This window comes from Corynebacterium faecium (assembly GCF_027257105.1).
Lineage (GTDB): Bacteria > Actinomycetota > Actinomycetes > Mycobacteriales > Mycobacteriaceae > Corynebacterium > Corynebacterium lehmanniae.
In genome coordinates, this window is sequence record NZ_JAPYJX010000001.1 from 280848 (window position 1) to 337600 (window position 56753).

Sequence of the window (56753 nt, forward strand, 5' to 3'; positions counted from 1 at the left end):
GACGACCCCGGAGGTGACGCGATGACGAAGACACTCAGCTTCTTCAACCGCCTAGTGCTCTTCCTGCTCAGTTTGCTGTTGATCGCCGCTGGCCTTTTCCCAGTCGCCGAGTACTGGCAGATCCCCTACCTCGTCGACGCGGCCGACTACCTCGACCGCACCCGCCTGATCGACTTGGCCTACCAGGACCACTACATCACCGCGCTGATCATCGGCGCTGTCGTGGCGGCAATCCTAGGCCTGTGGATCCTGCTGGCGAACATCCGGTCCCGCGCGTTTTCGAACCGTGGCATCCTGCCTGCGGATCCGGAGCACGGCGAGACTGTCATCAACGTCCAGCGGGTTGCCGAGGCAGCGTGCTCCTCCCTGGAGCATGCCAACGAGATCCGTCGCGCGTCCAGCAAGGTGGCGATGGTGGGCCAGCGCCCGACCGCGACGTTCACCGTCTTTGCCAACCCGGAGTACCCGCTCGATGATGCCGTGCGCATCATCGAGGCCGCGGATCAGGACTTCCGCATGGCCAACCACACCATGGACATTGACTCGGTGTGGAAGCTCCAGCTGGATCGGGTTACCGCCTAGCGTTCCAACTCCAGCACGAGCTGCACCAGCCCCAGCGAGACCGGCATCCCGCCGCCCGCTGGGGCTATTTCCATCTCCGCACCAGGTTCGCAGCGCAGAATCTCGCTCCAGGCGATACGTTTGGTGTCCACTGCCCGCCCGTCTACCCGCCAGAGGCGGATGCGCTGCCCCACCACGGCTCGCGCGCCGTCGCTGAACTGGACCAGCCAGCGCCTACTGCCCACCGCCGATTGCGCGATGCTTATCGACGCCTCCGGTTCCCCCGCAATCCGCTCCACCAACGACACAATCCCCAGGCGGTGCTCCACGCCTTCCTCGTCAGAGACAACCAACGGGAGACCGGGGCCGGTCTTGCGCATCCCGCCCATCCGCCACACAGATGGCATACGTTCGGGATCGATGCCGCTGCGCACCACCACATAGCCGCCCGTGATGGTCACCAGGTGTGGCGGGTTGAGGGTGGTGATGGTGTGGGGGCCGGCGGTGGCGTCGATAAGCGAGGGGTGCTCGCGCTCCATCGCTGCAAAGAGCTCCATGGTCTCGTCGTCGGTTGTGCCCCACCCTAGGCCGCGGTTTTGCAGCACGCCGATGAGCTGGGCGAAGTTCAGGTCCGGCTGGCCCTCCCAGGCACGCTGCAGCGCCTGGGTCAGGCGTGGGATTCGGGTGGGGTCGTGCACGCATGAGAGCCTAGCGCATGCGAAAAGCCGCCTTCCCCGGCGGGGAAGACGGCTTTTACGTCAGCTGGTTACACCAGGTCTGGAATTAGTCCAGGATCTTGGTGACGCGGCCAGCGCCGACGGTGCGGGAGCCCTCGCGGATAGCGAAGCGCAGGCCCTCGTCCATAGCGACCGACTGGATCAGCTCGACGGACATCTCGACGTTGTCGCCCGGCATGACCATCTCGGTGCCCTCCGGCAGCTTCACAACGCCGGTGACGTCGGTCGTGCGGAAGTAGAACTGCGGACGGTAGTTGTCGAAGAACGGGGTGTGGCGGCCACCCTCGTCCTTGGACAGGACGTAGACGGAACCCTCGAACTTGGAGTGCGGGGTGTAAGCGCCCGGGTGGATGACAACCTGGCCACGCTCGACGTCCTCGCGCTTCAGGCCACGGAGCAGCAGAGCTGCGTTGTCGCCAGCCTCAGCGGTGTCGAGAAGCTTGTTGAACATCTCGATGGAGGTGACGGTGGTCTTCTGGGACTTCTCGCGGATACCGATGATCTCCACCTCGTCGTTGAGGTTGAGTACGCCACGCTCCACACGACCGGTAACCACGGTGCCGCGGCCGGAAATGGTGAAGATGTCCTCGATCGGCATCAGGAACGGCTTGTCGGTCTCGCGCTCCGGATCCGGGATGGCATCGTCGCAAGCCTGCATGAGGTCCAGCACGGACTGAACCCACTTCTCGTCGCCCTCGAGAGCCTTCAGAGCGGAGATGTGGACGATCGGAGCGTCCTCGTCGTACTCCTGCTCGGCCAGCAGCTCGCGGACCTCCATCTCGACGAGCTCGATGATTTCCTCATCGTCGACCATGTCGCACTTGTTCAGAGCGACGAGGATGTACGGAACGCCGACCTGGCGAGCGAGCAGCACGTGCTCGCGGGTCTGCGGCATCGGGCCGTCGGTAGCAGCAACCACGAGGATTGCGCCGTCCATCTGAGCAGCGCCGGTAATCATGTTCTTGATGTAGTCGGCGTGGCCCGGGGCGTCCACGTGAGCGTAGTGGCGCTTCGGGGTGTTGTACTCCACGTGGGAGATGTTGATGGTGATGCCACGCTCGCGCTCCTCCGGAGCCTTATCGATGGAGTCGAAAGCGAAAGCCTTGTTCTCCTCCGGGTAAGCGTCAGCCAGCACCTTGGTGATAGCGGCGGTGGTGGTGGTCTTGCCGTGGTCGACGTGACCGATGGTGCCGATGTTCACGTGCGGCTTAGAGCGCTCGAACTTTTCCTTTGCCACTGTTGTCCTCCTGGACTTCATGGTGACTACGACCTTCGCAGCCACGTGGTTTACATACGCCCCGGCCCGCGCCCAGCGCAGGGCACGGATACGGGAGCCATTTCACAATGTGCCAGTTACAAGATCCTAGGTTTCCAGCGGCCGTTTTTCAAACCGGCCTCGCCGTTTCCCCCGGATCGACCTAGAGGGTAACGGCCGGCTCAGACACCGTCCTGTTCCTGGGCGGTACCTCAGCGCGGCCGCTGCCCTCTCGCCCCGCCTCCGCGGAATCCGCGCCGCACCGCTGGCACGCGGTGCGGACCCGTGAGGAGGGGCGGGCGGCAACTACTTGTTACCGTTGCGCTCGTCGATGATCTCCTGAGCGACGGACTGCGGAACCTCAGCGTAGGAGTCGAACACCATGGTGAAGTTCGCGCGGCCGGCGGTGGAGGAACGCAGGTCGCCGATGTAGCCGAACATCTCGGACAGCGGCACCTTCGCCTTGACGACCTTCGCGCCGGAGCGGTCCTCCATAGCGAAGACCTGGCCGCGGCGGGAGCTGATGTCACCGTTGACGGTGCCCATGTACTCCTCCGGGGTCACAACCTCGACGGCCATGACCGGCTCGAGCAGGACCGGCTTCGCCTTGGCGACAGCTTCCTTCAGCACCTGGGAGCCAGCGAGCTTGAACGCCATTTCCGAGGAGTCGACGTCGTGGTAAGCGCCGTCCTCAAGCGTGGCCTTGATGTTCACCAGCGGGTAGCCGGCGAGGAAGCCGTACTGCATCGCGTCCTGGATACCAGCGTCCACGGACGGGATGTACTCCTTCGGCACGCGGCCACCGGTGACGGCATTCTCGAACTTGTAGGAAGCGGACTCGCCCTCTTCCAGCTCCTCCGGGTCCGGGGAGTACGGCTCGATGGTGACGATGACCTTCGCGAACTGGCCGGAACCACCGGTCTGCTTCTTGTGGGTGTAGTCCAGGGACTCCACCTTCTTGCGGATGGTCTCGCGGTACGCAACCTGCGGGGAACCGATGTTCGCCTCGACCTTGAACTCGCGCTTCATGCGGTCCACCAGGACGTCGAGGTGCAGCTCGCCCATGCCGCCGATGACGGTCTGGCCGGTCTCCTCGTCCAGCTGGACGGTGAAGGTCGGGTCCTCTTCAGCGAGCTTCTGGATAGCGGTGCCCAGCTTCTCCTGGTCAGCCTTGGTCTTCGGCTCGATGGCCACCTGGATCACCGGGTCCGGGAAGTCCATGGACTCGAGGATGATCGGGTGATCCGGGTTGCACAAGGTGTCGCCCGTGGTGGTTTCCTTCAGGCCGATGAACGCGTAGATGTTGCCGGCGTCGGCGTGCTCGACCGGGTTCTCCTTGTTCGCGTGCATCTGGAAGAGCTTGCCCACGCGCTCCTTCTTGGACTTCGTGGAGTTGAGCATCTGCTCGCCCGGAATGGCCTGGCCGGAGTAGACGCGCACGTAGGTGAGCTTGCCGAAGAACGGGTGGACGGCAATCTTGAACGCCAGAGCGGAGAAGGGCTCCTCGACGGACGGCTTACGGGTCAGCTCCTCTTCACCGTCGACGGAGGTGCCGTGGACGTCGCCGATGTCGATCGGGCTCGGCAGGTATGCGACGACAGCGTCGAGGATCGGCTCGATGCCCTTGTTGCGGTATGCGGTGCCGCAGAACACCGGGTAAATCTCGGAGGCGATGGTCATCTTGCGGATGGCTGCCTGGATCTCTTCCTTCGTCAGCTCCTCGCCGCCGAAGTACTTCTCCATGAGCTCCTCGTCGGACTCTGCGACGGTCTCGAGCAGCTTCTCGCGGTACTCCTCAGCCTTCTCCCTGAGATCCTCCGGGATCTCCTGGATCTGCGGCGGGGTGCCGGTCTCGACCTTGCCCGGCCACAGCAGGGCCTTCATGTCGATGAGGTCAACGACGCCGTCGAAGTCGTCCTCAGCACCGATCGGCAGCTGCATAACCAACGGCTTCGCACCGAGGCGGTCGACGATGGTGCCGACGGTGTAGTAGAAGTCAGCGCCCAGCTTGTCCATCTTGTTGACAAAGCAGATACGCGGAACGTCGTACTTCGCGGCCTGGCGCCACACCTGCTCGGACTGCGGCTCCACGCCCTCCTTGCCGTCGAACACGGCAACAGCGCCGTCCAGCACGCGCAGGGAGCGCTCCACCTCGACGGTGAAGTCCACGTGACCCGGGGTGTCGATGATGTTGATCTGGTTGTTGTTCCAGAAACAGGTCACAGCAGCGGACGTAATGGTGATGCCGCGCTCCTTCTCCTGCTCCATCCAGTCAGTGGTGGCGCCGCCATCGTGGGTCTCGCCAACCTTGCGGTTGATGCCCGTGTAGAAGAGGATGCGCTCGGTCGTGGTGGTCTTACCGGCGTCAATGTGGGCCATGATGCCGATGTTGCGGACCTTGTTCAGATCCTTAAGCACTTCTTGTGCCACGTTAAATACCCCAACTTTGAAGTCGTCGACGCCTGTCGGCGCCTATGTCGGTCAGTTGTCCTTTGTCAATTCTGCCACTACATCGCGGAAGTGGCAGCGTGAGGTCCGACTCAGCTGGAAAAACCCGGAAACGCACCAGCTCGCTTCCCTAGGAAGCGGGTATGCAGTTTCCGGGTTTCCATGCTTCGCCTTGCTCCAGCGACTACCAGCGGTAGTGGGCGAAGGCGCGGTTGGCCTCGGCCATCTTGTGGGTGTCCTCGCGGCGCTTCACGGAGGCGCCGAGACCGTTGGAAGCATCCAGGATCTCGTTGGCGAGGCGCTCCATCATGGAGTTCTCGCGGCGCTGACGGGTGAAGGTGACCAGCCAACGCAGTGCGAGGGTGGTGGAGCGGGCCGGCTTGACGTCGACCGGGACCTGGTAGGTCGCGCCACCGACACGGCGGGAGCGAACCTCGAGGTCCGGGCGGATGTTGCCGATGGCCTTCTCCAGGGTGCCAACCGGGTCGGTGCCGGTCTTCTCACGGCACTGCTCGAGCGCGCCGTAAACGATGCGCTCTGCGGTGGACTTCTTGCCGTCCTGCAGGATCTTGTTCACCAGCATGGTGACCAGCTCGGAGTTGTAAACCGGATCCTTGACTACGGGACGCTTCGGTGCTTGCTGCTTACGCATTGTTTACTGTCCCTTCTTCGCGCCGTAACGGGAGCGAGCCTGCTTGCGGTCCTTCACACCCTGGGTATCCAGAGCGCCGCGGACGATCTTGTAGCGCACACCCGGCAGGTCCTTCACACGACCGCCGCGCACGAGCACCATGGAGTGCTCCTGCAGGTTGTGGCCCTCGCCCGGGATGTATGCGGAAACCTCGATGCCGGAGGTCAGGCGCACACGGGCGACCTTACGCAGCGCAGAGTTCGGCTTCTTCGGAGTGGTGGTGTACACGCGGGTGCACACGCCGCGGCGCTGCGGGGAACCCTTCAGCGCAGCGGTCGCCACCTTGGTGGACTTATCGTGGCGGCCCTTGCGGACCAGCTGCTGAATAGTAGGCATTCACGCTCTTTCTGTTAGCGCGTCCCGCCCACACCCGGCCATACATGCAAAAATGGGGGCTCTTCTTCGGGGCCCTGCCGATTGCATGAACTACCGTGTGAACGAGTCGCATGGAGTTCGAGTACTTCGCGCCGCAAGATACGGGCGAAACCTCGCTAAAGGTACACCGAAGGAACGTCGCAAAGCAAACTGCGTGTCCGCGGTTGCCCGGTTACACTGCTGCCATGGCTCCTTGGACGGGTGTCTCCCAGTCGCTGCGCGACGTTGCTGTTGAGTCCGCGGTGATCCCGGCACGCGCGGCGGGTCTGCTGTTTCGCCACCTGCCGCAGCTGGTCACAGCGGTATGCCTCGGCCTTGCCGGGCGCCAGGCCGTGATTTGGCTGGCGGTGTGGCTCTCCACATTCAGCAGCCTCGCCGCCAGCCTTGTCATGCCGCTGGCGCCGCTGATGGTGATGCTGTCCATCATCTTCTCGCTGTGGCTTGTGCGCCCCTCGCTGCCGTTCCTCGCGGCGACGTTTCCGGACCGCAAGGACGGTTCTTCCCGCGTTCGCCTGCTTTCCGCCGGAGGCATGCTGATCAGCTTCCTCACGGTGTACTCCACCCACGGCCTGCTCAAAGAGGACCTCGCCGCGTTCCGCCGCGCCACCACCTACGACGAGTACTTCAACCAAGGCTTCGAAGCGGACTTCACGCGCGCATTTATCGACGACACCGCCGCCCTGATCGGCCTGATCGCCGCCACCATAGTGCTGCGCAAAATCATCGGCTACTTCGCCCTGGCGGAGAAGGGCCTCGGATTCACCTATCTCGCCGCCTACCTAGAAGTGCTGTGGATGACCACAGTGTCGGTGTTTTTGACCAACCGGCTCAGCGCCGTGCGGGACTGGGCGCTTTCCCGCCGCAGCCTGGCCCCGGCCCACCACCGCTACGAAGAGCTGAAAACCGACGTCGCGGAGCACACCGGCGTGCTTGGCGACGCATGGGCGTGGCTCGCCGACCAGTTACCGGCTCTGAACCAGTTGGTGACCGTCCCGATAGCTTGGCTGACGCTCGGCGCCGTGGTCTTCGGCACCACGCTCGCCGCCAAGAAGGCGGAAGATGCGAAGGTCGAGGAGGCGCCGGAGGGGGCGTCGGTAAGCATCCGCAAACGCATGCAGGCCGCCGCCCACAACGAGGCCAAGCATGCGGTCGACGAGGCGCTGCAGCCCGTGGTCGGGCCCATCAAGGCGACGCTCAAAGGGCTGCGCACCCTTGCGCGGGCGGGGCTGGTGCCCATGACCATCTTCTGCATCGTGTTCATGCTGGCCACCAGCGTCGAGCTTGGCGTGGTCGAGCTTGGGCGCACCCTCATCGGCCCGGTGGACAGCAAGATGGCCGCGGAACAGGTCCTCAACTACCTGCTGGTGGTCGCACGGGCGGTGTACCTGCTGGTGGTGGTGTGCCTAATCGCCTCAGGCCTGGACTTCTTCCTGCGGCACAGCTACTCGCCGAAAGAAGGGGAATCCACGTAGACCTTCGGCTCCGGCAGCACCACCGTGGCGTAGTGGGGAAAGTCCCACCCGATATGCAGCTTGACCGGTTGCACGCCGTCCGGCAGCGCCAGCGGGGTGACCTTGCGCCACTCGTCCGGGCGCGGATCACCCGGCTCGAGGTGCTGCCCGGTGGAACCGATCTCGTCCACCCGGACCACGGGGCCGGCCTCCCCCGGCGGGGTGCAGGCGTGCAGGGCGCTGAAGTCGTCGATGGGCGTGCCGAACAGCCCGTCCTTGCGCAGATACTCCTTGCCGTCCGAGCCGGTCACCCACATGCGGCAGTTCTCCAGCACCGACTCCGCCGGCGCGTGCCACTGCGTCAACACCGCCCAGATGGTGAATCCCTCCGGGGAGTGCAGGCCGATCTGGCTTTCGTCCTCCACCGACTGGAAGCCGAGCACCTCGATGTCGGCCTGGTGCCGTGCGCCGTCGAAATCCGCAATCGGTAGGTCGAAACTGCCCGCGGACCCCGCCTCAATGACCTGCTCCTGGGACCACGTCCACGGCCTGACCAGGCTGAAGTAGGGCTGGGACGATGCAGCGAGCATCAGCCCGGCGGCCACGGGCGCGCTTGCCCACCAGAGCTTCCTCACAACCACACCGCCTCACGGGTCACCCGGGATTGCCGCTGCGTCTCCGGCAGCTGCACCACCACGCGCGGGCCCATCCGGTTGCCCACATAGAAATACAGCGTGGCGGCTTCGACCTCATCCTCCGGCATCTCAAACACCAGCGTGCAGGGGCTGCGCAGCCCCGGGTAGGTCAACTCGCACGCGTTGCCCGGGGTGTTCTCCGGCGCGTAGAGGTTCCCGCCGGCCGCCTCAATCTCCGCGCCAAGCAACACCTCCTGGTCCTGGGTGAACTGGTAGTCCACCACCACCCACGCGGCGTTGGAGGCAGTGCCGTTGAAGGTCTCCGCCACGGTGACTTGAACGTCATCCACGTCGCCGATGACCGGGGCGGAGCTGTCGTAGTCGAAGCTTGCGGCGGCGCGGTCGGCGGCGTTGGGCAGCACGTCGCGAAGCTGCATGCCCAGCACAAGCAACGCGAGTGCCGCGGCGGTGGTCCACACCCTGCGGAAATTCATCGCAGCTCCACCTCCGCCACGCGCTCTTTGGCAAACCAGGTTTTGTCGCCGTCCAGGAAGGACTTGCGGTACTCCATCGACCACACCACCAGCGTGTCGCCGGCGTCTTCGCCGCTGAACACGAGGGCGATGTCCTGCGGCACGCCGGGGTTTAGCAGCTGGTTGTCCGGCAGCGGGACGCTCTCGAAGTCCTCGTCGCTGGTGAGGCGCGCGTCGATCTTTTGGAACTTCGGCTGCTCCTCCGACGCTGAATCCTCCAGATCAAACGCCTGGTGCCACTGCACCGCGTAGATGGGCCGCTCAGCGGTGTTGGTCAGCCGCATGTGCACCACCCGCGCGCCGTCGAGGACGTAGGTGCGTTGCACCTGGACGGTCAACGGCGAAACGTCCAGCTCCTGCGGCTCCGCCGTCTCGGTGGCGGTGACGACTTGCTCGGGCGCCGCCTCCTCGAACCCGCCGGCCAGCCCTGTCACGCCGGCGAGCGCAAGCAAGCCCGCGACGGTCGCGTTCGTCCTCGTCCCGATGTCCGCCGCGACCGACTTCGCCAACCCCCGCACGGGCTGGTGCTTCGCCGACTTTTCGCTCACACGTGGAATCTAAGCAGAATGCGGCAATATTCGCGTGCCTTTCGCCTGCCGACGCCGTCTTCGGCAACTACTGTCCAAGTTATGGACAACCCCACCCCGCCCCGCAAACGCGCCTCCGACGCTGAGCGCGACACCGCCGCCAAACACCTCCAAGACGCTTTCGCCGACGGACAGATCTCCATGGCCGAGTTCGACGAACGCTCCCGCGCCCTCTACGCCGCCACCTACGCCGACGAACTTCCCGGCCTGGTGGAGGACCTCTCGCCCGCCAAACGCCCGGACCGGGAAGTTGCCCCATCCCACGCGCTGGTCACAGGCGAAAGCGGCGGTTCCGCATTCACGCTGTCAGTCATGGGCGGGTCCGAACGCACCGGCCAGTGGCTCATGGCGCCGACACACACCTCCCTCACCCTGATGGGCGGCAACGCACTCGACCTGCGCGAAGCCCGGTTCGCCGCCCACGAAACCACGGTCAACGCCGTGGCGATCATGGGCGGCATCGACATCATCGTGCCCGACGACGTCCGCGTGATCGACGACGGCATCGGCATCATGGGCGGCTTCGGCATCGAAGACCACCCGTCCTGCACCGTCCCCGTCGCGCAGCTGCCTGCCGACGCGCCCGTGATCCGTGTCCGCGGCCTCGCCCTGATGGGCGGCGTGGGCATCACGCGCGCGGCCCGTGGCGCCCGGGTCCGGTAGGACGAGGCGTCGAAAAGCAAAACGCCCGGCCTCCCCTTTCGCGGGGAAGCCGGGCGCTTTTCACGCAGACCTAGCTAAGCCAGAATGCTGGGCCTCGTGTTACAGCTCCTCGAAGCCGAACTCGTCCATCGGGACCGAGGCGCCGGTGAACTCGCCGTAGCCCTCGTCGCCGTAGATGGAGTCGCCGAACGTCGGGATGGAGTACGCCGCGGAGCGTGCCGCTTCGGTCGGCTTGACCTGGATGTTGCGGTAACGGGAAATGCCCGTACCGGCCGGGATCAGCTTGCCGATGATCACGTTCTCCTTCAGGCCGATCAGCTTGTCGGAGCGCTTGTTGATCGCGGCGTCCGTGAGCACGCGGGTGGTCTCCTGGAAGGAGGCCGCCGACAGCCAGGACTCCGTGGCCAGCGAGGCCTTGGTGATGCCCATGATCTCGGAGCGCATCTCCGCCGGCTCGCCGCCGTCCGCCACAGCTGCGGCGTTGACCTGGCGTGCCTCGGACAGATCCACCAAGGTGCCCGGCAGGAACTCGGTGGAACCCGAGTCGATGACGGTGCCGCGGCGCAGCATCTGGCGGATGATGATCTCGATGTGTTTGTCGTGGATGGACACACCCTGGGTGCGGTACACAGCCTGGACCTCGTCGATCAGGTGCTTTTCTACACCGCGGCGGCCGAGGACCTCGAGCACGTCGTGCGGGTCGGCAGCGCCGCGGAGCAGACGCTCGCCCACCTCGACGTGGTCGCCCTCGCGCAGGCCGCGCTCGATCATGGCCTCCGGGTTGGACTCCATCGGGCGGCGCACCTGGGCCAGGCCCTGGCGCTTGGACAGCTTCTCGTAGACCACCACGTCGGAGCCGTCGTCCGGGTGGATGGTCAGGGTCCAGAAGTTGCCCTCGTCCTCGAGCGAGATGGTGCCCGCCACGGATGCGATCGGGGCACGGTTCTTCGGCACACGGGCCTCGAACAGCTCCTGCACACGCGGCAGACCGCCGGTGATGTCGCCGCCGACGCCGCCCTGGTGGAAGGTACGCATGGTCAGCTGCGTACCCGGCTCACCAATGGACTGCGCAGCCACGATGCCGACAGCCTCGCCGATGTCCACGAGCTGGCCGGACGCCATGGACTTGCCGTAGCACTTGGCGCAGACACCGGTCGGGGTCTGGCAGGTCAGCACGGAACGGACCTTGATCTCGGTGACACCGGCGGCCACGAGCTCGTCGATACGCTCTTCAGTCAGCTCGGTGCCGGCCTCGGCGATGACCTTGTCGTCGGCACCCTTGACGTCGGCAGCCAGGACGCGGCCGGACACGGAGGTCTCGACCAGGTCGTGGCGCGCGAACGAACCGCCGGACTCGACCGCAACCGGAACCTTGACGCCCTGGCGGGTGCCGCAGTCCTCCTCGCGGACGATGACGTCCTGCGCCACGTCCACCAGACGACGGGTGAGGTAGCCGGAGTCCGCGGTACGAAGCGCGGTATCGGCCAGCCCCTTACGGGAACCGTGGGAGTTGTTGAAGTACTCCATCACGGACAGGCCCTCGCGGAAGGAGGTCTTGATCGGGCGGGTGATGTACTCACCACGCGAGTTCACGACCATGCCCTTCATGCCAGCCAGGGTCCAGATCTGGCGCATGTTACCGGCAGCACCGGACTTCACGATCATCGGAATCGGGTTGTCGTCCGGGTACAGGTCCTCCACGGCCTGGCCCACCTTGTTGGTGGCGTCCTGCCACAGCTCGACCAGGCGGTCGTAGCGGTTCTCCTCGGTCAGCGCACCCTTCTCCCAGAACTTGCGCTCGATGGCCTCGGCTTCCTTCTCGTACTGCTCGAGGACCTCGGTCTTGTTCGGGAGGATGAGCACGTCGGCCATGGAGATGGTCACGCCGGAACGCGTCGCCCAGTAGAAGCCGGCGTCCTTCATCTTGTCCAGCACCTGCGCGACGGTGATCATCGGGTACTTCTCAACCATGGACTGGATGATGTCGCCCAGCAGCACCTTGCCGCCGCCACCGCCCTTACGGACCATGGCACCTTCCTGGTACGGGAAGTTGAACGGCAAAAGCTCGTTGAACATGATGCGACCCAGGGTGGTGTCCGTCATCCAAGCCTGACCCTTTTCCCAGCCGTCCGGGAACTGCTCCGCCTCGATCTCCGGGGTCGGACGCAGGTGGTCGATGCGGACCTTGATCGGGGCCTGCAGGCCCAGCACGCCCAGGTCGTAGGCCATGATGGCCTCGCGGTAGGACGAGTAGACGCCGCGGGCCGGACCGTTTTCGTCGGCAGGTGCGTACGCACCCTCGCCGCCGATCTCCTGCGGGCCCTTGAGCATGGTCAGGAAGTACAGGCCGGTGACCATGTCCAGGCGCGGCATCGCCAGCGGCTTGCCGGACGCCGGGGACAGGATGTTGTTCGACGACAGCATGAGCACGCGGGCCTCAGCCTGCGCCTCAGCGGACAGCGGCAGGTGGACTGCCATCTGGTCGCCGTCGAAGTCGGCGTTGAACGCCTCACATGCCAGCGGGTGCAGCTGGATGGCCTTACCCTCGACCAGCTTCGGCTCGAAGGCCTGGATGCCCAGGCGGTGCAGCGTCGGTGCGCGGTTGAGCAGCACCGGGTGCTCCGAAATCGCCTCTTCCAGCACGTCCCACACCTCGGGGCGCTGACGCTCCACCATGCGCTTGGCGGACTTGATGTTCTGCGCGTAGTCGTTGTCCACCAGGCGCTTCATCACGAACGGCTTGAACAGCTCCAGCGCCATACGCTTCGGCAGACCGCACTCGTGCAGCTTCAGCTGCGGGCCGACGATAATCACGGAACGGCCGGAGTAGTCCACGCGCTTGCCCAGCAGGTTCTGGCGGAAGCGGCCCTGCTTGCCCTTGAGCAGGTCGGACAGGGACTTCAGCGGGCGGGTGCCCGGGCCGGTGACCGGGCGGCCGCGGCGGCCGTTGTCGAACAGTGCGTCAACGGACTCCTGCAGCATGCGCTTCTCGTTGTTCACGATGATCTCGGGCGCACCCAGGTCGATCATGCGCTTCAAACGGTTGTTGCGGTTGATCACGCGGCGGTACAGGTCGTTCAAGTCGGAGGTGGCGAAGCGGCCACCGTCGAGCTGGACCATCGGGCGCAGCTCCGGCGGGATCACCGGGATCGCGTCCAGGATCATGCCGGCCGGGTCGTTGCCGGAGCGCTGGAACGCGGCGACGACACGCAGGCGCTTCAGGGCACGGACTTTCTTCTGGCCCTTGCCCTCGGCGATGATGCCGCGCAGCTCCTCGGCCTCGGCGTCGAGGTCGAAGTTGCGGATCAGGGTCTGGATCGCCTCCGCGCCCATACCGCCGGTGAAGTAGTCCTCGTAGCGGTCAACGAGCTCCTCGTAGAGATTCTCGTCGATGATCATCTGCTTCGGCGCGAGCTTCTGGAAGGTGGTCCAGATCTCGTCGAGGCGCTCAACCTCGCGCTCACCGGCCTCGCGCAGGTGCTGCATCTCCTTGTCGGCAGCGTTCTGCACCTTCTTGCGGGCAGCGGCGGTCGCGCCGGAAGCCTCGAGCTCTGCGAGGTCCTCCTCCAGCTTCTGCGCGCGGTCCGCGATCTCGGAGTTGGTGTCGTCCTCGACATCCTTCTTCTCCATCAACATCTCCGCCTCGAGGGTGGACATGTCGTTGTGGCGCGCCTCCTCGTCAACGGAGGTGATGATGTTCGCCGCGAAGTAGATGATGCGCTCGAGGTCCTTCGGCGCCAGGTCCAGCAGGTAGCCCAAGCGGGACGGAACGCCCTTGAAGTACCAGATGTGGGTCACCGGAGCGGCCAGCTCGATGTGGCCCATGCGCTCGCGGCGCACCTTGGACTTGGTCACCTCGACGCCGCAGCGCTCGCAGATGATGCCCTTGTAGCGGACGCGCTTGTACTTGCCGCAGGCGCACTCCCAGTCGCGGGTCGGGCCGAAGATGCGCTCGCAGAACAGGCCGTCCTTCTCCGGCTTGAGCGTGCGGTAGTTAATGGTCTCGGGCTTCTTCACCTCGCCGTGGGACCAACGGCGGATGTCGTCGGCGGTGGCCAGGCCGATGCGAAGCTCGTCGAAGAGGTTTACGTCAAACACGTAAAAATTCCTTTTCTTCTAGATGTGTGCTGTTCGTTCGTCGTGCCGTCGAAAATCAAAAGCTTTACGACGGCTACCTGGCGCTTAGGCGGTGTCCGCCGCTGCACCCTCGTCACGGGAAAGGTTGATGCCAAGCGAGGAGCCGGCCTGATCGAACTCGTCGTCGTCGCCGTCGAGCTCCATCGGGGTGCCGTCGGTGGAGAGGACCTCCACGTTCAGGCACAGGGACTGCAGCTCCTTGAGCAGCACCTTGAAGGACTCCGGAATGCCCGGATCTGGGATGTTGTCACCCTTGACAATCGCCTCGTAGACCTTCACGCGGCCCACCACGTCATCCGACTTGATGGTCAGAAGCTCCTGCAGGGTGTAAGCGGCGCCGTATGCCTGCATCGCCCACACCTCCATCTCGCCGAAGCGCTGGCCGCCGAACTGGGCCTTACCGCCCAGCGGCTGCTGCGTAATCATGGAGTACGGGCCGGTGGAACGGGCGTGGATCTTCTCGTCCACCAGGTGGTGCAGCTTGAGCATGTACATGTAGCCGACGGAAACCGGGTACTTGTACGGCTCGCCGGAACGGCCGTCGAACAGGGTGGTCTTGCCCTCGCCATCGACCATGACGTCGCCGTCGCGGTTCGGCTTGGAGTTTGCCAAAAGGCCTGCGATCTCGTCGTTGGTGGCGCCGTCGAACACCGGGGTTGCGGTGAGCGAATCAGCCGGCACGTCGTAGAGGTGCTCCGGCAGAGTCTCCAGCAGCTTGGCGTTTGCCGGGTCGTCCGGGTTGACGGTCCAGCCGGCCTTGGCCAGCCAGCCCAGGTGGATCTCCAGGACCTGGCCGATGTTCATACGGCGCGGCACACCGTGAGTGTTCAGGATGATGTCCACCGGGGTGCCGTCAGCCATGAACGGCATGTCTTCCTGCGGCAGGATCTTGCCCACGACACCCTTGTTGCCGTGGCGGCCGGCCATCTTGTCGCCGTCCTGGATCTTGCGCTTCTGAGCCACGTACACGCGGATCATCTCGTTGACACCCGGGGACAGATCGTCGTCGTCCTCGCGGGAGAAGCGGCGCACAGCAATGACCTTGCCCTGCTCGCCGTGCGGCACCTTCAGGGAGGTGTCGCGAACCTCGCGGGCCTTCTCGCCGAAGATGGCGCGCAGCAGGCGCTCCTCCGGGGTCAGCTCGGTCTCGCCCTTCGGGGTGACCTTGCCAACGAGGATGTCGCCGTCGCGCACGTCCGCGCCGATGCGGATGATGCCACGCTCGTCGAGGTCCTTGAGCACGTCCTCGGAGACATTCGGGATCTCGCGGGTGATCTCCTCGGCGCCCAGCTTGGTGTCGCGGGCGTCGATCTCGTGCTCCTCAATGTGCACGGAGGTGAGGATGTCCTCCTCCACCACGCGCTGGTTGAGGATGATGGCGTCCTCGTAGTTGTGGCCTTCCCACGGCATGAACGCGACCAGCAGGTTGCGGCCGAGCGCCATCTCGCCGTTCTTGGTGCCCGGGCCGTCTGCGATGACCTGGCCGGCCTCGACGCGGTCACCCGCGGAGACGATCGGGGTCTGGTTGTAGCAGGTGCCCTGGTTGGTGCGCTCGAAGGTGCGCAGCATGTAGGTGTCGCGGCCGCCCTCATCGTCCATGACGGTGATGAAGTCGCCGGTGACGTTCTCAATCACGCCGGCCTTCTTGGAGATGACGGTGTCGCCAGCGTCGTAGGCGGCGCGCTGCTCCATGCCGGTGGCCACGTAGGCGGACTCGGCGCGCAGCAGCGGCACGGCCTGCTTCTGCATGTTGGCGCCCATCAGCGCGCGGTTCGCGTCGTCGTGCTCCAGGAACGGAATCATCGCGGTTGCGACGGAGACCATCTGGCGCGGGGAGATGTCCAGGTAGTCCACGCCCTGCGGGCCGACGACGCCGATGTCGCCTTCCTTGAGGCGGACCTCGATGCGCTCACCGGTGAGGTTGCCGTCCTTGTCCATCGGGGTGGCCGCCTGTGCGATGGCGTAGCGGTCCTCCTCGTCGGCGGTGAGGTAGTCGATCTGGTCGGTCAGCTTGCCGTCGTTGACCTTCTGGTACGGCGTCTCAATGAAGCCGAACGGGTTGACGCGGGCGTAGGACGCCAGCGCGCCGATCAGGCCGATGTTCGGGCCTTCCGGGGTCTCAATCGGGCACATGCGGCCGTAGTGGGACGGGTGCACGTCTCGCACCTCGATGCCGGCGCGCTCGCGCGACAGGCCGCCCGGGCCAAGCGCGGACAGGCGGCGCTTGTGGGTCAGGCCGGACAGGGAGTTGTTCTGGTCCATGAACTGCGACAGCTGGGAGGTGCCGAAGAACTCACGGATCGCGGCGGAGACCGGGCGCACGTTGATCAGGGACGTCGGGGTGATGGACTCCGCGTCCTGGGTGGTCATGCGCTCGCGAACGACGCGCTCCATGCGGGACAGGCCGACGCGGACCTGGTTCTGGATCAGCTCGCCCACGGTTCGCAGGCGGCGGTTGCCAAAGTGGTCGATGTCGTCGGTGTTGATCGGGATGATCTCGCCCTCCGGGGAGGTCATCTCGGTCTCGCCGGCGTGCAGGCGCACGAGGTACTCAAGCGTGGTGGCGATGTCCTCTTCGGTCAGCGTCATCAGACCGTCGTGGTCGCCGCCCAGGCCGAGCTTGCGGTTGACCTTGTAGCGGCCTACGCGCGCGAGGTCGTAGCGCTTGGCCTTGAAGAAGGAGTTCTCCAGCAGGGATTGCGCCAGGTCGCGCGTCGGCTGCTCGCCCGGGCGCTGCTTGCGGTAAATCTCCAGCAGTGCTTCGTCGGTGTTGGACACACCGTCGTTTTCCAGGGTGGACATCATGATCTCGGAGAAGCCGAAGCGCTCCGTGATCTGCTCGGTGGTCCAGCCCAGGGCCTTCAGCAGCACGGTGACCGGCTGGCGGCGCTTGCGGTCGATGCGCACGCCGACGGTGTCGCGCTTGTCCACGTCGAACTCCAGCCACGCGCCGCGCGACGGGATGACCTTCACGGAGTGCAGCGGGCGCTCCGTGGACTTGTCGATGGTCTCGTCGAAGTACACGCCCGGGGAGCGCACCAGCTGCGAGACGACGACACGCTCAGTGCCGTTGACGATGAAGGTGCCCTTGTCCGTCATCAACGGGAAGTCGCCGATGAACACGGTCTGGGACTTGATCTCCTGCGTGTCGTTGTTAATGAACTCCGCGGTCACGTACAGCGGCGCGGAGTAGTTGATGTCCTTGTCCTTGCACTCGTCGATCGTGTACTTCACGTCTTCGAAACGCGGCTCGGACAGCGTCAGGCTCATGTTGCCGGAGTAGTCCTCGATCGGGGAGATCTCGTCGAGGATGTCCTCCAGGCCGGACGTGATGCGTGCATCGTCGCCGCGGTTGGCCTGCTCGCGCTCGCGCCACTCTTGCGTGCCGACGAGCCACGCAAACGATTCGAGCTGCACATCAAGAAGCCCCGGGACGGTGATCGGCTCATTAATCTTCGCGAACGAGTAACGTTCGGGAGCCCCGGGGATATCAGCCATGTTCATGGTCTGGTCTGAGACTGCCAAGTTGGGTCCTTCCAGCACCTCTGGCGGAGGCTCACCGCACCGCGTCTGGCTTCGCGGCCCAGTGGCGTTTCCGCAGGATAAGTTAGCATTCGGTCTGCTTCGGAAGACCCGCCCCCAGAGACAACAAAATCACCTTGTCAAATCGGGTTTTCTCAATCCCGCTGCACAAGGCTCTCTATGCGTACTGGAGACGGCTTCCAGCGCAAAGAACAACCATAGAGTAATCTCCCCCGTTTGTAAAGGCCCCCGCCATCACTTCCGCCGGTCTGCCCGATGCCGTCTGGGCGCCTCGTGCGGTTGCTGCCGGAAGCCTACCACCCGCCAACCGCGCGCGGTCAATCGCGACGCGCCGCACGCCCCGGCCGCAGCGCGCCCGCCAGGCCCGCAAGGGTCAACGCTGCACCAACCCAAGCCAGCACGCGCCACAGCCCGCGGTCCGCCGCGACGGTCTGCGCGTCAGCAACCTTCTGCACAAGCTTCTCGACGTCCTGCCGGTCCATCACCCCGTCATAGGTGACCATATTCCGCACCCCGGTGCCCTCCGCGTCTGCGTAGTAGTCGTCCACCTTCTCGTCGATGCCCACGACCACGCCGGTTTCCTGGTCCACCAGGATCTCGCGGTCGGCGGCGTGGTGCAGGAAAGTGCGCTGCGGCTCGCCATTTTCGCCCTCGAGCGTGAGCGTGTTTCGCGGGTCCGCGTAGCGCATGGCCACATTCGTCGGCTCGATGTGCTGGGCGTAGCGGTACACCGTGCGCCCGGCGATTTCTTCTTCGCCGTCAAACTCTGCCGGCGCGGCGCCGCGCAGCACCGGGTCGAAGACCTCCACGGTGTCCTGTGTCGCGGGGGCGGGGAAGGTCAGCCACGCGCCGTCGATAGGCAATTGCGTTGCGGGCATGCCCATGACCAAAAGCGCCTCCGCCGGCCCTGTCGCGGCACCCGTGACGCGGTCCACCGCGAACGACCACGTCGACGCCGTGAGCAGGTCATTGAAGTCCGAGCCGGACTCGCCCGCCCGCAGCGTGTCGCCCACGCGCACGCTCGCCGTGTCGGAATCGGACGGCTCCTGGATCTCCACGTGCAGCTGGCGCGTCACCGGCGCCGCCTCGCCGTCGCGGGTGCCGTTCGGGTCCGTGATGGTCCACGTGGCCTCCCCCAGCGCCAACGGCAGGCGGTTGCCGGAAAGCAGCACGTTCGGCGCCAACAGCCCCGCCACCACCAGTGCAGCACCGACGCCGGCGAGCAACACGGAAAGAATGCGGGAAGTGGGCAGCATGGTGGGTTACTTTACCGCACCCCAAACACGCGAAACCCCCGCCCGCCGGTTGATACCGGCGACGGGGGTGTTCGTCGTCAAGCAAAAAGCTCTTACTTGAGGGTGACCTTTGCACCAGCCTCCTCGAGCTTGGTCTTGGCAGCCTCGGCGTCGTCCTTGTTGGCGCCCTCGAGGATAGCCTTCGGAGCACCCTCGACCATTTCCTTGGCGTCCTTCAGGCCCAGGCCCGGAACCAGCTCGCGGACAACCTTGATCACGCCGATCTTCTTGTCGCCAGCGTCCTCGAGAACGACGTCGAACTCGTCCTTCTCCTCAGCGGCAGCCTCGCCGCCAGCGGCCGGAGCGCCTGCAGCTGCAACAGCAACCGGAGCGGCTGCGGTCACGTCGAAGACCTCCTCGAACTCCTTCAGGAACTCGGAGAGCTCGATGAGGGTCATTTCCTTGAACTGCTCGATGAGCTCGTCCTTGGTGAGCTTAGCCATTGTGGCTTCCTTTCTGTTGTTGGGCGTTTACAGCCCGGATGTAAAAGAGTGTTTATGCGGCTTCCTGCTTGTCCTGCAGTGCAGCGACAAGGCGGGCCGTCTTGGATGCCGGAGCCTGGAACAGGCCGGCTGCCTTTGCCAGAGAGCCCTCGAATGCGCCAGCAAGCTTGGCAAGGGTGGTCTCGCGGTTGTCCATCTCGGCCAGAGCGTCGACCTGGGAAGCGTCCAGGACGTTGCCGTCCATGTAGCCGCCCTTGATCACGAACGCGTCGTGGTCCTTGTTGAACTTCTTCATCACCTTCGCAGCGTCGACAGCAGCGTCGCCCTTGATGAACGCGACGGCGGTCGGGCCGGTGAGAAGATCATCGAGACCCTCAATACCCTGCTCGTTTGCAGCGATCTTGATGAGGGTGTTCTTGGCGACGTGGTACTCGACATCGAAGCCCATATCGCCGCGCAGCTGCTGCAGCTCGCCGACGGTCAGGCCACGGTACTCAGTCAGCACGAGGGAATCCGCCTCAGCGAACTTCTCCTTCAGAACTGCAAGTTCCGCAGTGTTCTTCGGGTTTGCCATGACACACGCCTCCTTCCGATAACTTCATGTTGTTCAATCCGCCCGGAGCATCTTGCCTATCGACGTTCGCTTCGCGCGAAGCTGACGTCTATAAGCAAAAATGCCCCGTGCAGAAGCACGAGGCATACGTTGGAGTGTGCCGCGTTTCTCCTGCGTGGGTCGGCCCCGTAAGTGGAGCGCCTTCGACTCCCTCACGAGAGTGACCGACGGTCTTCGGTGAAACTTGAGCTCGGCCTTTGCGGGCCGTTCAAACTTCGGTAGGGAATGCTAGCGGGTGGACGCGGGTTTAACCAAATCGCGGTTTACGCGGGCTGGCGGTTACGGCGGCGGTTCTCCAGGATCTCGCCGAGCCTAGAGCCGTAGCGCGCCCAAATCGCGCCCTCTTCCGGAGTGAAACCGAGGTACTCGTCGAGGGTGAGATCCTCACTTCCGGGGGCGGATTCGTGCCAGGCATCCACCCAGTCATCGATGTCACCCGGCTGCGCGGTGCCTTCCAGGCAGCGTTCCACAAACGTCTTAAACATCGATCCTCCTCCCTCGTTTGGCTTCTCCAATTTTTTCTCCGGTGATCGCGTCAAATACGCCGAGATGTATCCCCCGCAGGTTATAGCCCTCAATGTGGCCGTGTAAAGGGTCATACTCAAAGAGACGCTTTTCTTTGAGATCACGCCACCTGGGCGGACCGCTTCTACTCAGCCGCTCCAGTTTGTCCAAGAATCCCGGCCTCGGCCGAGGTATATAGCTCGCCATAAAACCCTCCCCACCCGTTAGACGTTGTGGAGAGAGTTCCGGTTCCCTTGCTTTACGACGTGCTCCGCTCCACCTTCCGCAGCAATCTCGCCGCCGCGACGAACAGGACGCAACCGCCGATGAGCGCCATGACGCCCACGCCGATGGCGAGTCCCGCCCAGAATCCGCCCGCGGTCGGCGACGGGTCCGCCGCCTGGCCGTCTGGCTGCGCGCCGGCTGCGTCGAGCGACGAGTGGATCCCGGTGCCGCTTCCGCCGGCGGGGTTGCGCGACGGGGCGTAGTCGTCGGAGGCGGATGATGCCTCAGACGTCGCGGGGCTGCTCGTGGCCCTCGCGGCCCTCGTGGACTTGGAGTCTTCCCGGGAGTCGGCGCTGGTCTTGCTTTTACTGGTTTGCTGGTTGCTGGGCTTGCTTGAGGGTTTGCTGGCTCGACTGCGTTCCGGCGCGCGCTGCGCCTGCGCCGCCGGTTTCGCGGAGGATGGCTCCGCTGCACGAGCCGGCTCAGCCTGAGCCGGCGCAGCCTGAGCCGGCGCAGCCTGGGCGGGTACCGGTTGCTGGGCGTGAGCGGCCTGGGCCGGCGCCGCCGGCGTTGCCAGCGTCGAAACAGCCCCTGAACCGCCTTTGCCGCCGTCGTTGGTCTTGCGCGCCAGCGGCGCGAGCGTGTCGCCCGCCTTCTTAATCTCCTTTTCCAGCGAACGGATGCCTTCCGCGAGCGCGCCCGGCAGCGTGAGCTTGCCCTTGCCGGCGCCGGCCCCGCCAGCGCCTGCGTCGCCGAGCCGGCCGTCGCGTGCGGCGGCGACGGCCTCGTCGCCCACGGCGAAGGTGGCCACCAGGTCCTCGGAGAAGTCCTCGCCGGAGGCGGACGTGCCGGAGAAGGTGAACGTGGCGGTGTACGCGCCGGGCTCGGTGAACCCGAAGCCTTGGTGGTCGTGCGCGTTGACCGGGTACTCCAGTTGCTTGGAAGCGTCGCCGGAGTCGAGCTCCACGCGCAGGCCCCGCAGGTCCTCGTGCCAGGTGTAGATGCGCCCGGGCCCGGACACGTCGCGCATGGACACTGTGACCTTCGAACCTTGCGACAGCGCGCCGGCGCCCACCCGGGTGGTGGAAAAACCCAGCCAAGGCAGGTTCTTCTCCTGCGCCTGCGGCAGGATCCACATCGCCTCAGGCGGCTCCGGGAAGCTCTCGCGCGCGCCTTCCGGCAGCGTCTTCTTGGCCGCGTCGGGCACGGCGAAAATGAAGCTGCCGGATTCGCGTTTGGCCTGGTTGTGGGGGTCGGAGTCGTCGATAAGCATTGCGCCTATCGACGACCCTTCGGCCACCAACGCCATATCCATATGTCCGGCCTCGATGAGCTTGCGCCGGTCCTCGGCCGCGGCGGAACCGGTGCTCGTGGGCGTTGGCGCGGTCGTGGACGTGGGCGGCGACGTGGGCGGCGACGTGGGCCGCGACGTGGGCCGCGGCGCGGGCTTCGGCGACGGCTTCGCGCTCGTCGTCGGGCTGGCGGTGGTGGTTTCCTCCGTGGTGTTGGGGGTGCGCAGGTCGGTGGTGGTGCCCTCGGGGAGGCCGACGGTGGTGTCGTCGCCGACGAGCCAGTACTGGGTCACCGGCTCGGAGCGCTCCACCCCGCCGCCTTTGAGCTCGGCGCGGCCCTGCCAGGTCATCTCGTAGATGCCTGGTTCGGAAAATGTCCAGGTGAAGTGGCCGTGGCCGCCGACGTCGTAGGTGATGGTGCGCATGTCCTCGTCTGCGGAGCTAAACAGCCGCTCCGGGTCACCCACGCGCGAGGAGAAAAACACGTTGACGTCGCCGGGGCCGTCCATCTCCACCAGGTCGAAGTGCATGACGTCGTCGACGAAGTTGTCCGGGATCTCGCCCGCCTCGTGCGCGGGGTCGAAGGCGCCCAGGCCAGACCAGATGGGCCGCCAGCTGTCGGTCCAGTCCGCGGACTGCGGCGCGGCCCACACGGTGCTGCCGGGCTCGCCGAGGAAGTCCAAGGAGCCGTCCTCAGGCACGGTCAAGGTGGACACGTCGTTGCCGTCGGCATCCGCGTCCGGGGCGAGGCGGAAGCAAACCTTTTCTTGGTCGGTGACCTGCTGGCCGTCCACCGCCATCACGGTGAGCTTGTCGTTTTTGTAGGTGCCGTAGAGCGCGTCGTTGTGGGAGTGGTAGAGCAGTTTGCGCCCGGCGCACGGGTGGTCGATCTTCCCCAGTTCCACGCTGTGGCCCGGGTCGCCGGGGTTGTGCTCCGCGGCCTGCGCAAGCGGCGCGGCCGCGAACATGAGCACCGCTACGGCTGCTGCTGCAACGAATCGCTTCACCGTTTCACCCCCTGAAGCCAGCCGGCCAGCGCACCGCGCTTCGGGGCGAACAGCCAGCTCAGCGCAAAGATGGCGGTCACGGCCAAAACGATGGTCGCGCCCGTGGGCGAGTCGTAGGACCACGCCAGCCACACCCCCATCACGCTGCCGGCCACGCCGAACGCGGCGGCGATGCACATCATCGCGCCCAGCTTGTCCGTGAACAGGCGCGCCGCGGCGGCCGGGGTGATCAGCAGCGCCACCACCAGGATGTTGCCCACCGTCTGCACCGCCAGCACCACTGCAAAAGTCACGCACAGGTACAGCGCCAGATCCAGCGCGGCGACCGGCAGGTTCATCGCGCGGGCGGTCTCCCGGTCCAGTGCCACCGCTGTGAGCCACGGGCGAAGCGCCACCACCACGGCCACAATCAGTGCGCCGGCGGCGGCGTGGATGGCTAGTGTGGCGGAGCTGACGCCCGTCAGCGAGCCGAACAGGAACGAGCTGACGGAGGCGGTGTAGCCCTCCGCACGGGAGATCACCACCAGGCCGAAGGCGAACGCGGCGGTGAACACGATGCCGATCACGGAGTCCTCTTTAATGGTGCGCCGCTGAGACATCACGGCGATCAGCACCGCGACGATCGCGCCGGCCACCGCCCCACCCAGCAGCACGGAGACCTGCCAGGCAAACGCCACCGCGATGCCGGGGAATACGGCGTGCGCCACCGCGTCGCCGATAAAGGCCATGCCGCGCAGCACCACAAAACAGCCCACCACCGCGCACAGCACCGCCGCGATCACCGCGGCCACCAGCGCGCGCGGCAGAAACGCCAGCTGGGGGTTGGCCATGTCGGCCAGGAATTGCACAAACGAAATCTCAGGCACGGGCAGCCTCCAAATGCGCTCGCACGCCGCGCAGCCACGGCGAATCCTCGTCGACGGAGAAGGTGCGGGTCCACGGGGCGTCGTCGTTAAGCTCATGCGTCGCAGCATCGGCGACGACCCCGCGGTTGAACAGCACCAAGCGGTCGCAGGAATCGATGGCCTCGGCGATGTTGTGGGTGGACATGACAACGCCGAGCCCCCGGTCCACCAGGCGGCGGAACAGCCGCAGCAGGTGCTCGGTGGTGGGGATGTCCAGGCCGGTAAACGGTTCGTCGAGAAGCAGCATGCCCGGCCGCCGCACCAGGGTGCGCGCGATAAGCACACGCTGGCGCTGGCCGCCGGACAGGTCGTGGATTGGTCGCGCGGCCAGGTCGGTCAGGTTGACCATTTCCAAAGCTCGCTCGGCGGCACGGTGCTCGCGCTCGCCAGCGCGGTGCCACCACGGGCGCTGGCCCAGAGTGGCGTTGAGTGTGGCGTCATAGACGTCGATGGGGAAATCCCAGGCCACGTTGTGCGCCTGCGGCACGTACCCCACCACCTTGCGCACCGGGCGCCTGCCAGCGGAAACCGTCCCGGCGTCCGCGGGGATAAGGCCTAACACCGCACGCATGAGGGTGGTCTTGCCCGCGCCGTTGGGCCCGAGCAGGCCGACGAACTCGCCGCCGCGCAGCGTGAGGTCCACCCCACGGAACACGTCGCGGCCCGGATACGACACCGCCAGGTCGCGCACCTCAATCCTTCTCATCGGCGGCCCCGCACAACAAACAGCGCAATCAAAGCGAGAAGCAGCACGCCCGCACCCGCCAGCAGTCCGATTTTCAGACCGTTGTTCTGCTGCTCCGCGCCGGCCTGCCCCTCAGCCCGAAACTCACCGAACTGGGCATCCGCCGCCTCCGCCGGGTCAACACCCACGGCGATGCGCACGACCTGCTCGTCGGTGTGCACGGTGCCGTCTTGGTCCTCCACCGTCGCGCGCACACCCACCAGGTGGGCGCCCGGCTCGGTGAACACCCAGTTGGCGTGGGTGTGCGTGTTCGGCTCCACCCACATCGACTGCGTGCCGGGCTCCTGCTCGTTCCACAGCTGCTGCGGCTCGTGGAACCCGCCGGGCTGGACAAACAGCGAGAACTGACCCGGGCCTTCGTGCCCGCCGAACTCCAGGCTCATCCCGTTGGCGGAGCGTTCCAGAAGCGACGGCGCCTGCGAGTTCCACCCCAGCCACGGCACGCCGGCAACCTCGGTCTGCGGGATCACCCACACCTCGGCCCCCGGCTTCGCGCCGGTGAACGCGAACTGGTCGGTCTCCGGCAGGGTCTGCTTCGCGCCGTCGCCGACGGCGAAGACCACGTCCTCGAGGTGGCGCCACACGGGCGTGTCCTGCGTGTCGTCGCGCACCAGGAACTGCATTTTCCCGTCGGCGAAGACGGGGCCCAGGTCCGCGTGGCCGGCGTCGATGACGGCGTGCTCGCCCAGCGGGGCGACCTGCTCGTCGGCGCCGACGACCTGCTGCAACGCCGGGTCGTTGTCCGGTACCTGGGCAGCAGCGACGGGTGCGGCCGCGATCATTGCGGCGGTGATAATGGCGGGAATCTTCATGGTTGTCCTTTCAAACATTTGCTTATCGACGCCCCATTGGCCCGCACCAGATCCACATACGTCTGCGCAGGCCCCTCCCCCGGCGGGTCCAAGGTGTCGCCCCAGATCGGGCACACCTCAACCCCGTGCGAGGCAGCGGTTTCGTTCAAAACGGGCGTTTCGTCTTCCTCGCCGTGCTCGACGAACACGGCCGGCACGCCCAGGTTGTCCAGCGTGCGCGACAACGCCATCAGATCGCGCGGGCTCGGCTCCACGCTCGGATTCGGGGTGACAAACCCGGCCACGCGCAGCCCGTAGGCGCGCGCCAGGTAGGCGTAGCCGTGGTGGGTGGTGACCAGGTTGCGGTTGGTCTCCGGGACCTGGTCGAGCTGCTCGCGCACCTCCTGCGCCACCTGCTTGAGCTGGGCGCGATAGCGCTCGGCGTTGTCGGCGTACGTGCTGGCGTGGCGCGGGTCGGCCGCGGACAGCTCGTCGCGCACCACCTGCACCACCGCGTCCATCGCGGCCGGGTCGTGCCAGATGTGCGGATCCAGCTCGCCGTGGACGTGGCGGCCCAGCACCGCCTGCGGCAGCAGGTACGTCTCCTCGCCCGGGTCGCCGAGAAAGCGGAACTCGCGCTGCGGCGGGATCGGCTGCAGCGTCTTCGACGGCACCACAACCACCGTGCCCGCGGGGTCCAGGTCGCCCTCGTCGTCCGTGCGCAGGGTCAGCTGCGTGTTGTCGTTGCCGGCGACCGTGGCGATGTCCACGTGCCCGCGCTCCACCGCATGCTTGCCCGGGGCGGCCTGCGCCGGGTCCTGCCCCACCACGAGGGTGACCGTCTGCTCTGTCTGGCTGCGCACCGGCGCGTCCACCGCGTCGCGCACCGAGGCGCGAAGCCGCAGCTCGTACACGCCGGGCGCGGAAAAGGCCCAGCTGACGTGGGTGTGCGCGTCCACCGGCAGCGTGGTGGCGCCACCCGTGGAGTCGAACAGCAGCTCCGGGGTGCCAAAGGTGCCGAGGATGAAGGCGGAGGCGGTGCCGGGCCCGGAGGCGTCGACAAGCTCAAGCTCCGCCACCGCCGTGCGCGGCAGATCCGCCGCAAACCGCAACCCCAGCCACACCGTGTCCAGGCTCGCGTCCTCCACCAGCGGAATCGGCGCGTAGCCGAAGCGCTGCGTCTGCTCCGCCAGCGCCACCACCCGCGCCTGCGGGCGCGCCGTCGCATCAATCGTGCGGGTCAGCGCCTGCGGCTCCAGCAACAACCCGTTGGTAAACACCGCGTCCGCGTACGCGATATCGCGCGTGTTGTGCAGCGTCGGCTCGTACGAGTGCGGGTCGGCACCGCGGCGCATCAGCGTCTTGACCTCGGCGTTATCGCCAGCGACGTTCTGTACGACGTCCGCAAGAATGCTTGTCGACGCCACCACGTTCAACCCCTCAACCTCCCCCGGAGCCTGCGAGCAGCCCGTAAGAGCAACGGCGAACGCGCACGCCGCCAACGCCCGGGCACGCCTCACTTCCCAACCCCCGCAAGTGCCAACAGCTTGCGGCGCAGCGCCGTATCCAGGCAGCACATCGCCGCGCCGAACACCGCCACGCCGAGGCCGAGAATCGCGAACGGGACGGTCATCACCGTCGTGCCGGTCTCCGCAAGCGTGTCCGGGCGCTCTTCGGCGGGCTGCTCCTGCTGGGCTGGTTGCTGCGCCGGTTTCTCGGCCGGTTGCTGCGCAGGTTTCTGGGCCTGCTTCTCGGGTTGCTGCTGAGCCGCCTTCTTCGTTGCGGTGCTCGATTGCGCAGCACTCGTCGCCGCCTTGGGCTGCGCGGCGGGTGCCTCCGTAGGCGCCTCCTCCTTCGCCGCCGGCGCCGCCTCCCCGTCGCCGACGATCCAGGTGTAGGTGGCCTCGTTCGAACTCGCGCCGCCGCCGGTGGCCACAACGCGCATCTCATACGTGCCGGGCTCGGTGAACAGCCAATTCGCGTGGACGTGGGCGGGCTCCTCCTGGGCGATCACGGAGCCCGTCTCAAGGCGCGTCGAGCCGCCATCGAGCACCGGATCCAGGGAGCCGAAGCTGCCGGTTTGGAACAGGTAGACCTCGCCGGGGCCGGTGACCTCTACAAACTCCAGATCAATCGCGCCGATATCGCGCGCGCCCTGCGTATCCCAGCCCGGCCAGATCAGATCCGAGCGCTGCGTCTGCGGCAGCATATAGCCGGCCTTGCCGATCTCCGGGATCTCCGCCGTGCGCTCCGTGTACGCATCCTGGCCGACGACCAATTCCACGTCCTCCGGAGCGTGGCGCACGTGGCTGCCGGTGGCGTCTTCCTTCAGATCCAAAGTCAGCTCGCCGCCGTCCGCCGTGACGTTGAACGCGTCGATGTGGCCTTGATCCAGGCGCTGCACCTGCGCGTGCGCCGGCGTGATGCCCAGCACCGCGAGCAGGAACACCGCCAAACTAATGAAAACTTTTTTCAACACTTAATGGAGATTAGTTTCAATAGCTATTGGCGCGGGAAATTTACCCCCATCACGGGGAAAACACAAGGGCCTGCCGCAGCTGTGGATGACTTGGGTGCTTTTTGGGGCGGGTTATCCACAGATTGGGCTCGTGGGGGTTGTGTGGGGTTGCGTTCGATTTAGTGTTCGTGGCATGACCCCGTTCGACGCATTCATTCAGGCGATGGCCGCAGCATCCATGGAGACGCTGCGGCACTTCGACCTGCCCGTCGCGCTGGACGCCGGGATGGCGCCGGATCGAGCACGCGCGTGGGACGCAATGCAAAAGGTGTACTACGGGCCCACCAAGTTCACCCGCAAGCAGGCCTTGGCGGCGCAGAAAGCCCGCGGGTTCTCCCTGGACGAGCTCGCACTGATCGAACGCCGCGTCGGAGGCGTGAAAGATCTCGGCGAGCGGTGGCGGCTGCGGCTGGCCTTGTTGGACGTCACCGGCGGGTACCGCGCGATCGAACGCGCCGCACGAGAGCTGGTGCCCCGCGACGATGACACCCCGAAGAAGAAACAGGTCGCGTTCTCCGCGCCGAAAAACGGGCGGGCGCGCATCACCATCGACACCACCGACCGCAAAGCCGCAGACCTCGAGCACCGCCTGCGGCAAGACATCGACGCCACACAGCCCGCCGCACCCCAGATGGAAGAAGCATTCTGGCGCATCGTCGAAGGCAAAACCGGCGGGGTCATTGCCGCCGCACCACGCCCGATCGTGATGGTGCCGATCACCGAACACGCACGCATCATGGCGGGAGACGGCGACGACATCATCCTGACGCTGACTGACGGCACCACCATGACCGGGGCGGAGTACCTCCAGCAAGAGTTCGGCGAAGCCTTGGAGGTCGCCGCCTTCCACCCCGAGGAAGGGGCGGTGAACCTCTACGACACCGAGCGCTTCGCCAACCAGAAACAACGCGACCTCGCCTGCATGGTCTCGCCCGTGTGCGCGTTTCCGGGCTGCCGCCACGGGGCGTACGGTGCGGAGATTCACCACGTGGACGCGTGGAAACACGGCGGGCTGACCAACATGGACAACCTGGTGCCGCTGTGCAGGTATCACAACCGGATCAACGACGACGACCCCTGGCGTAAGAGTCGCGGCCGCATCACAATGATCAGGGGCGCGCCCTGGTGGATCTCACCCCGCGGGTACCACCTGAAAAACACCGACCGCGGAGCACTCGACCAACTCTTCGGACCCCGAAGCACACCCCTGCCCTAACAACGCGAAACGCCGCCGCCCAACAACGGACGACGGCGATTCGGCGCGCGCGAAAGAAGACGAACTACTTGGTGGCGTAGTTCTTCTCCACGGAGGTGTCCACCGGGACACCCGGGCCCTGGGTTGCGGAGACGGTGATCTTCTTCAGGTAGATGCCCTTGGCGGATGCCGGCTTCAGACGGATGACCTCGTCGAGCAGAGCGCCGTAGTTCTCAGCGAGCTGCTCCGGGGTGAACGACGCCTTGCCGATGATCGCGTGCAGGTTCGACGCCTTGTCCACGCGGAAGGCGATCTTGCCGCCCTTGGAGTCCTGGATCGCCTTGGCGACGTCCGGGGTGACGGTGCCGGTCTTCGGGTTCGGCATTAGACCACGCGGGCCCAGCACGCGGGCGACGCGGCCGACCTTGGCCATCTGGTCCGGCGTAGCGATAGCCACGTCGAAGTCGATCTGGCCGGCGTTGATCTGCTCGATCAGCTCGTCGGTGCCGACGATGTCCGCGCCAGCCTCCTGCGCCTTGGTTGCGTTCTCGCCCTCGGCGAATACAGCGACGCGGACGGTCTTACCGGTGCCGTGCGGCAGGTTGACGGTGCCGCGAACCAGCTGGTCGGCCTTGCGCGGGTCGACGGACAGGCGCATTGCAACGTCGATGGTTGCGTCGTACTTGTCGGAGGAGGTCTCCTTCGCAAGCGTGACGGCGTCGAGCGGGTGGTAGAAGCTGTCGCGGTCGACCTTCGCCAGCTGCTCGATGTAGTGCTTGGACTTCTTAGCCATGTTGGGTTCCTTTCAGGAGTTGTGGTTTGCGGGCCTGGCTTGCGGCCCTTCCACGTGAAGCTCTTTACTTCTCGACGTCAATACCCATGGAACGGGCAGTACCAGCGATGATCGCAGCACCTGCCTCGATATCGCGGGCGTTGAGGTCGTTCTTCTTGGTCTCGGCGATCTCCTTGCACTGCTCCCAGGTGACCTTGCCAACCTTGTCAGTGTGCGGGACGCCGGAGCCCTTCTTCAGGCCTGCAGCCTTCAGCAGCAGCGACGCTGCCGGCGGGGACTTCAGGATGAAGTCGAAGGAGCGGTCCTCGTAGACCGTGATCTCCACCGGCACGATGTTGCCGCGCATGGACTCGGTTGCGGCGTTGTAGGCCTTGGTGAACTCGACGATGTTCACGCCGTGCGCACCGAGAGCCGGACCGACCGGCGGGGCCGGGTTGGCCATGCCTGCTTCGATCTGCAGCTTGATCAGGCCGGTGACCTTCTTCTTTGCCATCGCATTACCTCCTAGTTACAGCACCCGCAGCCACGATGAGCTGCCGCGGGGCTTCCGGATGCCGGGGGTAGACCCAGCCACCGGGGATTTACAAGAATTGAAAACGTCGCGCGTGCGTGCACGCGCGACGAATCAGGATACGCCGTGAGGACGTCGAGAAGCAAAACGCTCCTACATGATGCGCTCGATCTGGTCGGCGGTCAGCTCCACCGGGGTCTCGCGGCCGAAGATGGACACCAGCGCCTCGATCTTGCCGGTCTCCGGGTCGATCGCGTTGATGGTGGCGGACACGCTCGCCAGCGCGCCGGAGAGGATCGTGACGGCCTCGCCGACCTTGTAGTCGTGCGCGAGCTTCTTCGGTGCCTCTTCCTCCGGCATCGCCACGACGGTCTCGCCCTCGGCGTTGACCTCCGGCTTCGCACCGGTTGCGGCGGACTTGGGAAGCAAGAACTTTGCGACGTCCCGGTGCTTCACCGGCGTCGCATTACCCTCGTTGCCCACGAACGAGGTCACACCCGGGGTCTCACGGACCACGGACCAGGCAGCGTCGTTCATGTCCATGCGCACGAGCACGTAGCCCGGCAGAAGCTTGCGCTTGACCAGCTTCTTCTTGCCGTCCTTGTTCTCGATGGCCTGCTCGATGGGCACGACAACCTCGTAGATGGAGTCCTCGACCTCGAGGGTCTGGGAACGCATCTCCAGGTTGGTCTTCACCTTGTTTTCGTAGCCGGAGTAGGACTGGATGATGTACCAGTCGCCCGGCTGCTTCTTCAGCTCGCGGGTGTACTCGCGCAGGCGGCGCTTGTACTCGCTGTCGGAATTGGCGTCTGCCTCGGCGCCGGTGTCGCCCTCGGCGGCCTCGATGGTGTTCAGGTCGGTCTCCTGGACCGGCTCCTCCACCGCGCCCTCGGCTGCGCCCTCGCCGCTACTGTCGCTCTCCTCGTCGGAGGAGTCACCGCCCTCGGTGCCGGCCGGGTCGTCGTCGCCGCCGTTCAGGACCGGGTCGGTGGACGGCTGCACGGGCGCGCCCTCGTCGATCATTTCCTGCTCGTTGTTCTCGATTGCGCCTTCAACGTCTTTGTTTGCCTCAGTCATGGGTGTGTCTCCTCATCCGTCGAAACGTGTGCGCCCCAGGGTACCGGGGCAAAAATTATCCCGCCCTCCTCGGCGTCCGAGGCGGCGGGAAAAGTTTGTGCGCGTTGAATTGTACCTAGCGGATGAAGATCCAGCGAATCAGCCACGATGCCAGCGCGTCGGTGCCCCACACGAAGATGGTCAGCACGATCAGGAACGCAAACACGATGAGGGTGTAGTTGAGCATCTGCTTGCCGGTCGGCCAGATGACTTTGTTCATCTCGGAGACGACTTCGCCCGGGAAGGCGGCGACGCTGGAGCCGTCCTTCTCGTCCGCGTCGTCGGCGACGGGGGCACGCTTCGCTTCGTAGCCCTCGGAGGAAACGGGAGAAGCCCCACGCAGCTGACGCTTGCCGGTCGGCTGTGCGGGGTTTTGACCGTTGGGGTTAGTCACAAAAACTCCTCCAGGTTGTTTTGGCAGGGGCGACAGGACTCGAACCTGCAACCTACGGTTTTGGAGACCGTTGCGCTACCAATTGCGCCACGCCCCTAGGGCACTCGTTCAAGTGCGCCTAACCCTACCACGGTCACCTTTCGGCTCCCGTTTGAGGTGAGTAGCGATGGAGAGAATTGAACTCTCGACACAGCGATTATGAGTCGCTTGCTCTACCACTGAGCTACACCGCCCTGGTGTTCGCCGGGCCAAAAGGCCCCAGCAAACAACAGAGCCCCCTGACAGAATCGAACTGTCGACCTTTTCCTTACCATGGAAACGCTCTGCCGACTGAGCTAAGGGGGCACAGCCTCTGTGTTGTGGATCTTCGCTTTCGCTCTGACCCGCTCCGTTGAAGCCTTGGAAAGATTAACCCGATGTTGTTTTCAAACACAAATCGCCAGGCAGTTGCGGGTTTTTTAGGCGGTTACGGTGTGCACTTTAGACGTCGTGAAGCAATTGCTTAACGACGAAACCCCGCCGGTGAAACCGACGGGGTTTGCGTGTGGTGCCAGGTAGAAGATTCGAACTTCTGAAGGCAATGCCGGCGGATTTACAGTCCGCTCCCTTTGGCCGCTCGGGCAACCTGGCAAGCACGTTCAAAGTGCGGGATTTACTCTACAACACGGTCCCGCGATCGGTGCAAATCGGCAGGTTAACCGACCCGTTCGACGGTCATGCGGGTCATGGTGCGAAGCGCTTCGCGGGCGGGGCCTTCTGGCAGGGCGTCGAGTTCGCGCTCCACTGTCTCGACGTAGCCGCGCACGGTCTCCAGGGCGCGCTCGCGCCCCCGGGTCTGGCCGAGCAGTTCGAGCGCCCAGGCGACGTCCGCGTCGTTGGTGAGCGGGCCGGTGAGCAGCCCGCGCAGCTCCTCGCCGGCGGGCGAGTCCTCTTGCAGCGCGTAGAGCACCGGCAGGGTGAACACGCCCTCGCGCAGGTCGGTGCCGGGGGTTTTTCCGGACTGTTCAGGGTCGGAGAAGATGTCGATGATGTCGTCGACGATCTGGAAGATCATGCCCACCGCGTCGCCGATGCGGGCGCAGCGCGCCACCACCTCGTCGGAGGCGCCGGCGTGGCGCGCGCCCAGGTAGGCGGCGGAGGAGATGAGCACGCCGGTTTTTTCCTCGATGACTTTCAGGTAGTGCTCCACCGGGTCCGCCGCGCCCGTGCCGTCCGCGCCGACGGTTTCGCGCATCTGGCCGGTGACCAGCTCGGAGAAGGTGTCCGCGAAGTGGGCCACGGTGTCCAGGTCCATCAGGCTCATCTGCCGCGACGCGTGGGCGAACAGGATGTCGCCGGCGAGGATGGCCACGGTGTTGGTCCAACGGGTGTTGGCGGATTCCACGCCGCGGCGGCGCTCGGCTTCGTCCATGACGTCGTCGTGGTAGAGCGTGGCCAGGTGCACCATCTCGGTCGCCGCGGCGCCGCGGATGACGTTCTCAGCGCCGGGGTTCGGCCCGAACTCGCTGCACAGCAGCGCCATCATGGGGCGGAAGCGCTTGCCGCCGGCTTTTGCCAGGTGGGTGACTTTGTCGGTGAGGAAGCTCTCCCCGCGGGAAAGTTCCGTCATCAGCAGCTCCTCCACCGCTTCGAGCCCGGTGTTGAGCCGGGTGTTGAGCGCGTCGTCACCCAGGTCCAGGTTGAATCCGTGGCGCGGTGACGGAGTGGTGCCGTACGTCATAGATAACGTCCTTGCAGGTTGGATGGGCCCATGTGTAACGCACTAACCGTAGCCCAATAACCCCGCCGGGTGCACTTGCGGGTGGCGCTGGCAGAATGTGGCGCGTGAGTGAGTTGTTCGACCTCGTCGTTGTGGGCGCAGGCCCTGCGGGTTCCGCCGCCGCGATCGCCGCGCAAAGGGCCGGCATGAGCACCCTGCTTCTCGACGCGCAATCCCCCCGCCGCGACAAAACCTGCGGGGACGGGCTCACGCCGCGGGCCGTCGATACGCTTGCGCGCCTGGGGCTTGAGGTGCCCGCGTACCGCAACTTCGGGCTGAAGCTGCACGGCTTCGGCGGCGATGTGGTCGCGCCGTGGCCGCGCGGCGAGGGGTCCGCGTCCCCGCGCGCGAAATTCGACGCCATGCTTGTCGACGAAGCTTCGCTCGCCGGCGCCACCGTCCGCCACGACTGCGCCGCGACGGGGGTGCGTTTCAGCGACGGGGCGATCAGCGCGGTGGAGACTTCCGGCGGCGTGGTCCGCGCCCGCTGGGTGATCGTGGCGGACGGGGTGCGCTCCCCCTTCGGCAAGCTGCTGGGGCGAAAGTGGCACCGCGGGCAGGTCTACGGGATCGCGGCGCGCTCCTACTGCGCGTCTCCGTATGCGGACGAGCCGTGGATGCACTCGCACGTGGAGCTCCGCGACGCCGACGGGGTGATCCAGCCCGGCTACGGCTGGATCTTCCCACTCGGCGACGGCACCGTGAACCTCGGCTGCGGCGCACTGTCCACGGACGCGCGCCCGGCGAAGGTGAACACGAAGAAGCTGCTCGCCCTGTACGCCTCGCAGCAGCGCGAGGCGTGGCAGCTCGCCCCGGAGCAGTCGGTCGCCTCGGCGCTGCTGCCGATGGGCGGGGCGGTGTCCAACGTGGCGGGGCCGAACTGGGCGCTGGTCGGCGACGCCGCGGCGTGCGTGAACCCGCTCAACGGCGAGGGCATCGACTACGGGCTGGAAACGGCGGTCGCCGCCGTCGAGCTGATCGCGGACGGCGGGGACCTCACGCTCGCGTGGCCGGCGCTTCTGCGCGAGCACTACGGCGAGGCGTTCACCCTGGCCCGCACCCTGGCGCGTCTGCTCACCTACCCACAGTTTTTGCCGCTGGCGGGCCCGGTGGCGCTGCGCGGGCTGGGCGGGCGCTACCTCATGCCGGCGGCGGCGCGGCTGATGGGCAATCTCGTGGGCGAGGAGGACCGGGACCTCGTCGCAAGGCTGTGGCGTTTGGCTGGCAAGGGCGCGCGGGCGGCGTCCGGCGGCCAGCCACTTTGGGACGTGCGCTAGGCCGGCTTGACCGCGCTGTGCAGCGCGACGATGCCGCCGGTGAGGTTCTGCCAGCCGGCATCGGTCCAACCGTTGGCGTTAATCGCCGCGGCGAGCTCTTCCTGGCCGGGCCAGGCGCGGATGGATTCGGCGAGGTACTCGTAGGCCTCCGCGTTGGAGGAAAATAGCTTCGCCAGCGCCGGCACCGCCAGCGGCAGGTACTCCTTGTACAGCGTACGGAAGCCGGGCACGACGGGCGTGGAGAACTCGTTGACGGCGAGGCGCCCGCCCGGCTTGGTCACGCGCGCCATCTCGCGCAGGCCGGCCTCGAAGTCGTGGACGTTGCGCAGGCCGTAGGAGATGGTCACCGCGTCGAAGGTCTCGTCGGCGAACGGCAGGTGCATCGCGTCGCCGACGACCTTGGGCACGTCGCGGTCCTTGCCGGCGGCGAGCATGCCCTGGGAAAAGTCGCAGGCCACCACCCACGCGCCGGACTTGCCCAGCTCCACGGTGGACACGGCGGTGCCGGCGGCCAGATCGAGCACGAGCTCGCCGGGCTTTAAGTCCAGGCGCTCGCGGGTGCGACGTCGCCAGTACTTGTCCAAGCCGAACGACAGCACGGTGTTCGTCGTATCGTACTTCGCGCCGACATCGTCGAACATCCCCGCGACGTCGAAGGGCTTTTTCTCCAGATCCGCCTTGGCCATGGTGCGCAAGTCTACTTTGCCACCCACAAACGGAGGCCGTACGACAACACAACACTTGCAAGTTCGGCGTGCCGAACTTTATTATTCGCCGGTATGGGACTTGATGACTCCAACATGGGCGCATGGCTCGAAGCCATCGCATTGTTCGAGACCGCCCGCGAAGGCGACTACCTCGCGTCCGCGCGGCTCGTGCGCTCCAGCGCCAACCCGGAAGACGTCACGCTCAACCTGATGCGGCTGCTCGCCGTCTACCTGCACGACGAATCCCCGGAAAAGCTCGACCGATTCATTGCCACGTCCCACCGCGTCGGCCCGCCGCCGCTTCTCTAACCGCACGGAAAAGTACACAGAAAGAAAAGGACCAACATGCTGAAATCCAAGGTGCTCGCGCTCGCCGCCACGGCTGCGCTAACTGCCGGCCTCGCAGGCTGTTCGCAGGACAGCGCCGACGCCGCAGGCGGCAAAGACACCCCCGTGGTACTCACCACGTTCACGGTGATCCAGGACATCGCTTCGAACGTCGCCGGCGACCACCTGCGGGTGGAGTCCATCACCAAACCCGGCGCGGAAATCCACGGCTACGAGCCCACCCCGGGCGACATCTCGCGCGCCTCCGACGCCGACCTGATCCTGGACAACGGCATGAACCTGGAAAACTGGTTCTCCCAGTTCGTCGCCGACCTGGACGTGCCCCACGCCGTGGTCAGCGAAGGTGTCGACCCGATCGACATCGCGGAGGACGCCTACGCCGGCAAGCCCAACCCGCACGCCTGGATGAGTCCGGTGAACGTGCAGAAGTACGTGGACAACATCGTCGACGCGTTCAGCGAACTCGACCCGGAGCACGCCGATGATTTCAAGGCCAACGGCGAAACATACAAGCAGGAACTGCAGGCTGTGCAAGACGAGCTGGAAACCAAGCTCGCCGCTGTCCCCGACAAGCAGCGCGCCTTGGTCACCTGCGAAGGTGCGTTCTCCTATCTGGCTCGCGACGCGAAGTTGACCGAGCGCTACATCTGGCCGGTCAACGCTGAGCAGGAAGCCACCCCGCAGCAGATCGCCGGCGCGATCGAGTTTGTGAAGGAAAACAACGTCCCGTCTGTGTTCTGTGAATCCACGGTCTCTAACGCGCCGATGATGCAGGTCGTGAAGGCCACCGGCGCGGAGTACGGCGGCACCCTCTACGTCGATTCGCTTTCTGAGGAAAACGGTCCGGTGCCGACCTACCTGGATCTGATTCGCCACGACACGAAGGTGATCATCGACGGTTTGAACGGGGGCAAGCAGTGATCCCCGCAATCGCGGTTGACGATGTTGCGGTGCGCTACGGCGACGTCGTCGCGCTCGACGGCGCAACTTTGAGCGTCCAACCAGGCCGTATCTGTGGGCTGATCGGGATGAACGGCGCGGGCAAATCCACGCTACTCAAGGCGATCATGGGGTTGGTCAAGCCGGATCGCGGCACGGTTCGTATCAACGGCATCGACCCCATGCGCGCCCGCAAGACGCAGGTGCTGGGCTACGTCCCGCAGAGCGAGGACGTGGACTGGCAGTTCCCGGTCACAGTGCGTGATGTGGTCATGATGGGCCGCTACGGCCACATGGGCTTTACCCGCCACGCGCGTGCGGAGGACATTGCGGCTGTGGATCGCGCGCTTGAGCGCACCCACCTTGAGTCGTTCGCAGACCGCCAGATCGGTCAGCTTTCGGGTGGCCAGAAGAAGCGTGCCTTCATCGCCCGCGGTATCGCTCAGGGTGCGAGCATCATGCTTCTCGACGAACCCTTCGCCGGCGTGGACAAACATTCCGAGGCCACCATCACTGAGCTGCTGCGTGACCTCGCGGCAGAAGGCACCACTATTTTTGTGGTGACGCACGACCTGGTTGCCTTGCCCCAGCTCGCGCCGGAGACAGTGCTGTTGAACCGCCGGGTGTTGATGCACGCCCCGACTGAAGTGGTGTTAGAGCCGGACAATTTGGTACAGGGCTTCGGTATGGGGGTGTCAGCATGATTGCGCTGCTTACGGAGCCGTTTGGGTACGAGTTCATGATGCGTGCGCTTGCGACCTCGCTGGTGGCGTCGATTGTCTGCGCGCTGTTGTCGTGCTGGCTGGTGTTGGTTGGCTGGTCGCTGATGGGCGATGCGGTAAGCCACGCTGTCCTGCCCGGCGTGGTGCTGGCCTACATTCTGGGCGTGCCGTTTGCCGTCGGCGCGGTGGTGTTCGGGTTCCTTGCGGTGGCACTGATCGGGCTGGTGCGCGATACGTCCCGGGTGAAGGAGGATGCGGCCATTGGCATTGTGTTCACCACCATGTTCGCGCTGGGGCTCGTGCTCATTTCGGTAACCCCTTCGCACACGGATCTGAACCACATCATCTTCGGCAATCTGCTTGGTGTGTCCCGTGGGGACCTGCTGCAGGTGGCCATCCTGGGAGCGATCGTGTTGAGCGTGCTGGTGCTCAAGCGGCGCGACTTCACCCTCTACGCGTTCGATCCCACCCATGCACACGCGATTGGGTTGAATCCGCGCCTGCTCGGTGCGGCCCTGCTGGCACTGCTGGCGCTGACGTCAGTGGTGGCACTCCAGGCCGTTGGCGTGATCCTGGTGGTGGCGATGCTGATCATCCCGGGTGCGACCGCCTACCTGCTCACCAACAAATTCGGCACGATGCTGATCATCGCCCCGACCATGTCGGCGGCGTGTGCGATTGTGGGCCTGTACTGCTCCTACTACCTGGACACGGCCTCTGGCGGCATGATCGTGCTCGCCCAAGGTGTGGTGTTTGGTGTGGTGTACCTGTTCGGCCCGCATGGGGTGCTGCGGGGTCGTCGTTACGCATCCACGCGCACGAAGACGGAATCCGTGGCTTCCTCGCCGAGCGGCACCGCCTCCGCCGCGCCGGCAAGCCGGACCGCGACCGCGCCGGAGTAAGGGGCACCCTCTCCCACCTCGAGGGTTGCGCCGACGACGAGCCCGTGACTGTCGAAGAATTGCAGCAGTTTCGGGTCGTCGTCGGCAATGCGTTCAATCGTGGCCTTCTGCCCCGGCTGCACGCCGGTCAGTGGGACGGCCTCGGGGGCATCAACACGCCCGCTGGCTGAGGGGATGGGGTCACCGTGGGGGTCGCGGCTGGGGTAGTCCAAAAACGCGTCGATGCGGTCGACCATAAAGTCGCTCACCGAGTGTTCGAGGTTTTCGGCCTCGTCGTGCACCTGGTCCCAGGTGTAGCCCAACGCCTCCACCAAAAACGTTTCAATCAGGCGGTGGCGGCGGATCATCGCCACCGCGTACGTGCGGCCTGTGTCGGTCAGCTCGACGGCGCCGTAGGGCTTATGTTCCACCAGGCCCTGCTCGCCGAGCTTGCGCACCCCGTCGGAGACGGTGGATTTGCGCAGTCCAAGGTGCTTGGCCACTGACGACGGTGTCACCGGCGTATCTGACCACTCCGAAAGCGCCCAGATGCCTTTGAGGTAGTTCTGGGTACTGGTGGACAGGTCGCCGACGGACATGCTCGCCACTCTACTTGGCGGCGCGCATGCGCCTACGCGGTGTCGCCGCGCCGCGCTTGCCTGCGGGATTGGCCTAGGCGTGCCGGTGCCCAGCGCGGCAGGGCCACGTCGCGGCCGAACAGGCTGACCACCTTGCGCTCGTAGGAGTCCAGCACCTCGGTGTAGTAACCCAGCAGCTGGTCGCCGAGTGCGGCCCAGGTCTTGTCGGCCACGGACTCGCGGGCGGCGGCCTGCAGGGTGGCGTGGCGGGCGTCGTCGAGGATCCAGCGCGCGGCGTCGTAAAGCTCCTGCTCGAAGGTCCCCACCTCGAGCAAAAGCCCGTTGTCGCCGTGTTTGATCAGGTCGATGGGCCCGCCCGCGCGCGGGCCGATCGTGGGCACGCCCGAGGCTTGCGCTTCCTGGATGGCCTGGCAGAACGTCTCAAACTCGCCGGTGTGCACGAACAGGTCCAGCGACGCGTACGCGCGGGCGAGCTCCTCGCCGGACAGCGCCCCGGTGAACACCGCCGAAGGCAGGGTCTCGGCAAGGCAATCCCGCTCCGGGCCGTCGCCGACGATGACGAGTTGGACCGCAGGGTCGTCGACAAGCGGGGCAAGGCGGTGCACCGACTTCTCCGCGGCCAACCTGCCCACGAAGCCGACGATCTTCTTCTCGCCCGTGGGATCCCACATGCGGCGCAGCACGTCGGAGCGCTTTGCCGGATTGAACAGCTCGGTGTCCACGCCGCGGCCCCAGTGGCGCACGTTGTTGATGCCGTGGGACTCGAGCATGCGGATATAGCTCGACGACGGCGCCAGCGTCATCTCGCTCATGTTGTGGATCGTGCGCGTCCAATCCCACGCCAAGTTCGCCACCATGGGCAGGTGGTACTTGGTGGCGAAGCCGGCGACGTCCGTCTGGTACAGCGCCACCGCCGGCACACCGAGCTGGCGCGCCGCGAACACGCCGGCCCCGCCGAGGACGAACGGGCTAGCCAGGTGGATGATGTCCGGCTTGAACCCGGACAGCGCCGCCGCGACGGTGGAGGTGGGCACGCCGATCGGCAGCGAATCCACCAGGGGGACCATGACGGTGGGCACGCGGACGATCTCGAAGCCCAAGTAGTCGGGGATCTCGTCCTGGAAGTCGCGCGCGCCGGGGGCGACCACCATCGCCTCGTGGCCTTCGCGCTTGAGGTGCTCGAGCACGCGCAGCACCGAATTGGTCACTCCGTTGACGTTGGGGAGGAAAGACTCCGCCACGATTCCCACTCGCATATCAGGCACTCTCCCACTGCAATCCAAATTTGCCGCCAATTTTGGTTGAACCAAACATGAATTTTTACCCCTCCGGCGCCCACCGTCCGGCAGCGAACCACGCCGCGGCGGCGACGAGCGTGGCCACCGCCCACATCGACAGGGCGGGCAGAAGCGCCAGCGCCCAGCCGCGGCCTTCCACCTTGACCAGGTCAGGGTCGGTTTTGTCGTAGGTCACCCACACCTGCTGCCCCTCCCCCAGGCCGGTCGGGTACAACAGCCCGCGCGGCGGGGAGACCAGCTGGCCGTCTTCGGTCTGGTACTCCACAAAGGTGCGCATGCGCCCGGCTTCGGTGACTATCGCGGTGCCGCGGCCGGGGTTGGCCTGGATGCGGGCGTCGTTGAGCGCGGGACCTGCGACCATGGCCACGCTGCCGAGGGTGGCAAAGGCGTAGAGCGCGAGCACCACCTGGTGCGCGCGGCGGCGCCACCTCATCGGTTCAGGCGCGCCGCCAACGCTCGGCGGGTGGTGCGTGTGGTGGCGGCCTCCACGACGGTGATCGGGTTCGGCTGCGCCTCGAGCTCCAGCAGCGCCTCGTTGAGCTCGGCGAGGGTGTCGGCGCGCCGGTAGTCGGCGCCGTACGCTTCCGCCAGCTGCTCGATGTCCGCGCCGTGCGGCGTGCCGAAGACCCGCTCAAACGCGCCGCGGAGGTGATCCGCACCCGGCTCGAGGGCTTCGAAGATGCCGCCGCCGTCGTCGTTGGCCACCACGATGGTGAGGTTGCCCGGGCGCGGCTCGTCGGGCCCGATGAGCAGGCCGTTGGCGTCGTGGATAAAGGTCAGATCCCCCATGAGCGCGACGGTGCGCGGTGCGCGGATCTCGTCCGGGCGCAGCGCCTGGGTGGCCAATGCCACGCCGACGGCCTGGGAGACGGTGCCGTCGATGCCCGCAGCACCCCGGGCGGAATAGGTGTCCACGCCGTCGAAGGGCATGCCCACGAACGACGCGTCGCGCACCGGGTTGGACGAGCCGAGCACCAGCGTGTCGCCCACGCCGAGGGTGTCGCACACCGCGGCGGCGACGTGCAGGCCGGTGAAGCCGAACTCGTCTTCCGTGAGCGCTTGGCGCACGGTGTCGGCGCCGACGTCGCCGGCGGCCTCGCAGATCTTCAGCCACGTGTCCGTGGGCTGGCCGGCGGCGTTGACGCGCGAGCCGCGCTTGTCGGGCTGGCCGGTGAACGTCTCGGTGCGCGAGATGCCGACGACCTCGATGTCCGGGTCCGCCAACAGCGCCATCACGTCGCGGTGCAGCGTCGGGTGGCCGACCACGATGACCTGCTCCGGCTTGGTGTCGGCGGCGAAGTCGCCCCCGTCGTGGGAGATGGCCACCTCGGACTGGGCGAAAAATCGCGCGGCCAGCGGGTGCACCTGGTGGAACGGCGTGGGCGCGGTCGGCTCAGCGATGGTGGGCACGTGCTCGAGCCCCGGCACCTCCGATGCCTCGTCGCCGGCGATGACCAGGGTGTTGCGGGTCAGGTCCACGTCCACAGCGCCGTGATCGACCCAGTCGCGCGCCCCCTCGAGCGCGCCCGGCCCAACCCGGCGCGGCTGCCCCACCGGCTCCGGCAGCTGCTCCGGCACGAGCGGGGTGTCCAGGGCCACGTTGATGTGGACCTGGGTGGCGTCGAAGGTGGCCGCGTGGACGTCGTCAAGCGATTGCACCTGCTGCGTTTCGGCGTAGCGGCCGAAGATGCCCTGCTGCCAGATGGTCTGGCTCGCCCCGGTGCCGACGAGGCGCTCCGGGCGGTCCGCGCTGATCACCGCGAGCGGGGTGTGGGACATGTGCGCCTCGATCACCGCCGGGTACGCATTCGCCACGGCGGTGCCGGAGGTCATCACCACGCCGACGTGGCGGCGCTGCACTCGTGCCAAACCGAGGGCGGTGAAGGCAGCGGAGCGCTCGTCGATACGCATGTGCACCCGCACGTCGCGGCGCGCGAGCAGCGCGTATGCCAGCGGCGAGTTGCGCGAGCCCGGGCTCATGACCACATCGGTGCAATGCTTGGCGACGAGCTCCGCCACCGCCGCCGCAATCTCCATAGCTGCCATCTACTGCTCCTGTAGGTACTCGTCCGCGCCGCCGCGCAGCTGGTCCAGAATGTCGCGGGCGCCGTCGCGGATCTCGCGCTCAATCTCGTTCGGATCCGGAGCCGGCTCGGTCGGCTCCAGCGTGGCGGTGGGGTTGTCCCGGTCGCGGAAAATGGACGGGAACTTGGTGGTGGTCTCCGTCTTCGTCTCGCGCTCGGTGGTGGTTTGCACGATGGTGCTGGTCTCCGTCACCGGCGGCTTGTTCGCCTCCGCCGCCGCGCCGCGCCACAGCACGGCCAGCACCACCGCGGCGATGAAGCTCAGCGCCGCGAACACGCCGAGCGCAATCGCGCCTGCCGACGTGCCCTTCTCCGGCTCCGGCTCATACCCGTTGTCGTAGTACGGGTCCTGGTAGGGCTGCTGGTATTGCTGCTGCTCGTAGGCGGGCTGGGTGTAGCGCTCCTCGTAGCGGGGCTGCGCCTGCGGTTGCTGGTACTGGTTTTGGGACTGGTCCGGGAAGTACTGCCGGGGCCGCTCGCGGCGCGGCTCGCCACCCTGGGGGCCGTACTGTCTCGTCTCGTTATCCATGCGAAATACACTAGCGCGCCCCGCCAAAAGCTCTTGACGGGGCGCGGAAGTGTCGCAGCAGATTCGGGGCTTACAGCACCAGCCCGAACACAGGCACCGCGATGAAGTAGGTGGCCAGCGTGATCAGCACCATGGCGATCACGTTGAGCCAGATGCCACCCTTGATCATCTCGCCCATGGTGACGTAGCCCGACGAGTACGCGATCGCGTTCGGCGGGGTGGCCACCGGCAGCATGAACGCACAGGTGGCGGAAAGTGCCACCGGGATGGCGAGGAGCATAACGTTCATCTCGGTGGCGTCGGTAAGCCCGATGCCCACTGCCACACCGCCCATGATGGGCAGGAAGGTCGCGGCGGTGGCGGTGTTGGACGTCAGCTCCGTCAGCAGCAGCACAAGTGCGGCGACGGCCAGGATGAGCAGGATCATCGGCAGCGACGCCAGGCCCTTCGCCTTCTCACCGATCCACAGCGACAGACCGGTGGCGGTGAACATGCCGGACAGGGAAAGCCCGCCGCCGAACAGCAGCAGCACGTCCCACGGCATCTCGTTGGCAGTCTCCCAGTCCAGCAGGCGCTTGCCGTTTGCGGTGCCCGGCACGATGAACATGAGTAGGCCGGCGATGATGCCCACGATGGCGTCGTCGTACGGGAAGTCCCAGCCGAACTGGTTGATGCCCAGCGGGATGAAGATCCACGCCAGCGCCGCCACCAGGAAGATCAGCCCGACGGCGACCTGCGGGAAGGTCCAGGGGCCAAGCTTTTTCAGCTCCTCGTCGATGAGCTCGCGCCCGCCCGGGATGGTGTCCACTTCGGGCTTGAACACGGTGATGAGCACCCACCACGCGATGAAGGTGAACACCACGGCCACCGGCAGGCCCACCAGCATCCACTCGCCGAAGCCGATGACGATGCCGTGAGCCTCCTCCATGTACCCCTTCAGCAGCGCGTTCGGCGGGGTGCCGATGAGCGTTGCCAGCGAGCCGATGGACGCCGAATACGCGATCGCCAGCATCAGCGCGGTGGCGAAGCGCTTCTGGTTTTTCATCCCGCCGACGGTGTCCGCGGTGAGCATGAGCACCGAGGTGCCGATGGGCAGCATCACCACGGCGGTTGCGGTGTTGGACACCCACATGGACATAAAGCCGGTAGCAAGCATGAAGCCCAAGATGATGCGCTTCGGGCTGGTGCCCACCACCTTGACCACCATCAGCGCCAGGCGGCGGTGTAGGTTCCAGCGCTGCAGGCCCAACGCCATGAGGAAGCCGCCCATGAAGAGGAAGATTGTCGCGGACGCGTACGGCGAGGAGACGTCCTTGAACGGCGCCACGCCTGCCAGCGGGAACACCGCGATCGGGATCAAAGCGGTCGCAGCCAGCGGGATCGCCTCGGTCATCCACCACGCGCCCATGAGCACGGTGGTGGCGGCGACGATGCGCATGGTGTCTGCGGAGTACTCCACGCCTTCCTTGGCGCCGGAGGAATGCGCCACCGTGTCAGCGGCTCCGGATGGGAAGAAGAAGTAGACGAGCGCGGCGAGCACCACGCCGGTGATCAGGCCGATGAGTTGGCGGCGCCACTCGCCGGGTTCGGGTGCTTTGGCGAGGTCGCCGTCTGAAAGTGCGGCGGAATCGTGGATCACGGGAGTCGACATGGCGCAAAGGTTAGCGGGCGCGCCCCCGATTCCAACACGATTGTCCGATTTTACACCCGGAATTGGGGATCTACTGATAGCACCTCTACGCAGGCGCGGACGCGGTCGAACCACCAGTCGCGGCGCTTCGCCGGCGCGCGCAGCCCGTGAAGCCTGTCCGGATCGGGGGTGGTGCGGGTGATCTCCAGCCGGCCGTTCGCGAGCTCGCGCGGCGCGGCGACATCTTCTACGAACAGCCGCTGCGTGGCCAGCCCCGCCGCGCGCGAGCCGGTCAGCTTCGCCGCCACCAGACCCGCGTCCATCCCGACGGCGGTATCCAACGCGCTGGCCACGGTCACATCGAGGTCCAAGTCGCGGGCAATACGCAGAAGCTTATCGACGCCACCTAACGGCGCCACCTTGCACACCGCCACATCAGCCGCCCCGAGTTCGGCCACACGGTACGGGTCGGCGGCGCGGCGGATGGACTCGTCCGCCGCGATCGCCGTGCTGGTGCGCCGTCGGACCTCCGCGAGTTCCTCCACGGTGGCGCAGGGCTGCTCGATGTACTCCAGCTCCCCGAGCTTCTCGGCGGCCTCGATGGCCTGGTCGACGCTCCAGCCGCGGTTGGCGTCCACGCGCAGCTTCGCGTCGGGGCGCAGCTGGCGGACGGCGGCGACGCGCCGGAGGTCGTCGTCAAGCGACTGCCCCTTCTCCGCCACCTTGATTTTGAAGGTGGAAACGCCGGGGTAGCGCGCGAGCACTGGCTGGACGTCCGCGACGGCGGGGATAGTGCCGTTGACCTCGACTTCGCCGTGAGCCTCGGGCAGCCCAGTGAACGCCGCTTCGAGCCCGGCGCGCAGCCACGCGGCGGATTCTTCGGGCCCGTATTCGGTAAACGGGGAAAATTCGCCCCAGCCGGCGGGGCCGTCGATGAGCAGGGCCTCGCGGGTGGTCACGCCGCGGAATTTCACGGCCATGGGCAGGGCGACGACGTGGGCGCGCTCGAGGATTTCGTCGGCGGAAGGCAGCATGGGTGCTTTATACCTCTTTATAGGTTGGGGTAGTTATAAAGAGTTATAAAGCAGGCGCATCGGCCAGTTCGCAGGACACTGCCCATCAAAGCAAAGCCGCCTGACTAGAAATGTCCGTGAGTACGATTACCCCATGCTGTACTCCACCGCCCAGCCCTTCGATCTCGCGCAGGGACCAACGGCAGGCAACATAACACTATGGGTCCTTTCAGTGATTCCGTCGAGGTCAGCACAGTTGGAATAACCTGCGACATCGTGAAGGCCCTCGCGTACACGCCCCATAACAATTGATTACGGCGCGGCATCCTCAGCCCATTTATAGAGACGCCCGCTGCCTGCAACGAATGCGTAGAGAAGAATCGGATAGAGCAAGGAAGCCGCAGAAAGTCCCCCCTGCCAAAACCCGATGACACCGGGGATGTACGCCGCAAACAATGGAGCAAAGGAACTGGGCAGAAATCGCCTGGGCTTCGTGCGGGAATACCTGGGAACCAAATAGAAGAGGGCTCCAAACACAATTACGGCTGCGGAGATGCCCCAACAATATTCAGCTGCAGACTGTGCATTGGTAATGCACGAATAAGCCAAGCCCAACGCGGGCACCGTCAGCGCGACCAGCCACGAGAGATTGAGGCCCCTCTCCCGCCTAGTGAGCCTGGCAGAGTGAAGATTTGCTCCAGAGATCGGCATCAGCTAAGCACATCCCTGCGTGTAGTGTTCCGGAGTTACTCCTAACGATGGAGGAGAAACGCTGCCCGTAGCGCCAACTTTGAGCGCGAGACATTTGTCCTGCGCCACCGCCGCTGTTGCCCAGACGGTCACGTTAACACTATTGTCTGCCCACCACGCCCCTAATACCTCGCCGAACGGGGGCGGAACCAGAACCCAGAAAGGTGAAATTGCTGCCCCCGCTGCCGATGAGGCAGCCATTCGCCGAGTTTCTTCCTTGCTGAAGTAAATATGACCGCTGACAATCCCCCAATTCACGCGGGGATCGGCTTCAATGGGATAGGCCACGTCGGGTTGATTCACCTCGACAACTTGGGTGAACGTATCGCCAGCGACTTCGTAGTGGGTGGGGAGCGCCTTTCCGGCAGCGTCGCGCGCCCACGGAGCGTCAATGAGCGCCACATCAGATCCGTCAACTCGGACGAGTAGAGCGCCACTGTTCCGATCGACATGCAGGTCAACCTGACCATCCGCCTCTACCCTGAACGACTTTTGATGTTCCTCTACGGGCGACTCAATACTCCACTCGAGTTGCACCCCCGAAGGAGTATCGATCTTCTCCCCGATCCCACCTCCCGAGGCATTCCGAATTGTAATGCTCTTTGCGGATGGAGAGACGCTACGCGCAGCGTCACTGTTGTTGTTCACGGTTACAATCTGATCTGAGTCGGTGACGTCTTTAGCATTCGCCTTTTCGGTCACAAATCCGCCGGAAAGGATCACCGAAACACTGAGACTTGCGAGCAATTTCTTCATGGACTACTCCTTGTGTCGACGCTAATCCAATACTCACGCATTGAATTAGGGCTGTCCCCAAAACCAGGGACTGCGAGCTCCCTCTCCGAAGAGTCGGCCACTCGACTTAGGTTCTCCAGCCAAGAGGCTAGAACCCACATCCCGCGGGCGCAACCCGATTTTGAAAGTCGGCACTAAAGTAGATAAGAATTGCGTGAGTTTGCGCACGGGTGAGAATGATGGAAGGTATCGTCCGCACCCTTTACACGACAGTGGTGACGCCGTAAGCAAAAACCGACGCGAGCGATGTCGGAAAGGCCGTGGTTTTCACGATTACCCCCCGCCTGAGGTAAGCAATACCTAACTTCGGATTTCTCCACACTTCTGTTGTGAAATTGGCGACACGTAGGATGAGCCGCATGAGCTACTCCACCGCCCAGCCCTTCGACCCCAGCCAGTGGCGCGAGGTCGAGGGCTTCGATTTCACGGACATCACCTACCACCGTCACGTGGGCGACACGCGTGCCGACGGCACCGTGCGCATCGCGTTCGACCGCCCCGAGGTGCGCAACGCGTTTCGCCCCCACACCGTGGATGAGCTCTACCAGGCGTTGGATCACGCCCGGCGCGATCCGTCGGTAGGCGTGGTGCTGCTGACCGGCAACGGGCCGAGCGAGAAGGACGGCGGCTGGGCGTTTTGCTCCGGCGGCGACCAGCGCATCCGCGGGCGCTCCGGCTACCAGTACGCCGGCGGCGAGACCGCAGAGACCGTCGACGAAGCGCGCGTGAAGGCCGAGGGCGGGCGCCTGCACATCCTGGAGGTGCAGCGGTTGATCCGCACGATGCCGAAGGTGGTCATCGCCGTGGTCAATGGCTGGGCGGCCGGCGGCGGGCACTCGCTGCACGTGGTGTGCGACATGACCATCGCCTCGCGCGAGGAAGCCCGGTTCAAGCAGACCGACGCGGACGTGGGGTCCTTCGACGCCGGCTACGGCTCGGCGTATTTGGCCAAGATGGTAGGCCAGAAGTTCGCCCGCGAGATCTTCTTTTTGGGCCGGACCTACTCGGCCGAAGAGATGCAGCGCATGGGGGCGGTAAACATTGTGGCGCCGCATGCCTCGCTTGAGGACGAGGCGATCCAGGTCGCCCGCGAGATCAACGGCAAGTCCCCCACCGCGCAGCGCATGCTGAAATTCGCGTTCAACTTGGTCGACGACGGCCTGATGGGCCAGCAAGTCTTCGCCGGCGAGGCCACCCGCCTGGCGTACATGACCGACGAGGCCGTGGAGGGCCGCGACTCCTTCCTAGAGAAGCGCCCGCCGAACTGGGAGGAATTCCCCTTCTACTACTAGGGCTGCTCGGCCGCGCCGGCGAGCAGCTTCTCGACGGAGATCGCGCCGCCGGCAGCTTCGAACTCCTTCTGCGCGTCGGCTAACAGTTGCGGGTCGTTGAGGATGTCCGCAATGGTTTGCGCCAACCCGACCGCAGCGTCGAACGCGCCCTCAAACGCCTGGTCCGAGATCGCCGCCGCGGCGAAATCGGTGGTGTGCAGCGCTGTGCCCTCCGGCGCGATCTTCACCAGCGGATGGATGCCCGGAACCAGATGGGACACGTTGCCGAAATCGGTCGACGCGGCCTGCGAATCCGGCAGGGTGCCCGCCGGAAGCACGTCTCTTCCGCGTGACGCTTGCGTCGCACCCCACCGCCGGGCAAGCGTCGCGTTGTTGCGGACAGGCAGCGACATCGGATGTTCGTCCCACTGCGCATCTACGGTCGTGCCCGTCATCAGGGCCGCGCCTTTGAGGATGTCCTCCACGCGCTGGCTTAAGTCCATCAGCGTCTCGGTGTAGAGCGAGCGGACGTACATCTGCAGGGTGGCGGTCTCGGGGATGATCGAGGCGCGGGCTCCGCCGTCGGAAAGCACTGCATGCAACCTGTCCGAAGGCGGCATCTGCTGGCGCAGCAACCCTCACGCTTGATAGGCGAGCGTGGCCGCGTCGAGGGCGTTTCGCCCCATGTACGGCTGCATCGAGGCGTGCGCGGGCACGCCGGTAAACGTCGCGGTCAGGGTGCGGCGCCCCACCCACACGTGGGAGACAAGGTCGTAGGAAAACGGGTGGACCATCACCGCGCAATCGACGCCGTCCAGCATCCCGCCGCGGATCATGTACTCCTTGCCGGTGTGCCCCTCCTCCGCGGGGGTGCCCAGGAACACGATCCGGCCGCTGCCGCTTCCCACGGCACCGAGGAAGGCCCCCACCCCAGCGGCCGCAATGACGTTGTGCCCGCAGGCGTGGCCGATGCCGGGAAGCGCATCGTACTCGGCCAGCACGGCGACCGTGGGATGCACCGTCGAGTCGTAATCGGCGCTGGACCATTCGGCCCGCACTGACGTCGATACGCCATGTGCACCGCGTTCCACCTGGAACCCGTGGCGTTCAAGAACCCCGGCGATCACCGCTTGCGCGTGGTGCTCTTCAAACGCCTCTTCCGGGTGGGCGTGCAGGTCGCGAACGATGTGGTCGAGGTCCGCGCGGACCTTTTCCACCCGCGCCTCCGCGTCCTCCCAGGACTGCAGGTGCTCAGGGCTTCTGGTCCCAAGGTTAAAGTCCGGCTCCGCCTCCGCGAGCCGGTCCTGGACGGCTTCATCCATGCGCTCCAAGAACGCGCTGGAGGGGGCGGTCGGTCGGGCGGGTGGGTCGAAAGTAGACATTGGTGCTCAGCAGTGATCTTGTCGAAAAGGACATTTCGGCCGACGGTAACAAAAAGCCCGCGCACCACGTCGGAGCCAATTCCCCCGCTACTATTAGACACCTGTACGGGTATTTCAGGGCGCTTCAAGGTCCGCGGGTTACGCTCCGGGCATGTTGAGACGAACGATGACAGCCACAATCGTCGCCGCCTCGCTGACTCTGGCCGCGTGCGACGGAAACATTCCAGACACCCCGACCGCCGCTGATGCCGCCGATACCTCCGCGGAGGCGGCACCGCCTGCTGATGCCCCCGCCCCTGCTGAGCCTGCGACCCCGCCCGCCGACGATCCCGCTGCCGACCCTGTCGCGCCGGTTGCGGACGAAGACAACCTCCCCGCGCCCCCGCCATCGTCGGCGGTACCCAACAAGCGCGACGCGTACGCCGCAGCACTTGCGGACCCGGCGCAATACTTCGCCGACCAGGACGGCCTCGACGGCACGTTCACCTACGACCTCATCGATGTCGACGGCGACACCGAGCTCGAGCTGCTCCTGCGCGCCGGTAAGGAAGGCCCGGCACCGGTGCGCGTGCTGCAGCTTTTCGACGGCACCCTCACGGCCACCGCCGGCTACCTGGTTGACGCCGCCGGCACCTACCCCACCGTGTTCACCGCCGGCGTGCAGCCGGGACTGACGCAATACGAAACGGACGGCACGACGCTGACCGCGACCCAGTTCGAACTGCACGGCAACCGCCTGGTCAAGGCGTTCGGCCCGGAGGAGACCGTCGTGGGCAACCCGCTAGACGACGCCACCTTGATCCACTGGACCCCCACCACCGACACCGCGCAGCTGGCGGAGATGGACCAGCCCGACCCTCTGAACGTGCCGCGCGAAGGCACCATGAAGCAGGTCTCCGACATCCCGGAGCTCAACGACCAGTCCTACCGCGTGCAGTTCGGCACCCGCGACCGCGGCGGCCGCATCCCGGTGACCTACCCGGACCTCGGCTGCGCGGGCCTCCTCGAGCCAGTGCACGCCTCAGCCGGCGAGGAGATCCAGGACGGCTTCCGCGAGAACATCACGGAAGGCACCTGCGACAACGGCGGCACCTGGCACTTCTCCATCAACGACTCCCGCGAGCGCGCCACCTACAACGCCCCCACCGGGCGCTACCACGCGGAAGGCCCGCTCAACCGCGCGGGTTAAGCGCGGCTCAGCGCCGGACCGGGCGCATCCCGCGCAGTACCCGGAGCAGCACAACCACCACCGCGGCTAGCAGGATTGCGCCAACCGCGAGCGCAACCCACACCCGCGGGCCGGTGGCGGTGACGGGCCAGGCGGGCACCGCGGCGATCCACAGGAAGGACTCCGCCAGCACGTCGCCGCCGATCGTGGCGGAAACAATCGTGACCAGGATTGTCGCCGCCAGCGTCCACATCACGCCGAAGCGCACGGTCACAGCGAGCGCGGCGAGGGTGAGGACGGTGCCGGCAATTGCGGCGAGCACACCAAAACGCGCGCTCCCAGCCACCACACCCGCGAGCAGGCACACAAGCGCAACGATGCTGGTAAACCAGCTCATCAACGCGACGCCGACTCGCGGGTGCTCCACTTGCATCAGCGCCCATGCCGGGCGGATCCGCGGCCACACAAGCGTGGGCAACACGCCCGCGCCTACCGGGAGGATCGCGTACGCGAACAGCGCCTGGCGCACGTCCGCCGGATAACGTATGGCGAACAGCAGCACCAGTGCGGTGAGCACAAGCACCATGCTTAACGACGGCATCCGCCCCGCCCTCGCAACCCCCTTCCACGCGGACACAAACCCGGTGTGCGCGGGCCTCGGCATGGCCGGCCCAGCAGGCGCGGGCGCAACGACTTCGTGGGTGGTGCGGCGCCTAAAAATGGGTCGCGTGCGGCGCGGGGTGAGCACGGCAGCGGCGAATCCGGCCGTGGCTAGAAGCAAGGTGAGCGCGAGCGCAGGAAACGGCGACTCACCAGCCATGGGCGAGGTGTCCTCCAGCGGCAACAGGTTGAAGTGCATCTCCATCGTGGGCAGCGCCAAGCGCGCGGGCCAGGCACCGGGGTTGCACCACCACCAGCTTCGCTCCACGAAGTACCCGAGCTCGATGGTGAACACGAATGCGGCTACGAGCGTCGGCAACAGCCCAACACGGCGGGTGGCCGCGGCTGCCAGGCCCGCGGGGCCCAGCATGCCGAGCCACACAAACGCACCGACGAGCGCGACTTGCGCAGCGCCGTCCAGGCCGAACACTAGCGCCGCCGCAACGGGCACCACGAAGTCCAAAATGACGAACACGGCCAGGGCCAGCCACACCACTGTGATGCGGGCGGCGCGGGTGCCCGTGTAAGAGCCGGGCCGCCAGAGTGTGCCCCCGGCGCGGGTGTCGCGCTCGCGGTTTTCAGCCAGCCCCGCAAACAGCGCCGCTACGGGTGCGGCCATGCCGGTGACCAAAAGCCCCTGGGGATACAGCAGGGACTTCGCGGAGCCAACATCACCGACCAGCGAAAAAGCAGTCAGCAGCAGGCCAAGAAGCAGCCCCGCTCCTGCGAGCCACCACAGCGTTGAGCCTTTGGCGCGGATCCATTCGGCGCGAAGCAGACTCATTTCCTGCCCCCTGCGGTCAAGCGGAAGAAGGATTCCTCCAGGTTCGGGCCCAGCTCCGCAAGTTCTCCGGCGAAGCGGACGTCGCCGCCGGCGATGACGGTGGCGTCGTCCGCCATGTGCAGTACCTCGCCCAACTGATGGGAGCTGACCAGCACAGTGCGCCCGGCGCGGGCGTAGTCCTTCAGGTAGGCGCGCAGGTGGGCGATGCCCTCGGGGTCGAGGCCGTTTTGGGGCTCGTCCAAAATGAGCACCTCCGGCTCACCGATGAGCGACTGCGCCAGCGCCAACCTGCCCTTCATTCCGGTGGAGAAGGTGCCCGCCTTCTTCTTGCCTGCGCCCTGCAGGCCGACGAGTTGGAGCACCCGGTCCGCCTCCGAGTCGGGCAGGCCGAGCAGCGTCGTGTGCACGCGCAGATTGTTGCGCGCGCTCAGGTGGCTGTAGAAGGCGGGGTCATTGATCGAGGCGCCCACGTGCCGCAGCGCCTCGCGGGTGAACGGCTGGCCCATTAGTGTCACCTCGCCCGCGTCGGGTTGGATCAGGCCAAGCAGCACTGACATCAGCGTCGATTTCCCCGCGCCGTTGGGCCCCAACAACGCGTGGACGCGGCCCGGGGTGGTTGTCAGTGAAATATCGCGCAGCACCTGGTGCCCGCCGAACGAAACTGCGACACCGCGGCAGGCGAGTTGTGTATCGGTCATGCCCCTATCGTCCGCGGTGAGCAAGCCTTACACATCGGCCGGCGGGACCACTATCCCTCCTCCTCTAGGAGGAGATGCCGGCGCGTTGCGCGATCAGCGCCAGCGCCACCCGGTCACGCGCGCCGAGTTTGGCCAGCAGACTGGATACGTGCGTTTTCACTGTGGTTTCCGCGATGTACAGCGCGGCGGAGATCTCTGCGTTGGTCGCTCCGCGGCCGATCTCGGCGAGCACCTCACGCTCACGGGTGGTCAGCCCCTCCAGCGCAGTGGCCAACGCCGGGCTACCTGGACCTTCGCGGACCCACTCCATCACCCTGCCGGTCACGCCGGGCGCGAGGACGGATTCGCCGCCGGCCACCGCGCGCACCGCTCCCGCGAGCACGTCCGGCTCTGCGTCCTTGAGCAGGAATCCGTGGACGCCGGCGTCGATGGCTGCGTGGATGAGCGCGTCGTCGTCGAACGTGGTCAGCATGATCACCCGCGGGCCCAGCTCCATAATTGTGCGGGCGGCGGCAATGCCGTCCAGCACAGGCATGCGGATGTCGAGCACGGCGACGTCGATGCGGTGCGCCCGCGCCTTCTCCACCGCCTCCGCCCCATCGGCGGCTGTGGCCGCGACGGTGATGTCGTCTTGCGCGTCCAGGATGGTTTCGAGTGCGCTGAGCAGCAACGGTTGGTCGTCCGCAAGCAAAATCCGGATCATGCCGCCAACTCCGCCCGCACGGTGAATTCCTCTCCTGCCTGCCATGCTTCGAGCGTGCCGCCGGCGCTCGTGGCGCGCTCGCGCAGGCCTTCCAAACCGACTCCGGTGCCGGGCTGCGGGCACACCCGCCCGGTAGAGACCACCTCCACCACAACAGTCTGCCCCGGTGTCACTTTTACAGAGACGACCGGGTCAACTTGGTGACGGGCCGCGTTGGTCAGCGCTTCGGCCACGATGCGGTGGATGGCGAGGGAGGTCACCGGAGGGACGTCGATAGGCGGGGCGTCAAGCGCGACCTGCATGCCGGCGTTGCGAAAACGCTGCACCAGCGCGGGCAGATCCGCGATCCCGGCCACCGGCGCGAACCCGCGATCGCTTTCGCGCAGGCCACGCACGAGCAGGCGGATCTCCGCCAGCGACTCACCTGCGGCGGCGTTGATTTGCTGCAGCGCCTCCCGCTCGCGCCCGGACGCGAGCCCCGCGTTGGCCTGCGCCTTAATCAGAGTCAACGAGTGCCCCAGCACGTCGTGGATGTCCCGCGCGATGGCCTGGCGCTCGTCCACCCGCGCCGCCGCCAGGCGTTGCTCCTTCGCTTCCGCGGCCCTGCGGCGGGCGGCCTCCTCCCCTGCCAGATTCGCACCCAGAAGGTACGCCACTGCGAACGCTGCCCAATGCAGCGCCAGCGTGAGCGCGCCGTCTGCGCCACGGCGGTAGAACAACACGAGTTGTTCGTCCCACGTCCACATAAACGGGGAGAGCAACGCCCACCCGCACGCCGCCGCCAGCACCCCAAGTGCGAAGCGTTTGCCGGCGTACCTGCCGGCGACGAACACCGCCACCGGCACTGCCAGCACCCACAGCGAATACCCCAGATTCACCGGCGCAGCCAGCCACACCAGCGCCCAGGCGGTGTTGAGCACCACTAACGCGGCCGACGCCACCCGCGGCTTGCCGGTGAGCACCGCGAACGCAGCGACGAACCCCCACGACAGCAGCGCCTGCGCCCAGGCGGCGGCGCCCGGGTCGCTGATCGCACTCACGGTGTAGACGGCGGCAAGCACCGCCGCCGCCACCGCGAGCACCGCATCACCCGTCTTCACCTGCACGGGCGTCTAGCTTATCGACGCCTCCGCGCCCCCACATCCTCCCCAAGGAGGAGACCTACTTAGTCAACCCCGGGATCTGCGGAATGGTGGGCAGGCCCTTGACGCCTGCGTTCTGCGGCAGGGCGAACAGCGCACCCAGGGCGGTGAGCACCGCGGCGACGATGCCGATGATCTGCGCCAGCTTGGCGTCGAAGGTCTCCGGTGCCTTTTCGTCCGGTGTCTCCACCGGGTCCTTCGGTGCGGGGCCCGGCTCAGGCGCGGTGTCGCCCAGGTCGGCGTTTTCCAGCTTCGGCGTCTCCGGCAGCTTCAAATCCTGCGTGGGGAAGATGACGTGGCTGGTGCCGTCGTGGCAGGTCTTGGCCTCCTCGAGCGCGTAGTAATACGAGCTTTCCAGCGTGTCCTGGACCTGGCCGAAGTAGGTTGCCTTCATGTTCGCGGCGAACGCGTCGCGCTGCCAACCCTCCACATGTCGCAGCCACTGCGCGGTGTTTTTGCCGGTGCGGCCGAACACGTAATCGTCGCCGAGCGGCTGTGCCTTCGGCACCCCGCCGTCAATGCCCACGAACCAGTCGGCGTTGCCCTTCAGCGCGCGGCCGGCCGGACCCAGCGGGATCTGGGCGCTTTCCTTCATGTCCAGGTAGAAGTCGGCGTCGGTGGTGTGCAGGCCCAGCGGCGCCAGCTTCTCCTTCGCGGCGGCGCGGACGTCGGCGCGGACGTCGCCCTCGGGCGTTTTGTCGTCCCGCAGCAGGCGCAAATGCTTGACGACGTCCGGCTCGGCCACGTAATCGTCGCCAAGCTTCTTAAGCTCTGGGAACGTTGCCTCGAATGCCTCGGTGACCGAGGTGGCGTACATGCCGTGCGTGAGCGTTTTCGCGGCGCGCTCGGCTTGGTTGGCGGGGCCGCGCTCGACGTCGTTGAGCGTGACGCGGCAGTAGTTGGTGCCGTCCTTGGTAAACGGGGTCAAGGTGGCGGCGGTCGCAGTGACAGGGACGGTGAGTGAAAGGGCGGTCGCCGCAGCGACGGCCGGTGCGATGATCTTCCTCATGTCTATGTAATCGGTGGGGAGTGAGACCTGCGTTACAGGTGACCAGGAGCGGGCCTAGCCGGGTCGATGGCTCGATGTCGATACTTCCAGGTCGATAGTTCCAGGTCAGCGCGTCGGGGGTGATTTCGGCCAAAATTCGACGAAACGCTGTGACCAGCAACTATCGACATCGAGATATCGACCTCGCCGCAAACGCCCGTTTATCCGCCCCGTCGCACCGCCCGCTCCACCGCCCACCGCGACCCGCCACGACCGCACCGGTATCGTTTCTGCCATGACGATGGGCCTTCTCATTCTGCAATTCGTCGGCTTGGCCGCTCTCGTGCTGGCCGCGTGGTTCGTGGGGAGGCGCAGGCTCGGCTTCAGGTGGGCGTCGCTCGGCTGGGGCACACTGGCGTTCCCACTGTCCCAGGTGGCCAGGTTCGCGCTGGTTATTCCGCTGCAGTTCCTGTTCAGCAAGACATTCGATCCAGCGACGGCCACCGCCCTGACCACTGCACTGTTCCTGGTCACCTCGGGCCTGTTCGAGGAGACCGCCCGCTGGATCGTGCTGCGTTTCTGGGACAAGAACACCCGCGAGTGGAACGACGGCGTCGGCTTCGGCCTGGGCCACGGCGGCATAGAGGCGCTGCTGCTCTTCAC

Annotated in this window: 53 protein-coding genes, 4 tRNA genes and 1 pseudogene (2 of these 58 cut by a window edge); 13 read left to right on the top strand and 45 right to left on the bottom strand. The window is 66.0% G+C overall.

Annotated elements, in window-relative coordinates:
* On the top strand, positions 1-25 hold the 3' end of the coding sequence (locus O5O53_RS01460; RefSeq protein ID WP_269508387.1) for a hypothetical protein. 644 nt of this gene lie to the left of the window's left edge; only the last 25 of its 669 coding nucleotides appear in the window; its start codon lies off the left edge, out of view; its stop codon occupies positions 23-25.
* Positions 22-582, top strand: a complete 561-nt coding sequence (locus O5O53_RS01465; RefSeq protein WP_269508390.1) for a hypothetical protein — start codon at positions 22-24, stop codon at positions 580-582. The genes O5O53_RS01460 and O5O53_RS01465 overlap by 4 nt, the downstream gene beginning before the upstream one ends.
* On the opposite strand, the gene O5O53_RS01470 is transcribed toward O5O53_RS01465, so the two are convergent.
* The 5 genes from O5O53_RS01470 to rpsL form a co-directional block, all read right to left on the bottom strand.
* Positions 579-1259 carry a hypothetical protein gene (locus O5O53_RS01470; protein WP_194989435.1) on the bottom strand — a complete coding sequence of 227 codons (681 nt, stop codon included), beginning with the start codon at positions 1257-1259 and terminating at the stop codon, positions 579-581. The two genes, O5O53_RS01465 and O5O53_RS01470, sit on opposite strands and share 4 nt — an antisense overlap.
* An 85-nt stretch (positions 1260-1344) precedes the next feature.
* Positions 1345-2535, bottom strand: coding sequence for an elongation factor Tu (gene tuf / locus O5O53_RS01475; RefSeq protein ID WP_269508393.1), 1191 nt, complete (start codon positions 2533-2535; stop codon positions 1345-1347).
* Between the two features lie 324 nt (positions 2536-2859).
* Complete coding sequence (gene fusA / locus O5O53_RS01480) at positions 2860-4983, bottom strand: elongation factor G (protein WP_269508395.1); 2124 nt, start codon at positions 4981-4983, stop codon at positions 2860-2862.
* Positions 4984-5185: 202 nt separating this feature from the next.
* Positions 5186-5653 carry a 30S ribosomal protein S7 gene (gene rpsG / locus O5O53_RS01485; protein ID WP_085956818.1) on the bottom strand — a complete coding sequence of 156 codons (468 nt, stop codon included), beginning with the start codon at positions 5651-5653 and terminating at the stop codon, positions 5186-5188.
* Positions 5654-5656: 3 nt separating this feature from the next.
* Positions 5657-6028, bottom strand: coding sequence for a 30S ribosomal protein S12 (gene rpsL / locus O5O53_RS01490; protein WP_034997208.1), 372 nt, complete (start codon positions 6026-6028; stop codon positions 5657-5659).
* Between the two features lie 224 nt (positions 6029-6252).
* Between rpsL and O5O53_RS01495 the strand changes: the two genes are divergently transcribed.
* The gene (locus O5O53_RS01495; RefSeq protein ID WP_269508397.1) at positions 6253-7539 is read left to right on the top strand and encodes a hypothetical protein; all 1287 of its coding nucleotides are present in this window, start codon (positions 6253-6255) and stop codon (positions 7537-7539) included.
* Here the strand turns inward: O5O53_RS01495 and O5O53_RS01500 are convergent.
* Genes O5O53_RS01500 through O5O53_RS01510 form a run of 3 tightly spaced genes read right to left on the bottom strand, consistent with a single transcriptional unit; the run spans position 7509 to position 9234 of the window.
* Positions 7509-8153 (bottom strand): hypothetical protein, encoded by a 645-nt coding sequence (locus O5O53_RS01500; protein ID WP_269508399.1) that lies wholly within the window; start codon positions 8151-8153, stop codon positions 7509-7511. The genes O5O53_RS01495 and O5O53_RS01500 overlap by 31 nt on opposite strands.
* A complete protein-coding gene (locus O5O53_RS01505; RefSeq protein ID WP_269508402.1) occupies positions 8150-8647 on the bottom strand; it encodes a hypothetical protein in 498 nt (165 codons plus the stop codon). The genes O5O53_RS01500 and O5O53_RS01505 overlap by 4 nt, the downstream gene beginning before the upstream one ends.
* Positions 8644-9234, bottom strand: a complete 591-nt coding sequence (locus O5O53_RS01510; protein ID WP_181889779.1) for a hypothetical protein — start codon at positions 9232-9234, stop codon at positions 8644-8646. Before O5O53_RS01510 ends, O5O53_RS01505 begins: the two co-directional genes overlap by 4 nt.
* An 81-nt stretch (positions 9235-9315) precedes the next feature.
* Here O5O53_RS01510 and O5O53_RS01515 point away from each other — a divergent pair, with 81 nt between their 5' ends.
* The gene (locus O5O53_RS01515; protein WP_269508403.1) at positions 9316-9936 is read left to right on the top strand and encodes a DUF1707 SHOCT-like domain-containing protein; all 621 of its coding nucleotides are present in this window, start codon (positions 9316-9318) and stop codon (positions 9934-9936) included.
* Between the two features lie 99 nt (positions 9937-10035).
* On the opposite strand, the gene O5O53_RS01520 is transcribed toward O5O53_RS01515, so the two are convergent.
* The 13 genes from O5O53_RS01520 to O5O53_RS01575 form a co-directional block, all read right to left on the bottom strand.
* Entirely contained in the window at positions 10036-14034 is a 3999-nt protein-coding gene (locus O5O53_RS01520; protein WP_181889777.1) for a DNA-directed RNA polymerase subunit beta', read from the bottom strand.
* An 84-nt stretch (positions 14035-14118) separates the two neighbouring features.
* Entirely contained in the window at positions 14119-17616 is a 3498-nt protein-coding gene (gene rpoB, locus O5O53_RS01525; RefSeq protein ID WP_269508405.1) for a DNA-directed RNA polymerase subunit beta, read from the bottom strand.
* 317 nt (positions 17617-17933) lie between these two features.
* Positions 17934-18872, bottom strand: coding sequence for a cell envelope lipid trafficking protein PgfA (pgfA, locus tag O5O53_RS01530; RefSeq protein WP_269508407.1), 939 nt, complete (start codon positions 18870-18872; stop codon positions 17934-17936).
* A 92-nt stretch (positions 18873-18964) separates the two neighbouring features.
* Positions 18965-19354: a 50S ribosomal protein L7/L12 gene (rplL, locus tag O5O53_RS01535; protein WP_181889774.1), complete on the bottom strand. Its 390-nt coding sequence runs from the start codon at positions 19352-19354 to the stop codon at positions 18965-18967.
* A gap of 52 nt (positions 19355-19406) precedes the next feature.
* Positions 19407-19928: a 50S ribosomal protein L10 gene (gene rplJ, locus O5O53_RS01540; RefSeq protein WP_269508409.1), complete on the bottom strand. Its 522-nt coding sequence runs from the start codon at positions 19926-19928 to the stop codon at positions 19407-19409.
* 302 nt (positions 19929-20230) lie between these two features.
* Positions 20231-20452, bottom strand: a complete 222-nt coding sequence (locus tag O5O53_RS01545; protein ID WP_239355877.1) for a hypothetical protein — start codon at positions 20450-20452, stop codon at positions 20231-20233.
* Positions 20445-20678 (bottom strand): colicin E3/pyocin S6 family cytotoxin, encoded by a 234-nt coding sequence (locus tag O5O53_RS11665; RefSeq protein WP_181889771.1) that lies wholly within the window; start codon positions 20676-20678, stop codon positions 20445-20447. Before O5O53_RS11665 ends, O5O53_RS01545 begins: the two co-directional genes overlap by 8 nt.
* Positions 20679-20730: 52 nt before the next feature.
* Complete coding sequence (locus O5O53_RS01550; protein WP_269508411.1) at positions 20731-22995, bottom strand: choice-of-anchor M domain-containing protein; 2265 nt, start codon at positions 22993-22995, stop codon at positions 20731-20733.
* Positions 22992-23825, bottom strand: a complete 834-nt coding sequence (locus O5O53_RS01555; RefSeq protein WP_437177834.1) for an anchored repeat-type ABC transporter permease subunit — start codon at positions 23823-23825, stop codon at positions 22992-22994. The genes O5O53_RS01550 and O5O53_RS01555 overlap by 4 nt, the downstream gene beginning before the upstream one ends.
* A 28-nt stretch (positions 23826-23853) precedes the next feature.
* A complete protein-coding gene (locus tag O5O53_RS01560; protein ID WP_269508415.1) occupies positions 23854-24606 on the bottom strand; it encodes an anchored repeat-type ABC transporter ATP-binding subunit in 753 nt (250 codons plus the stop codon).
* Positions 24603-25457: a choice-of-anchor M domain-containing protein gene (locus O5O53_RS01565; RefSeq protein ID WP_269508417.1), complete on the bottom strand. Its 855-nt coding sequence runs from the start codon at positions 25455-25457 to the stop codon at positions 24603-24605. Before O5O53_RS01565 ends, O5O53_RS01560 begins: the two co-directional genes overlap by 4 nt.
* Positions 25454-26956 carry an anchored repeat ABC transporter, substrate-binding protein gene (locus O5O53_RS01570; RefSeq protein ID WP_269508419.1) on the bottom strand — a complete coding sequence of 501 codons (1503 nt, stop codon included), beginning with the start codon at positions 26954-26956 and terminating at the stop codon, positions 25454-25456. Before O5O53_RS01570 ends, O5O53_RS01565 begins: the two co-directional genes overlap by 4 nt.
* Positions 26953-27915 carry a choice-of-anchor M domain-containing protein gene (locus O5O53_RS01575; RefSeq protein WP_269508421.1) on the bottom strand — a complete coding sequence of 321 codons (963 nt, stop codon included), beginning with the start codon at positions 27913-27915 and terminating at the stop codon, positions 26953-26955. Before O5O53_RS01575 ends, O5O53_RS01570 begins: the two co-directional genes overlap by 4 nt.
* Positions 27916-28087: 172 nt before the next feature.
* Here O5O53_RS01575 and O5O53_RS01580 point away from each other — a divergent pair, with 172 nt between their 5' ends.
* On the top strand, positions 28088-29170 hold the full coding sequence (locus O5O53_RS01580) for an HNH endonuclease signature motif containing protein (RefSeq protein ID WP_269508423.1): 1083 nt from the start codon (positions 28088-28090) through the stop codon (positions 29168-29170).
* A gap of 64 nt (positions 29171-29234) precedes the next feature.
* Here O5O53_RS01580 and rplA read toward each other — a convergent pair whose 3' ends face one another.
* The 9 genes from rplA to O5O53_RS01625 all read right to left on the bottom strand — a co-directional run bounded on the left by rplA (position 29235) and on the right by O5O53_RS01625 (position 33683).
* The gene (gene rplA / locus O5O53_RS01585; RefSeq protein ID WP_269508425.1) at positions 29235-29942 is read right to left on the bottom strand and encodes a 50S ribosomal protein L1; all 708 of its coding nucleotides are present in this window, start codon (positions 29940-29942) and stop codon (positions 29235-29237) included.
* 64 nt (positions 29943-30006) lie between these two features.
* Entirely contained in the window at positions 30007-30435 is a 429-nt protein-coding gene (gene rplK / locus O5O53_RS01590; RefSeq protein WP_034997189.1) for a 50S ribosomal protein L11, read from the bottom strand.
* Positions 30436-30606: 171 nt separating this feature from the next.
* Entirely contained in the window at positions 30607-31530 is a 924-nt protein-coding gene (gene nusG, locus O5O53_RS01595) for a transcription termination/antitermination protein NusG (RefSeq protein ID WP_269508427.1), read from the bottom strand.
* Positions 31531-31645: 115 nt separating this feature from the next.
* Positions 31646-31963: a preprotein translocase subunit SecE gene (secE, locus tag O5O53_RS01600; protein ID WP_181889763.1), complete on the bottom strand. Its 318-nt coding sequence runs from the start codon at positions 31961-31963 to the stop codon at positions 31646-31648.
* A gap of 21 nt (positions 31964-31984) precedes the next feature.
* Positions 31985-32060: transfer RNA gene (locus O5O53_RS01605), tRNA-Trp, on the bottom strand.
* Positions 32061-32124: 64 nt separating this feature from the next.
* Positions 32125-32196 (bottom strand) — tRNA-Met (locus O5O53_RS01610).
* A gap of 39 nt (positions 32197-32235) precedes the next feature.
* Positions 32236-32308 (bottom strand) — tRNA-Thr (locus tag O5O53_RS01615).
* 200 nt (positions 32309-32508) lie between these two features.
* Positions 32509-32593, bottom strand: a tRNA-Tyr gene (locus O5O53_RS01620).
* Between the two features lie 64 nt (positions 32594-32657).
* Positions 32658-33683 (bottom strand): polyprenyl synthetase family protein, encoded by a 1026-nt coding sequence (locus O5O53_RS01625; RefSeq protein WP_269508429.1) that lies wholly within the window; start codon positions 33681-33683, stop codon positions 32658-32660.
* Positions 33684-33778: 95 nt separating this feature from the next.
* Between O5O53_RS01625 and O5O53_RS01630 the strand changes: the two genes are divergently transcribed.
* Positions 33779-34999: a geranylgeranyl reductase family protein gene (locus O5O53_RS01630; RefSeq protein ID WP_437177829.1), complete on the top strand. Its 1221-nt coding sequence runs from the start codon at positions 33779-33781 to the stop codon at positions 34997-34999.
* Here O5O53_RS01630 and O5O53_RS01635 read toward each other — a convergent pair.
* Entirely contained in the window at positions 34996-35685 is a 690-nt protein-coding gene (locus O5O53_RS01635; RefSeq protein WP_269508433.1) for a demethylmenaquinone methyltransferase, read from the bottom strand. The genes O5O53_RS01630 and O5O53_RS01635 overlap by 4 nt on opposite strands.
* 93 nt (positions 35686-35778) lie before the next feature.
* Here O5O53_RS01635 and O5O53_RS01640 point away from each other — a divergent pair, with 93 nt between their 5' ends.
* Genes O5O53_RS01640 through O5O53_RS01655 form a run of 4 tightly spaced genes read left to right on the top strand, consistent with a single transcriptional unit; the run spans position 35779 to position 38617 of the window.
* The gene (locus O5O53_RS01640) at positions 35779-36015 is read left to right on the top strand and encodes a tudor domain-containing protein (protein WP_038609556.1); all 237 of its coding nucleotides are present in this window, start codon (positions 35779-35781) and stop codon (positions 36013-36015) included.
* A gap of 36 nt (positions 36016-36051) precedes the next feature.
* Positions 36052-36975 carry a metal ABC transporter substrate-binding protein gene (locus tag O5O53_RS01645; RefSeq protein WP_066529067.1) on the top strand — a complete coding sequence of 308 codons (924 nt, stop codon included), beginning with the start codon at positions 36052-36054 and terminating at the stop codon, positions 36973-36975.
* Positions 36972-37697, top strand: a complete 726-nt coding sequence (locus O5O53_RS01650) for a metal ABC transporter ATP-binding protein (protein WP_034997179.1) — start codon at positions 36972-36974, stop codon at positions 37695-37697. Before O5O53_RS01645 ends, O5O53_RS01650 begins: the two co-directional genes overlap by 4 nt.
* Positions 37694-38617 (top strand): metal ABC transporter permease, encoded by a 924-nt coding sequence (locus O5O53_RS01655; RefSeq protein ID WP_051952118.1) that lies wholly within the window; start codon positions 37694-37696, stop codon positions 38615-38617. Before O5O53_RS01650 ends, O5O53_RS01655 begins: the two co-directional genes overlap by 4 nt.
* On the opposite strand, the gene O5O53_RS01660 is transcribed toward O5O53_RS01655, so the two are convergent.
* From O5O53_RS01660 to O5O53_RS01695, 8 genes are all read right to left on the bottom strand, one after another.
* Positions 38518-39195, bottom strand: coding sequence for a metal-dependent transcriptional regulator (locus O5O53_RS01660; RefSeq protein ID WP_038609549.1), 678 nt, complete (start codon positions 39193-39195; stop codon positions 38518-38520). The genes O5O53_RS01655 and O5O53_RS01660 overlap by 100 nt on opposite strands.
* Positions 39196-39227: 32 nt before the next feature.
* Positions 39228-40451: a glycosyltransferase family 4 protein gene (locus O5O53_RS01665; RefSeq protein ID WP_269508435.1), complete on the bottom strand. Its 1224-nt coding sequence runs from the start codon at positions 40449-40451 to the stop codon at positions 39228-39230.
* A gap of 64 nt (positions 40452-40515) precedes the next feature.
* Positions 40516-40926, bottom strand: a complete 411-nt coding sequence (locus O5O53_RS01670; protein WP_269508437.1) for a DUF3592 domain-containing protein — start codon at positions 40924-40926, stop codon at positions 40516-40518.
* Positions 40923-42539, bottom strand: a complete 1617-nt coding sequence (gene menD, locus O5O53_RS01675) for a 2-succinyl-5-enolpyruvyl-6-hydroxy-3-cyclohexene-1-carboxylic-acid synthase (RefSeq protein ID WP_269508439.1) — start codon at positions 42537-42539, stop codon at positions 40923-40925. The genes O5O53_RS01670 and menD overlap by 4 nt, the downstream gene beginning before the upstream one ends.
* Entirely contained in the window at positions 42540-43106 is a 567-nt protein-coding gene (locus tag O5O53_RS01680; protein WP_239307132.1) for a hypothetical protein, read from the bottom strand.
* A 70-nt stretch (positions 43107-43176) separates the two neighbouring features.
* Entirely contained in the window at positions 43177-44757 is a 1581-nt protein-coding gene (locus O5O53_RS01685; RefSeq protein WP_269508441.1) for an SLC13 family permease, read from the bottom strand.
* Between the two features lie 50 nt (positions 44758-44807).
* Complete coding sequence (locus tag O5O53_RS01690) at positions 44808-45770, bottom strand: o-succinylbenzoate synthase (RefSeq protein WP_085956855.1); 963 nt, start codon at positions 45768-45770, stop codon at positions 44808-44810.
* A gap of 693 nt (positions 45771-46463) precedes the next feature.
* Positions 46464-47255, bottom strand: a complete 792-nt coding sequence (locus O5O53_RS01695; protein WP_194560160.1) for a hypothetical protein — start codon at positions 47253-47255, stop codon at positions 46464-46466.
* Between the two features lie 398 nt (positions 47256-47653).
* Between O5O53_RS01695 and O5O53_RS01700 the strand changes: the two genes are divergently transcribed.
* Positions 47654-48586: a 1,4-dihydroxy-2-naphthoyl-CoA synthase gene (locus tag O5O53_RS01700; RefSeq protein WP_269508443.1), complete on the top strand. Its 933-nt coding sequence runs from the start codon at positions 47654-47656 to the stop codon at positions 48584-48586.
* Here O5O53_RS01700 and O5O53_RS01705 read toward each other — a convergent pair.
* Positions 48583-49947 (bottom strand): annotated as a pseudogene (locus O5O53_RS01705) (M20 family metallopeptidase). The gene O5O53_RS01700 and the pseudogene O5O53_RS01705 overlap by 4 nt on opposite strands.
* A 166-nt stretch (positions 49948-50113) precedes the next feature.
* On the opposite strand from O5O53_RS01705, the gene O5O53_RS01710 reads away from it, so the two are divergent.
* Positions 50114-51136, top strand: coding sequence for a hypothetical protein (locus tag O5O53_RS01710; RefSeq protein WP_269508445.1), 1023 nt, complete (start codon positions 50114-50116; stop codon positions 51134-51136).
* A gap of 7 nt (positions 51137-51143) precedes the next feature.
* On the opposite strand, the gene O5O53_RS01715 is transcribed toward O5O53_RS01710, so the two are convergent.
* The 5 genes from O5O53_RS01715 to O5O53_RS01735 all read right to left on the bottom strand — a co-directional run bounded on the left by O5O53_RS01715 (position 51144) and on the right by O5O53_RS01735 (position 56111).
* A complete protein-coding gene (locus O5O53_RS01715) occupies positions 51144-52559 on the bottom strand; it encodes an ABC-2 family transporter permease (RefSeq protein WP_269508447.1) in 1416 nt (471 codons plus the stop codon).
* Positions 52556-53257, bottom strand: coding sequence for an ATP-binding cassette domain-containing protein (locus O5O53_RS01720; RefSeq protein ID WP_239217581.1), 702 nt, complete (start codon positions 53255-53257; stop codon positions 52556-52558). Before O5O53_RS01720 ends, O5O53_RS01715 begins: the two co-directional genes overlap by 4 nt.
* A 64-nt stretch (positions 53258-53321) precedes the next feature.
* Positions 53322-53960, bottom strand: a complete 639-nt coding sequence (locus O5O53_RS01725) for a response regulator (RefSeq protein ID WP_269027153.1) — start codon at positions 53958-53960, stop codon at positions 53322-53324.
* Positions 53957-55066: a sensor histidine kinase gene (locus O5O53_RS01730; protein WP_269508449.1), complete on the bottom strand. Its 1110-nt coding sequence runs from the start codon at positions 55064-55066 to the stop codon at positions 53957-53959. Before O5O53_RS01730 ends, O5O53_RS01725 begins: the two co-directional genes overlap by 4 nt.
* Positions 55067-55121: 55 nt before the next feature.
* Complete coding sequence (locus tag O5O53_RS01735; RefSeq protein ID WP_269508451.1) at positions 55122-56111, bottom strand: hypothetical protein; 990 nt, start codon at positions 56109-56111, stop codon at positions 55122-55124.
* Between the two features lie 274 nt (positions 56112-56385).
* Between O5O53_RS01735 and O5O53_RS01740 the strand changes: the two genes are divergently transcribed.
* Positions 56386-56753: the start of a YhfC family glutamic-type intramembrane protease gene (locus O5O53_RS01740; RefSeq protein ID WP_239307140.1), read on the top strand. It continues 442 nt past the right edge of the window; only the first 368 of its 810 coding nucleotides appear in the window; it begins with the start codon at positions 56386-56388; its stop codon lies beyond the right edge, outside the window.

Coding starts and splice junctions, on each gene's coding strand:
- O5O53_RS01465 (WP_269508390.1), top strand. CDS start 22: ATGACGAAGACACTCAGCTTCTTCAACCGCCTAGTGCTCTTCCTGCTC.
- rpsG (WP_085956818.1), bottom strand. CDS start 5,653: ATGCGTAAGCAGCAAGCACCGAAGCGTCCCGTAGTCAAGGATCCGGTT.
- rpsL (WP_034997208.1), bottom strand. CDS start 6,028: ATGCCTACTATTCAGCAGCTGGTCCGCAAGGGCCGCCACGATAAGTCC.
- O5O53_RS01495 (WP_269508397.1), top strand. CDS start 6,253: ATGGCTCCTTGGACGGGTGTCTCCCAGTCGCTGCGCGACGTTGCTGTT.
- O5O53_RS01505 (WP_269508402.1), bottom strand. CDS start 8,647: ATGAATTTCCGCAGGGTGTGGACCACCGCCGCGGCACTCGCGTTGCTT.
- O5O53_RS01515 (WP_269508403.1), top strand. CDS start 9,316: ATGGACAACCCCACCCCGCCCCGCAAACGCGCCTCCGACGCTGAGCGC.
- pgfA (WP_269508407.1), bottom strand. CDS start 18,872: ATGCTGCCCACTTCCCGCATTCTTTCCGTGTTGCTCGCCGGCGTCGGT.
- rplL (WP_181889774.1), bottom strand. CDS start 19,354: ATGGCTAAGCTCACCAAGGACGAGCTCATCGAGCAGTTCAAGGAAATG.
- rplJ (WP_269508409.1), bottom strand. CDS start 19,928: ATGGCAAACCCGAAGAACACTGCGGAACTTGCAGTTCTGAAGGAGAAG.
- O5O53_RS01545 (WP_239355877.1), bottom strand. CDS start 20,452: ATGTTTAAGACGTTTGTGGAACGCTGCCTGGAAGGCACCGCGCAGCCG.
- O5O53_RS11665 (WP_181889771.1), bottom strand. CDS start 20,678: ATGGCGAGCTATATACCTCGGCCGAGGCCGGGATTCTTGGACAAACTG.
- O5O53_RS01555 (WP_437177834.1), bottom strand. CDS start 23,825: ATGGCCAACCCCCAGCTGGCGTTTCTGCCGCGCGCGCTGGTGGCCGCG.
- O5O53_RS01560 (WP_269508415.1), bottom strand. CDS start 24,606: ATGAGAAGGATTGAGGTGCGCGACCTGGCGGTGTCGTATCCGGGCCGC.
- O5O53_RS01565 (WP_269508417.1), bottom strand. CDS start 25,457: ATGAAGATTCCCGCCATTATCACCGCCGCAATGATCGCGGCCGCACCC.
- O5O53_RS01580 (WP_269508423.1), top strand. CDS start 28,088: ATGACCCCGTTCGACGCATTCATTCAGGCGATGGCCGCAGCATCCATG.
- rplA (WP_269508425.1), bottom strand. CDS start 29,942: ATGGCTAAGAAGTCCAAGCACTACATCGAGCAGCTGGCGAAGGTCGAC.
- rplK (WP_034997189.1), bottom strand. CDS start 30,435: ATGGCAAAGAAGAAGGTCACCGGCCTGATCAAGCTGCAGATCGAAGCA.
- nusG (WP_269508427.1), bottom strand. CDS start 31,530: ATGACTGAGGCAAACAAAGACGTTGAAGGCGCAATCGAGAACAACGAG.
- O5O53_RS01625 (WP_269508429.1), bottom strand. CDS start 33,683: ATGACGTACGGCACCACTCCGTCACCGCGCCACGGATTCAACCTGGAC.
- O5O53_RS01630 (WP_437177829.1), top strand. CDS start 33,779: ATGTGGCGCGTGAGTGAGTTGTTCGACCTCGTCGTTGTGGGCGCAGGC.
- O5O53_RS01635 (WP_269508433.1), bottom strand. CDS start 35,685: ATGGCCAAGGCGGATCTGGAGAAAAAGCCCTTCGACGTCGCGGGGATG.
- O5O53_RS01640 (WP_038609556.1), top strand. CDS start 35,779: ATGGGACTTGATGACTCCAACATGGGCGCATGGCTCGAAGCCATCGCA.
- O5O53_RS01645 (WP_066529067.1), top strand. CDS start 36,052: ATGCTGAAATCCAAGGTGCTCGCGCTCGCCGCCACGGCTGCGCTAACT.
- O5O53_RS01655 (WP_051952118.1), top strand. CDS start 37,694: ATGATTGCGCTGCTTACGGAGCCGTTTGGGTACGAGTTCATGATGCGT.
- O5O53_RS01660 (WP_038609549.1), bottom strand. CDS start 39,195: ATGTCCGTCGGCGACCTGTCCACCAGTACCCAGAACTACCTCAAAGGC.
- O5O53_RS01665 (WP_269508435.1), bottom strand. CDS start 40,451: ATGCGAGTGGGAATCGTGGCGGAGTCTTTCCTCCCCAACGTCAACGGA.
- O5O53_RS01670 (WP_269508437.1), bottom strand. CDS start 40,926: ATGAGGTGGCGCCGCCGCGCGCACCAGGTGGTGCTCGCGCTCTACGCC.
- menD (WP_269508439.1), bottom strand. CDS start 42,539: ATGGCAGCTATGGAGATTGCGGCGGCGGTGGCGGAGCTCGTCGCCAAG.
- O5O53_RS01680 (WP_239307132.1), bottom strand. CDS start 43,106: ATGGATAACGAGACGAGACAGTACGGCCCCCAGGGTGGCGAGCCGCGC.
- O5O53_RS01685 (WP_269508441.1), bottom strand. CDS start 44,757: ATGTCGACTCCCGTGATCCACGATTCCGCCGCACTTTCAGACGGCGAC.
- O5O53_RS01690 (WP_085956855.1), bottom strand. CDS start 45,770: ATGCTGCCTTCCGCCGACGAAATCCTCGAGCGCGCCCACGTCGTCGCC.
- O5O53_RS01695 (WP_194560160.1), bottom strand. CDS start 47,255: ATGAAGAAATTGCTCGCAAGTCTCAGTGTTTCGGTGATCCTTTCCGGC.
- O5O53_RS01700 (WP_269508443.1), top strand. CDS start 47,654: ATGAGCTACTCCACCGCCCAGCCCTTCGACCCCAGCCAGTGGCGCGAG.
- O5O53_RS01710 (WP_269508445.1), top strand. CDS start 50,114: ATGACAGCCACAATCGTCGCCGCCTCGCTGACTCTGGCCGCGTGCGAC.
- O5O53_RS01715 (WP_269508447.1), bottom strand. CDS start 52,559: ATGAGTCTGCTTCGCGCCGAATGGATCCGCGCCAAAGGCTCAACGCTG.
- O5O53_RS01720 (WP_239217581.1), bottom strand. CDS start 53,257: ATGACCGATACACAACTCGCCTGCCGCGGTGTCGCAGTTTCGTTCGGC.
- O5O53_RS01725 (WP_269027153.1), bottom strand. CDS start 53,960: ATGATCCGGATTTTGCTTGCGGACGACCAACCGTTGCTGCTCAGCGCA.
- O5O53_RS01735 (WP_269508451.1), bottom strand. CDS start 56,111: ATGAGGAAGATCATCGCACCGGCCGTCGCTGCGGCGACCGCCCTTTCA.